The organism is Roseateles sp. (genome assembly GCF_046300915.1).
Classification (GTDB): domain Bacteria; phylum Pseudomonadota; class Gammaproteobacteria; order Burkholderiales; family Burkholderiaceae_C; genus Kinneretia.
The window spans coordinates 1-54,903 of the sequence record NZ_JBKCLH010000038.1 but is presented as its reverse complement, the minus strand read 5'-3'; the positions used below and the strand labels follow the sequence as shown (position 1 = coordinate 54,903).

Sequence of the window (54,903 nt, the reverse complement as noted above, 5' to 3'; positions counted from 1 at the left end):
CATGGGTTCGGTCGCCACCAAGGTGATGGCCCATACCAACGTGCCGACCCTGCTGGTGCGCTGAAGCAGCACTTTGCAGCGATAGCTGAACCTGGACGGTCGCCAGACCGTCCACAGCTTCAGTGCTTGCCGCTGCGCCGGCTCAACCAGGCCAGCGGCGACTCCGTCGCTGGCTGAGCAGCCATCTGCTCCGACTCCAGGGGGTATGAGCGCTGCAGCTGCGGCCCCTCGCTGGGGTCACCCTCCAGGCTGGCTTCCATGCCAAAAGCCGTACCCAGGTCGGCGGGATCATGCGCATCCCCTGGCAGCGAGTTCTTGCGGAAGAAACGCAGTGCGGGAGTGAATCGCATGATGGACCTCGCTAACTTCGCTGGTTGACTCCAGTGTGCTCGCGCACGGCGTGCGGGGAATCACCAAATTAGGGGTTCAAACCATCGCAGTTGGGAAAAACGCACGCCCTCGCCTACCGTTACAACTCGCGGTGGCACAAAGCTACCGCCAAAGGCCTACTGGCGCATTCGGTCCATCCCTCCGAGGAAGGATGTTTCGCAGGGCATAGCCCCTTTAGTCTTCGCGGCCTCGGGTTTGACCCGGCCCACAGAATCTTTATGACGCCTGCCATCCATGCTTGGCTCAGCCGAGCCATTGTCTGCACCGCCGTCCTCGGCGCTCTCATGCTGGCCCTGATCAGCCAGCATGCGGGCGCGCCGCCAGCCCCGAGGCTTGACCTGGCCAAGGGCAAGGCGACAGCTCAACAGACCCAGGTCCTGCTCGCCGAGCAGCAGACCAGCGCCAAGTAAAGTAAACAGCGCACCTGCCTTGCCTCTCAGCGCCGGCTAGGGCAGCGGGGCCAGGGCCTGACGGGCCCCCAATGCCAGAGCTTGGCCCACCTGATCCAGCAGGGCCGCACGTGCAGGGGCCGCTTCCAGCTCCGCCACCAGCTTCCACTGGTGCCAGTACAAGCCCACATCCACGCTGATTTCGGGACGCAGGGCCACCAGCTCCCCACTGTCCAGCAGGGGCCGCAGCTGCAGCTCCGGAGCCACCCCCACACCCCAACCCAGACAAACCGCCCGGGCATAGGCCTCACTGGAGGGCACAAAGCGTTCGCGCAGCCTCGGCGAGCGCAGACCGAAGGCCTTGGAGACCCAGAGCGACTGGGTGTCGTCCTTGCGATTGAAGACCAGGAACGGCGTCTGGGCAAAATTGGCCGCCGTCAGCCCTTGAGGCAGATGCCGAGCCACAAAGGCCGGGCTGGCCACCGCCACATAGCGCATCACGCCCAGGGCTTGAACCGCACAGCCACGCAGGGCCTGACGCACGGTACTCACGCAGCCCAGCACCTCGCCCTGGCGCAAGCGGTCATGGGTGAAGTCCTGGTCATCGACCACCAGCTCCAGACCAAAACCTTCGCTCAGGCCGCGCTGGACCATGCCGTCCAATGCCGGCAGCACCCAGGTCGCCAGGCTGTCGGCATTCACCGCAATGGCCAGGCGCTCGTGGGGCGCCAGGCCCGCACCCAGCTCCCGCAGAACATCGGCTCGCAATGCCTGCAGCTGGCGCGCATAGCGCAGCAGCAATTTGCCGGGCTCCGTCAGGCGCAAGGGGCGCGATCGCACCACCAGCAACTGACCCACCTGGGCTTCCAGGCTGCGCAGTCGCTGCGAAACCGCGCTCTGCGTGATGCTGAGCACCTTGGCGGCACGCTCAAAGCTGTGCTCATCGGCCAGTGCGGCCAGGCAGTCCAGTCCGGCTGAGTCCAGGTCTTTCATAAGTGATGCTAATGTACTCCGAGAAATATGAATGACACTTCATCAATTCATCGGCTCTGAGCACAATCCGGCCCACCCTTGCCCGGTCGCGTGCGACCACCCCGACGGGATATGTCCCCGCGTAGACCAGGCCCGGGTCCGAGAGTCATACTGAGCCCCCATGGTCGGGCCGGACACGCTATGAGGAGGCCGTCATGAAGGTTGTCGTTTTGGGCGCGGGCATCATCGGTGTCAGCACCGCCTGGTATCTGCTGGAGCAGGGTCACGAGGTGATCGTGGTCGACCGCCAGCCCGACGCCGCGCTGGAAACCAGCTACGCCAATGGCGCGCAGATCTCGGTCTGCTTCTGCGAGCCCTGGGCCAATGCCGGCGCGCCACTCAAGGTGGCCAAATGGCTGCTCAAGGACGACTCGCCCCTGCTCTTCCGCCCGCGGCTGGACCCGGCTCAATGGCGCTGGGGTCTGAGCTTCCTGGGCCAATGCACCACCGCCGCTTTCGAGCGCAATGTGGAGCAACTCATCCAGCTGGGTCGCTACAGCCACGCCTCCATGAAGGAGTTGGTGGCCAGCACCGGCATCGAGTACGACCGACTGGAGCGCGGCATCCTGCACTTCTTCTCCAGCCAGGCCGACTTCGATGCCGGCGCCGGCGCCGCCGAGATCATGCAGCGTCATGGCGTGGATCGCCGCGTCCTCAATCGCGAAGAAGTGCTCGCCGTGGAGCCTGCGCTGCGCAGTTTCGAGCAGGGCGTGTTCGGCGGCACCTACACCCCCAGCGACGAATCCGGCGATGCCCGCGTCTTCACCCAGAAGCTGGCCCAGCTCTGTGCCCAGCGTGGCGCCACCTTTCTCTGGGAGCATGATGTGCTGGGCCTGGAAACGGCGGGCGGCACCATAAGCGGCGCCGTGGTGGCCTCGCGTCTGAGCGGCCGCAAGACCAGCCTCAGCGCCGACGCCTATGTGGTGGCCCTGGCTTCCTACGCACCCGCCCTGCTCAAGCCCCTGGGCGAACATCTCAACATCTACCCCGCCAAGGGCTACTCGGCCACGCTGCGCCTCAAGCGCCCGGAAGCGGCCAGCGTGGTCAGCCTGCTGGACGACGGGCGCAAGCTCGCCATCTCGCGCCTGGGCGACCATATCCGCATCGCCGGCACGGCCGAGCTGGCCGGCTTCGACCTCAGCCTCGACAACCCGACGGCACGCGCGCGCTGCGCCGCTCTGGTGCGTCGTTATGAGGAGCTCTTCCCCGGCGTGGCCGACACCAGCGAGCCCAACTACTGGACCGGCCTACGCCCCAGCACCCCCACCAATATTCCCTATATCGGCCGCAGCAAGAAGGCCAGCAACCTCTGGCTCAACACCGGCCACGGCACCCTGGGCTGGACCCATGGCGCCGGCTCGGGCCGCGCCCTGGCCGAGCTGATGGCCGGTCAGGCCCCGGAGATGGCCTTCGGTTTCTACGGCGACGCCCTGCCCGCCCGCCGCGTGGCCACGGTCTGATTGGATCCGGGCTCAGCCCGGCGGGCTTGGGCGGTCCGCCCCTGGCCACTACAATCCGCGACCCCATTTTTGCGGTGTGCGAGCCATGATGAGCCCCTCCTTCTGCGCGATCGACTTCGGCACGTCCAACTCCGCGATCGCCATTCCCTGCAGCGCGCCCGATGCGCCGCAGGGCAGCACCCGCCTCGTGGAGCTGGAGCCCGGCCAGCTCACCATGCCCACGGCGGTCTTCTACTACGCCGAGGGCCCGCATGATGCCGACGGCCCGCCGCGCGCCTTCGGCCGCGCCGCTCTGGCCGCCTATGTGGAGGGCGTGGAAGGCCGGCTGATGCGCTCCATGAAGAGCATCCTGGGCTCCAGCCTCATCGAGCAGAGCACCGATGTGGGCGGCGGCCGCGGCGTGCGCTACTTCGACATGCTGGCCGGCTACCTCAAGCGCCTGCGTCGCCAGGCCCAGGCCGCGGGCGCGCCGGAAGACCTGCACCGCGTGGTGCTGGGCCGCCCGGTCTTCTTCGTGGACGAGGAGCCCGCACGCGACGCCGCGGCCCAGGCCTCGCTGGAGGCGGCCGCGCATGCCGTGGGCTTCAGTGAGGTGCATTTCCAGTACGAGCCCATCGCCGCGGCCTTCGACTACGAGCGCCAGACCACGCGCGAGCGCCTGGTGCTGGTGGCCGATATCGGCGGCGGCACCTCCGACTTCTCGGTGGTGCGCGTGGGCCCTGAGCGCATGGCACGCCTGGACCGCCGCGAGGACATCCTGGCCAACCACGGCGTGCACATCGCCGGCACCGACTTCGACCGCCATATCGAGCTGGCCTCCATCCTGCGCGAGCTGGGCTACCGCTCCCTGGGCCCCGAGCGTCCCGGCCAGCCCGCGCGCGAGGTGCCCAGCGGCATCTATTTCGACCTCGCCACCTGGCATCTGATCAACACCGTCTACAGCCCGCAGCGCGTGGCCGAGCTGCGCGGCATGCGCAGCTTCTACGGCAACCCTCAGCACCACGCCCGCCTGATGACGGTGCTGGAAGACCATCTGGGCCATGAGCTGGCGGGCCGCGCCGAAGACGCCAAGATCGCCGTGTCCGGCGGCGGCAGCACCGAGATCGACCTGGGCCTCGTGGAAAGCGGCCTGCGCGTGCCCCTGGGCGAGAGCCAGGCCCTGGAGGCCCTGGACAGCGATGTGGAGCGCATCGTGCAGGCCGGGCGCGACACCGTGCGGCAGGCCGGCCTGCGGATTGACCAAGTGGATGCGCTCTACTTCACCGGCGGCTCCACCGGCCTGCGCCTGCTGGCCGAGCGCATTGCCGCCGCCTTCCCGGCGGCCGAGGCGGTGCGCGGCGACCGCTTCGCCTCGGTGGCCACCGGCCTGGGCCTGCACGCCGCGCGCCTTTTCGGCGCGGCGCGCTGAGCAAAAGCTCAGCGGGGCTTGCGCGGGCCGCGGCCGCCGGGTGCCGCACCCGGGCGCGGCGGCGTGCGACGGCCGGCACCCGGCCTGGCCGGCGCGGCCCGCGGCGCCTGGGCCTGAGGGCGGGTGATGTCGGCCAGCATCAGACAGGCAGCGACCAGGCTTTCCACCGCCTCCTCCAGATCGGCGGCGGGCTCCAGGCTTTCGATCTCCTCCAGCAGATCATCGGCGTCCTCCAGATCGTCCGGATCCAGATGGCGGTAGATCGCGGCCAGGGGCTCCAGCAGCTGGCTGGCCTCCTGGCGCATCAGATCGGGAAAGATCTCGGTGGCCAGGGCCAAGCCGGCCACCCCGGGCAGCAGCACCTCGGAGGGATCGCTGTCGAATTCGTCCTCATCGTCCCCATCCTCATCGCCCAGCTCGAAGACCCAGGGGTCGAACCACTGGCGCTCCGCAATGGCGCGGTTGAGCTGCTGATGGCGGCGCTTGCACAGGGCCAGGATGGGCTCGGTCTGCAGGCCCGGGGGCAGCTCGCGACCCTCGCTGTCCAGGATGGGACGCAGCCACTGATGCGCCGGCACGGCCTTGGGCTGCAGCAGCACACCGACCAGGTAACCGTCCAGCATGCTGATGTCCAGGGGCTCCAGCGGCGCCGGCAGGGCGTCCAGCAGGTCCTGCAGTCGCTCCATCTCGGCCTCGCTGAGGGGCTGGGTTGCGGGCTTGCTGGGGGTCGTCATCGTGCTCATGCCTCGATTGTCTCGCCACTATCGCGCCACGATGCGCTCCCGCCACGTCCTTTTTCTCACATCAGCCGCCGCACCATGGCCCTGAACCTGCGGATACAGGCGCTTGCACATTTCCGCTGGCATCCCCTAAGGGTGGGATGGGCGGCGCCCCAAGCCCGCGGCTACATTGCAAGCACGCCCGGTTCAGGCCGGGCACCGATCCCAACGACGTCCTTGCCTCCAAGGACTTGCACCGCCCGCCCGGCTTGCCGGTCGGGCGTTTTTTTATCCGCCGCCTCGGGCGCCCTCGAAGCCCGCCGCCAGCGCCGCCTTCAGATGCTCGGTGAAGAGCCGCACCGGCCGCGGCGTGCTGCTGCTCCAGGGGTGGATGGCATAGATGCCGTCGCCGAAGAAGCCGGCTGGGCGCCAGTCCGGCAGCAGCTCGCGCAGCCGCCCGGCGCGCACCGCGGGTGCGGCACTGAAATCGGGCAGCAGGGCGATGCCCAGACCGGCCAGCGCAGCCTCGCGCAGCACCTCGCTATTGCCGGCGCGCAAGGGTCCCTGCACCGGCACCTTGAGCCGCTCCCCGCCCGCGGCGCCGCGCCGCTCGAAGAGCCAGACCGCTGGCCCCGGGCGCAGATAGGGCAGACATTGATGCTGGCCCAGCTCGGCCGGATGCGCGGGCGCGCCCTGGCGCCGCAGATAGGCACCGCTGGCCACCAGCAGGGCACGCGAGGCGCAGAGCTTGACCGCCACATGGGTGTCCGGCGGGCTGCTGGTGTGGCGTATGGCCAGGTCGTAGCCCTCCTGGGCCAGGGGCACCAGGCGGTCCGAGAGGTCCAGCTCGATGCGGATCTCCGGGTAGCGGCGGAAGAAGCTCTCCAGCTGCGGCGCCACATGCTGGCGGCCCAAGGCCACGGGCGCGGTCACGCGCAGCAGGCCGCGCGGCTGGCCGGCGGCGTCGCGCGCCTCGGCCAGGCTGCGGGTGATCTGGGCGAAGCTGGCCTCGGTCTCCTCCACCAGGCGCTGGCCGGCCTCGCTCAGGCGCACCGAGCGCGTGGTGCGCGCCACCAGCTGCTGGCCCATGGCCCGCTCCAGATCGGCAATGCGCTGACTCACCGCGGCCTTGGACAGGGCCAGGCGCTGGGCCGCCTTGGTGAAGCTGCCCAGCTGGGCGATCACCAGCAGGGCATGCAGCTGGCCCCAAAGCAGCTCATTGCGCAGCTCGGGCAGGGCGGGAGGCTTGGGGTGCTCGTCGCGGGCGTCCATTGTTCGGATTATTGAACAATCAAATCACTGCCAGCCGATTGGCAGGCGCGGGGGCGCGGCCTAGACTGCGCCGCAACAAGTCCTCACCCGGAGACCGCCATGGCCCTCGCCCCCGTGCCCGCCTACACCGATTCGCGCGACATCACCCACTTCATCGCCGGTGCGCCGGCCGAGGCCACGGCCGGCCGCAATCAGGCGGTCTACAACCCCGCCACCGGCCAGGTGGCGCGCCAGCTGCAGCTGGGCAGCGTGGCCGATGTGGAGCGCGCGGTGGCCGCTGCCCAGGCCGCCTTCGGTCCTTGGGCCGATGCGCCCCCGCTGCGCCGCGCCCGCGTGATGTTCAAGTTCCTGGAGCTGCTGAACCAGCACAAGGACGAGCTGGCCGCCATGATCACGGCCGAGCATGGCAAGGTCTTCACCGACGCCCAGGGCGAGGTGAGCCGCGGCATCGACATCGTGGAGTTCGCCTGCGGCGTGCCCCAGCTGCTCAAGGGCGACTACACCGAGCAGGTCTCCACCGGCATCGACAACTGGACGATGCGCCAGCCCCTGGGCGTGGTGGCCGGCATCACGCCCTTCAACTTCCCCTTCATGGTGCCCATGTGGATGGCGCCCGTGGCCATTGCCACCGGCAATGCCTTCATCCTCAAGCCCAGCGAGCGCGATCCCTCGCCCAGCCTCTTCATCGCCGAACTCTTCAAGCGGGCCGGCCTGCCCGACGGTGTCTTCAATGTGGTGCAGGGTGACAAGGTGGTGGTGGACGCCCTGCTGAACCATCCGCACGTCAAGGCCCTGTCCTTCGTGGGCTCCACGCCCATCGCCCAGTACATCTACGAGACCGGCGCCCGCCTGGGCAAGCGCGTCCAGGCCCTGGGCGGTGCCAAGAACCATATGGTGGTGATGCCCGACGCCGACATCGATCAGGCCGTGGACGCCCTGATCGGCGCCGCCTACGGCTCGGCCGGCGAGCGCTGCATGGCCATCTCGGTGGCGGTGCTGGTGGGCGATGTAGCCGACAAGATCATCCCGAAGCTGGCCGAGCGCGCCCGCGCGCTCAAGATCATGAACGGCATGGAGCTGGAGGCCGAGATGGGCCCCATCGTCACCCGCGAGGCGCGCGAGCGGATCGAAGGCTATATCCAGCTGGGCGTGGAGGAAGGTGCCGCCCTGCTGGTGGACGGGCGAGGCCACCAGGTGGCTGGCCATGAGGGCGGCTTCTTCACCGGCGGCACCCTGTTCGACCATGTGACGCCCGCCATGCGCATCTACAAGGAAGAGATCTTCGGCCCGGTGCTGGCCTGCGTGCGCGTGCCGGACTTCGGCGAGGCGGTGGACCTGGTCAACGCCCATGAGTTCGGCAACGGCGTGGCCTGCTTCACCAGCGACGGCCATGTGGCGCGCGAGTTCGCCCGCCGCATCCAGGTGGGCATGGTGGGCATCAATGTGCCCATCCCCGTGCCCATGGCCTGGCATGGCTTTGGCGGCTGGAAGAAGAGCCTGTTCGGCGATATGCATGCCTATGGCGAGGAAGGCGTGCGCTTCTACACCAAGCAGAAGAGCGTGATGCAGCGCTGGCCCGCCAGCATTGGCAAGGGCGCCGAGTTCGTGATGCCGACCAGCCGCTGAGCACTGCGCCCGACTGGGCGCTCCGCGCACAAATTGTCGGAAGGGCGCAGGCCCCGCGGCAGGCTGCGGCTACGCTCATGCTCTTGTGACACGATGTAAAAAAGCACCCATGTCCGATGCCCTCAGTCCCGAGGTCCAGCATGCCGATGCCCTGAGCCATTGCCTCGCCGAGGCCCGGCAGGCCCAGGCTCAATCGCGCCTGGACGAGGGTCTGACCCTGGCACAGCGCGCCTGGGATCTGGCCCGGGAACAGCGGCTGCTGGCCGAGCAGATTGAGGCCGGCCGCCTGCGCGCCTTCTTTCTCTACCGACGGGGTGATCTGCATGCCTTGCTCCGAGCTGGCGAAGCCTTGCTGCCGCTCATGCAGGCCCAGGGGCCCAGCATCGAACTCGGCGAGCTGCTGCGCTGGATGACCCTGGCCGGCTTTGAGACCGGCGACTTCGAGACCGCCATGCGCTGTGCCAACGAGGGTTACGCGGTGGCACAGGAGCTGGGCGACAGCCGCCTGGTCGCCCTGGCACTGAACGCCCTGGGCGCCACCTTCGAGCGCATGGGCGACCCCTGGCAGGCCGAGCGCCTGATGATGGAAGCGGCGGTGCTGGTGCGCGAGCAGCCCTCCCTGCATGAGCGTGTGGTCACGCTGAACAATCTCTGCGGCGTGGCGCTGGGCGCCTTCTATCTGCTGCGTGACAGCGGCCATGACGCCGCCTGCGCCGATGCGCTGGAGCGTGCGCTGCGCTACGCCCAAGAGGTACGTCCGCACGCCGAGGCCTATGGCGATCCCTTTGCCCGGGTCATGACCGAGGGCAATCTGGGCGAGGCCCTGCTTCACAGCGGCCATCTGGACGCGGCCAAGGCCCTGCTGGAACAAACCCTGGACCAGGCGCGTGCTCACGGCTTCGAGGCTCAGGCCTGGCGGCTGCGCTGCTCCCTGGCCGAGCTGCAACTGCAGTGCGACCAAGCGGAGCACGCCTATGCGGACCTGCACCTGCTGATGCGTGAGGCCGGCGAACGCGCGCCCGCCGCCACGGCCTTGCGCGCCCACCATGCGCTGTACCGCGCGGCGCGCCGGCTGGGTCTGTTCGAGGAAGCCCTGCTGCAGTTCGAGCGCTACCAGCACATCGAGCGCCGCCGCGCCACGGCCCAGCTGATGGCACAGTCGCGCTTCTTCGTGACGCGGCTGGAGGCAGAGCAATCCCGCCAGCGCGCCGAGCATCAGGAGGCCCGCGCCGCGACTCTGGAGGCCCATCTGGAGCTGGATCCGCTCACCGGTCTGGGCAACCGCCGCTGCATGGAGTCGCGCATGCCCGCCCTGCTGCGTGCCGCCGAAGCGGCCGACCAGGTCCTGACCCTGGCGCTGATCGACGCCGACCACTTCAAGCTCATCAATGACCAGCTGGGCCACACGGTGGGCGACCGGGTGCTGCAGCAGCTGGCCCAGATGCTGCGCGACAACACCCGCGGCAGCGACCTGCTGCTGCGCTACGGCGGCGAGGAGTTCCTGGTGCTCTTCCCCGACACCGTGCCCGACCGCGCCTTCGAGGTCTGCGAGCGCCTGCGCCAGTGCGTCGAGTCCTTCCCCTGGGACGGCATCGCCCCGGGCCTGCAGGTGACGCTGTCCATCGGCCTGGCCAGCAGCCCGCCCTATGCCACCGATCTGCTGATCTCGCGCGCCGACAGCGCCATGTACCGGGCCAAGCATCTGGGACGCAACCGCGTGGCCCTGGCCTGAGCCATTCAGCGCCTATCATCCAGCGCATCCCGGCCAGCAACCGCGCTGCGATGAAACCTGCCCCGCTCACCCTGATCACCGGAGCCAGCCGCGGCATCGGCGCCGCCACCGCCCGGCTGCTCGCCGCGCACGGGCATGACCTGGCCCTCAACTACGCACGCGACGCTGCCAGCGCCCAGGCCCTGGAGGCCGAGCTGCGCGCCGCCCACCCGGGTCAGCGCTTTCTGGCCCTGCAGGCCGATGTGGCGGACGAGGCCCAGGTGCTGGCCATGTTCACCCGCATCGACGCCGCGCTGGGCCGCCTGAGCGGCCTGGTGAACAACGCCGGCATCGTGGTGCCGGCCCAGCGTCTGGCCCAGATGGACATGGCGCGCTGGCAGCGCCTGTTCGCGGTAAATGTCTTCGGCACCCTGCTGTGCAGCCGCGAGGCCGCGCGGCGCATGAGCACGCGCCAGGGCGGCGCGGGCGGGGCCATCGTCAACCTCAGCTCGCGCGCCGCCCAGCTGGGCTCACCGGGCATCTATGCCGACTACGCGGCCAGCAAGGGCGCGGTGGACAGCCTCACCGTGAGCCTGGGCCGGGAGCTGATCGGCGAGGGCATTCGCGTCAACGGCGTGCGCCCGGGCATCATCGAGACCGAGATCCATGCCGACAGCGGCACCACGGAGCTGCTGCCCGCGGCCACCGCCGGCATTCCCATCCAGCGCCTGGGCCGGGCCGAGGAGGTGGCCGAGGCGATTGCCTGGCTGCTCTCGGATGCCGCCAGCTACACCGTGGCGACCACCCTTGATGTGGCGGGAGGTCGCTGAACAGCCAGTCGGCCGGCGGCCGCGGGGCCGATGCGGCTTGGCCCCGCGCGTGACATCTTCACGACATGGACGAACGGAAAACCAAGACAGACCCGGGCGTCGGACCTACATTGAAGCTGAAAGTGCTTTGCACGCGGAGGTATAGCGATGTACGGACTTGTCAATCGCGCGGTTCGAGACTTGGTGATATCCCTGCGCGGGGAACCCGGCTGGCAGAGGATTCGCGAGCGCGCCAGCTACCCGGACGATGAGTTTCTCTCCATGCAGACCTACCCGGACGAGCTCACCTACAAGCTGGTCGGCGCCGCCAGCGAGGAGCTGGGCCTGCCGGCCACCGAGGTGTTGCACGCTTTCGGCGAGCACTGGATCCTGTTCACGGCACAAAAGGGCTACGGCGACTTGCTGGACGGCTTCGGTCACAGCACCCGGGAGTTCCTTTCGCGGCTCAACGATATGCATGGGCGCGTCGAGACCGTGTTCAGCGAAATGTCCATGCCCTACTTCGAGCTGCAGGACCATCCCAGCGGAGAGCCTGACCGATTCGTCCTGCTCTACCAATCTCAGCGACCAGGGCTCTCGGCCTTTGTGGAGGGTCTCCTGCATGGTCTTGCCAAGCGTTTTGGCGAAACCATCGAGGTCAGCCAGACCGACGACCGGTCGCAGGGCGCTGCAGCCGATCGTTTCGAGATACGCATCCAGCCCGCCTGAAGCGGGCAGGCCGCCATGTCCGAGCAGCCCGCGCCCAGCCTCAGCGGCGACCGTCTCGCGGCTGCCTTTCCCTTTTTTCTACACGTCGACCCCCAGGGCCGCTTGATCAGTTGTGGCGCCAGCTTGCTGCACCTGATACCAGGGCTGCGACCAGGCAGCACGATCCATGAGCACATCGAGATCCGACGCCCACGGGGACTGGATCCACAGAACGCCGACTGGGCGCGCTACGAGGGCAGCCTGTGTGTGCTGCGCACCCAGCACAAGCCACCTGTGATGCTGCGCGGCAGTGTACTGAGCCAGTCGGACGGCACTGCGCTGCTGCTGTGTGCGGCCATCATCACCGAGCAGTCACAACTCCGCACCCACGGCCTGGGCTTCGAGCATTTCGCCCTGCACGATGCGCTGGGCGACATGCTGATGATTCATCAGACCATGAAGATGTCCCTGGACGATGCGGTCCAGCAGGCGGCGCGCCTGCGCCAGCGCAGCGCAGAGCTGGAAACCGTGCTGGCGCTCAGCCCCCAGGGCATCGCGTACTTCGACGCCAATGCCGTGCTCAAGATCGCCAATCAGGCCCTGGCCGATCTGCTCGTGCTGCCGCGCAGTGAGCTGCTGGGTCTAGATCTCCAGCAGGTTGCCGAGCTCTGCCAGGCTCGCCTGTCCGGGCAGGAGAGCCGGCGGATCGAAGCCGCAGCCCTGCGGGCCCAGCCCAGCCCCTTGCAGGGTCAGGTCCTGCGCTTTACGGGTCAACGCATGGTGCGGCTCGACTTGCAACCCGCTCCGGACTCCGGCCTGGTGCTGCGCCTGCAGGATGTGACGCAGGAATTCGAGATCGACCGCATGAAGAGCGAGTTTCTGAGCACCGCCGCGCATGAGCTACGCACGCCCATGACCAGTGTGCACGGCTTTGTCGAGCTGCTCTTGTGTGGCCGCTACAAAGCCGAACGCCAGCAGGAAATGTTCCAGGCCATCCACCGCCAGACCGGTCGCCTCATCGAGATGGTCAGCCAGCTGCTCGATCTGGCGCGGATCGAAGCCCGCCAAGGCGAGGACCTGGAGATTCGCAGTCTGGACCCGCAGCGGCTGTTGCAGGATGCCGCACAGGCCTTCTGCTCCCCCGATGAACGCGCACCCACTCTGCAGAGTCTGAGCGCGCAAGACACAGCGGATGGTCCGGCGAGACTGCTGGGCGACGAGCGAAAGATCCTGCAGGCCCTGAGCAATCTGCTGTCCAACGCCTTCAAGTATTCACCGCAGGGCGGGGAGGTGCTTCTCGACGCCCGGCGCGGACTGCTCAAGGACGGTCGGGAAGCCTGGGGCCTGCGCGTGAGCGACCAGGGAATTGGCATGAACGAGAGCCAGCTCAGCCGGGTCTTTGAGCGCTTCTACCGCGCCGACCCCAGCGGCACCATCCTGGGAACAGGCCTGGGCATGTGCCTGGTCAAGGAGCTGATTGAGCTGCAGGGGGGCGACGTGGAGGTCTGCAGCCAGATCGGCCGGGGGACCCGAGTCACGCTCTGGCTGCCCCTGCGTCTGCAGCCCCGGGGCCGTGACAGCCGGAGCCTGGGTCTGGAGGCCGAACACCCTGGCAAGCCCTGAGTCGCGTATCACCGGCTCGCTGCCGGACGTCACGATTTCAGGCTACCCTGCGCGCCTTGTTCGTCCCCCTCGCGACCATGAAGACAGCTATTCCCCCTGGTCTCAGCACCGCCGCCCTGGCTCGCTGCATTCCCTTCGCCCTCTTCATGGCACTGCTGATGCTGCGCGGCTCGCTGCCAGATGGAGGCGCGCTCGATCCGCGCTGGGTCTACGGCCTGAGTGTGCTCATCGTGGGCGGCGCCCTGCTCTGGTTCTGGAAGGATTACGGCGAATTGGCTCGCCAGAACCTCCCGGACCTTCAACAGACGCTGTGGAGCGTGGGCGTGGGCCTGGCCGTGTTCGGTCTGTGGATTCAGCTTGATGCCCCCTGGATGCAGCTGGGCGAGGCGACGGCCAGCTTCGTGCCCCTGGACGCACAGGGCCGGCTCGACTGGCCCCTGATCGCCATGCGCTGGGTGGGCGCGGCCCTGCTGGTGCCGGTGATGGAGGAGCTGTTCTGGCGCAGCTTCCTGATGCGCTGGATCGCCCACCCGCAGTTCGAGCGCGTGGACCCACGCCAAGCAGGCTTGCGCGCCATCGTGCTCTCCACCTTTGTCTTCATGCTGGCCCACACCCTGTGGCTGGCCGCCATCGTGGCCGGCCTAGCCTATGCCTGGCTCTATGTGCGCAGCGGCAAGCTCTGGACGGCCGTGATCGCCCATGCGGTGACCAATGGCGCCCTGGGTCTGTGGGTGATCAAGACCGGGCGCTGGGAGTTCTGGTGAGCAAAGACCTGCAAGACCAAGGGTCCGCCGGACATCCCAGCCAGTTCGCCCTGCTGGGCCAACGCCGCTTCGCGCCCTTCTTCTGGACCCAGTTCCTGGGCGCGGCCAATGACAATCTCTTCAAGTTCGCGCTCACGGTCATGCTGACCTACCAGCTGCAGCTCAGCTGGCTGCAGCCGGCCCAGGCGGGTCTGGTGATCGGCGCGCTCTTCATCCTGCCCTTCGTGCTCTTCTCGGCCACCAGCGGCCAGCTGGCGGACAAGCACGACAAGGCCTCGCTGATGCGCCTGATCAAGAGCCTGGAGATCCTCATCATGGCCCTGGCCGCCTGGGGCTTCTGGACCACCCAGGTGCCGGTCCTGCTGGCCTGCGTCTTTCTGATGGGTCTGCACTCCACCCTGTTCGGCCCGGTGAAGTACGCCTACCTGCCCCAGCAGCTCAACGAGCGCGAGCTCACCGGCGGCAACGGCATGGTGGAGATGGGTACCTTTGTGGCCATCCTGCTGGGCAATGTGGCCGGCGGCCTGCTGATCGCCACGCCGGAAGTCGGCGCCCGCCATGTGGCCCTGGGCGGCCTGCTGCTGGCCCTGGCCGGTCGCGCCACGGCCCAGGCCATTCCCGCCAGCCCCGCCACCGACCCCGAGCTGCGCATCAACTGGAACCCGGTGAGCGAGACCTGGCGCAATCTGAAACTGGCCCATGGCCAGCTGGCGGTGTTCCGCTCCCTGCTAGGCATTTCCTGGATGTGGTTCTTCGGCGCCGTCTTCCTGTCCAATTTCCCGGCCTTCGCCAAGGAGGTGCTCCAGGGCAATGAACAGGTGGCCTCGCTGCTGCTGGTGGTCTTCTCGGTGGGCATAGGCATAGGCTCGCTCTTGTGCGAGATGCTGTCCAAACGCCATGTGGAGATCGGCCTGGTGCCGCTGGGCGCCATCGGCATGAGCGTGTTCGCCATCGATCTGTACTTCGCCTCGCGCGCCCTGCCCCCGGTGAGCCAGGCGCTGAGCCTGAGCGCTTTTCTGGCCCAGGCCGCGCACTGGCGGGTGCTGGCCGATCTGGCCCTGCTGGCCCTCTTCGCCGGCCTGTACAGCGTACCGATGTATGCGCTGATCCAGCTGCGGGCTCAGCCCACGCACCGCGCGCGCATCATCGCGGCCAACAACATCCTGAACGCCCTGTTCATGATCGCCAGCTCGCTGCTGGCCGGGGCCCTGCTGGGCGCGGGCCTGAGCATCCCCCAGCTCTTCGGCCTGCTGGGCCTGGCCAATGCGGTGGTGGCGGCCTACATCTTTCTGGTGGTGCCCGAGTACCTGCTGCGCTTCGTGGCCTTCATCGCCTCGCGTTGCATCTACCGCTTTCGCCTCAGCGGTGAGCAACACATTCCGGCCCAGGGCGCGGCCGTGCTGGTCTGCAACCATGTGAGCTTTGTGGATGCGGTGCTGCTGATGGCCGCCAGCCCGCGGCCCATACGCTTCATCATGGACCACCGCATCTTCCGCATTCCGGTGCTGGGCTGGCTGTTCCGCCTGGCCAAGGCCATTCCCATCGCGCCTCAGAAGCAGGATCCAGCCACCTATGAAGCCGCCTTTGCCCGCGCCCGCGAGGTGCTGGACGAGGGCGAGCTGCTGTGCATCTTCCCCGAGGGCGGCATCACCCGCGACGGCCAGCTCCAGCCCTTCCGGGGCGGCGTGATGAAGATCATCGAGGACCGGCCCGAGCTGCCGGTGGTGCCGCTGGCGCTGACGAATCTCTGGGGCTCCTTCTTCTCGCGCGTGGAGCAGGGACAGGCCATGGTGCGCCCCTTCCGACGCGGCATCTTCAGCCGCGTGGGCCTGGTGGCCGGCCCGCCCCTGATCGCCGCCGAGGTCAGCCCCGAGGGCCTGCAGCAACGCGTGGGGCAGCTGCTGGCGGCGCAGGCCTGAGCGCGACATGGCACAGCGCTACAGTCAAACTCTCTGTGCCACCCAACAAGCTCCTGCCTTATGAAGCAAGCCGCCGACAACACCGTCCTGGACCTGGCCTTCCGCCAGGCCCGCACCTTCAACAAGTTCAGCGACAAGCCCGTCAGCGAGGTCACGCTGCGCGAGATCGTGACCCTGGCCCAGTGGGGCCCCACGGCCATGAACAGCCAGCCGGTGCGCTATGTCTTCGTGCAGAGCGCCGAAGCCAAGCAACGCCTGGCCCCCACTCTGTCACCGGGCAATCTGGCCAAGACCCTGGCAGCGCCGGTGACGGTGATCGTGGCGGCCGACAGCCGCTTCTACGAGCATCTGCCCACCCAGTTCCCCTCCTTCCCCGGCGCCCATGACATGTTCGCGGGCAATGCCACGGCGGCGGCCGGCACGGCGGGCCTGAACAGCCATCTGCAAGGTGCCTACTTCATCCTCGCCGCCCGCCTGCTGGGCCTGGATTGCGGCCCCATGGCCGGCTTCGACACCGCCAAGGTCAATGCCGAGTTCTTCCCCGACGGCCGCTACCAGGCGCAGTTCCTGATCAATCTGGGCTATGGCGACGCCAGCGGCAACCACCCGCGCGGCCCGCGTCTGGGCTTCGAGCAGATCGCGAGCCTGATATAGGGCCTCAGACCCCGCGCGCCCGGTCCGCGGCGAACTTCTTCTGGAAGCCCGCGAAGTCGCCCGCGTCCAGGGCCTCGCGCACTTCCTTCATCAGGTTCAGGTAGTAGTGCAGGTTGTGGATGCTGGTGAGCATGGGGCCCAGCATCTCGCCGCAGCGGTCCAGGTGGTGCAGATAGGCGCGGCTGAAGCCGCCGCTGACCGTGCCGTCGGCATTCGTCACGCCCTTGCAGGTGTAGCAGGTGCAGGTCTCGTCGACGGGGCGCTCGTCGGCCTTGTAGCGGCTGTTGCGCAGGCGCAGATCACCATAGCGGGTGAAGAGGTGGCCGTTGCGCGCATTGCGGGTGGGCATCACGCAGTCGAACATGTCCACGCCCTGGGCCACGCCTTCCACCAGATCTTCCGGCGTGCCCACGCCCATCAGATAGCGCGGCTTGTGGGCCGGCAGCTGGTGGCCGATATGGGCCAGCACGCGCTGCATATCCGCCTTGGGCTCACCCACCGAGAGGCCGCCGATGGCATAGCCGGGCAGGTCCAGCGCGGCCAAGCCGGCCAGGGAGTGGTCGCGCAGGTTTTCGAACATGCCACCCTGCACGATGCCGAACAGGGCGTTGGGGTTTTGCAGGCGGGCGAACTCGTCCTGGCAGCGCTTGGCCCAGCGCAGGCTCATCTCCATGGACTTGCGCGCCTCGATCTCGGTGGTGATGTGGCCCTTGGTCTCGTAGGGCGTGCACTCGTCGAACTGCATGACGATGTCGGAGTTCAGCACCGTCTGGATCTGCATGGAGATCTCGGGCGTGAGGAAGAGCTTGTCGCCGTTCACGGGGCTGGCGAACTTGACGCCCTCCTCGCTGATCTTGCGCATCTCGCCCAGGCTCCAGACCTGGAAGCCGCCGCTGTCGGTCAGGATGGGCTTGTTCCAGCGCTCGAACTGATGCAGACCGCCGAACTGCTTCATGATGTCCAGGCCCGGCCGCATCCAGAGGTGGAAGGTATTGCCCAGGATGATCTGGGCGCCCATCTCTTCGAGCGAGCGCGGCATCACGCCCTTGACCGTGCCATAGGTGCCTACCGGCATGAAGATGGGGGTCTGCACCACGCCATGGTTGAGCGTGAGCACGCCGCGACGCGCGCGGCCTTCGGTCTTGAGCAGGTCGAACTTCAGCATGATGGGCGCGATTGTCGCAGCGTGCCGAGCCGGCACCAAACCATGACGGCGACAATCCGGCCCATGCCCCTGAACCTCGCCGCCCCCGCACACCATGAACTGCTGATCAAGAAGAGCCGCTTCATCGCCTGTGTGGAGCCCTGCGCCGGTCGCGAGGCGGCCCTGGCCAGAGTCGCGGAACTTCGTGCGCAGCATGTCGGTGCCGCGCATGTGTGCTGGGCCCTGCTGGCCGGTGGCCAGAGCGCGGCCAACGACGATGGCGAACCCGGCGGCACGGCGGGCCGCCCCATGCTGGAGGTGCTGCGCCACCAGGACCTGGAGGGCGTGCTGGCCACGGTGGTGCGCTACTTCGGCGGTGTGAAGCTGGGCGCGGGCGGCCTGGTGCGCGCCTACACCGATGCCGTGGCCCAGGCCCTGCTTGGCGCCGAGAAAGTGCCCCAGTTGCGCCTGAGCCGGCTGCGCTGCACCCTGCCCTATGCGCTGGAGGGCCTGGTGCGCCGCGAGCTGGAGCTGCACGGTGCCCAGCTGCTGGCCGTGCAGCACGGCACCCTGGTCGAGATGAGCCTGGCCCTGCCCGAGCAGGCCGCCGGCGCGCTGCTCGCCCGGCTGAACGAGGCCGGCCAGGGCCGGATCGGCTGGTTGCGGCCCGACGCCTAGAATAGGCGGCTGTTTCCCCTGCCCTCACTCCCCCTTTCAGCGCAAGAGAAGAGAGAAGTCCCGTGGCCGCAACCATCCTCCAAAAGATTCCCGCTGGCGAACGCGTCGGCATCGCCTTCTCCGGCGGCCTGGACACCAGCGCCGCCGTGCACTGGATGCGCGCCAAGGGCGCCGTGCCCTGCGCCTACACGGCCAATCTGGGCCAGCCCGACGAGAGCGACTACGAAGAGATCCCGCGCAAGGCCAAGGCCTACGGCGCCGAGATCGCCCGCCTGATCGACTGCCGCGCCCAGCTGGTGGCCGAAGGCATTGCCGCCATCCAGTGCGGCGCCTTCCACATCAAGAGCGGTGGCGCCACCTACTTCAACACCACCCCGCTGGGCCGCGCCGTGACCGGCACCGCCCTGGTGGTGGCCATGCGCGACGACGGCGTCAATATCTGGGGCGATGGCTCGACCTACAAGGGCAATGACATCGAGCGCTTCTACCGCTACGGCCTGCTGGCCAACCCGGCGCTGAAGATCTACAAGCCCTGGCTGGACCAGAGCTTCATCGACGAGCTGGGCGGCCGCAAGGAGATGAGCGAGTACCTCATCGCCAACGGCTTCGACTACAAGATGAGCGTGGAGAAGGCCTACAGCACCGACTCGAACATGCTGGGCGCCACCCATGAGGCCAAGGACCTGGAGTTCCTGAACGCCGGCATGAACATCGTCAAGCCCATCATGGGCGTGGCCTTCTGGCGCGAGGACGTGGTCGTCAAGCCCGAGACCGTGAGCGTGCGCTTCGAGGAAGGCGTGCCCGTGGCCCTGAATGGCCGCACTTTTGCCAACGCGGTGGAGCTGTTTGCCGAGGCCAATGCCATCGGCGGCCGCCACGGCCTGGGCATGTGCGACCAGATCGAGAACCGCATCATCGAGGCCAAGAGCCGCGGCATCTACGAAGCCCCCGGCATGGCCCTGCTGCACATCGCCTACGAGCGCCTGGTGACCGGCATCCACAACGAGGACACCATCGAGCAGTACCGCATGAACGGCATGAAGCTGGGCCGTCTGCTGTACCAGGGCCGCTGGTTCGACCCGCAATGCCTGATGCTGCGCGAAACCGCCCAGCGCTGGGTGGCCCGCGCCATCACCGGCGAGGTGACCCTGGAGCTGCGCCGCGGCAATGACTACAGCATCATGGACACCGTCAGCCCCAACCTGACCTACGCGCCCGAGCGCCTGTCCATGGAGAAGGTGGAAGACGCCGCCTTCACCCCGGCCGACCGCATCGGTCAGCTGACCATGCGCAATCTGGACATCACCGACACCCGCCAGAAGCTGGGCATCTACACCCAGACCGGCCTGCTGGGCCACCAGAGCGAAGGCAGCGTGCAGCTGCTGACGGGCGAGGGCGACAGCCGCAAGGGCTGAGCCCCGCGACCGACGACTGCCTGACGAACGGCCACCTTCGGGTGGCCGTTTTCCTTTACACCGACGATCACGCTCCCACTCATGGGGGAAGCGGCTGTTCCAGCCAGCAAGCCGGGGCCATCCGACGCGACACTGCGCCGCCCGCCTCGATACGATCGCCGAACACACCAGAGCCGCCACAATGGATTTACTTATGCGCGAGTGGACAGACATCATGATTGGCTATGCAGTGGCCGCCATACTGATCACAGCCTCCGGCCTCGGCCTCGCAGCACCGGCCTACAAGTGCATGGTCGACGGGCAGCTCAGCTATCAGCAAAGCCCATGTCCCAGTGGCCAACAGCGCAAGCAGCAGTCGCTGGAGGAGCTCAATGCCGAGGAATGGCGCCGCCGTGCAGCATCGGCAGCCACCCCAGCCAAGGCCCCGGCGCCACACACCGGCACGCCCGGACCGACGATCCTCCCGAAGGAGACTTCCACCTACCGTTGCGATGGTCGCCGGCACTGCTCGCAGATGAGTTCCTGCGCCGAGGCCAAGTTCTTCCTCGCCAACTGTCCTGGGGTGGAGATGGATGGCGACAGGGACGGTATTCCCTGCGAACAACAGCACTGCCACTGAGCGAGCAACGCCATGAGCCCCGCCTTCGCCCCCGACGAACACCACCACCACCGCCAGGACCTGACCCTGCTGCTGTCCCAGCTGCCGGACGCGGCCCTGATGGCTCATCTGCGTGCCGGGCAGCTCAGCGAGGCGGGCTATGCCCTGGCCGTGGCCGAGGCGCAGCGGCGTGATCTGCCACTGCCGGATCCGGCCGAGGAACAGCCCTCACCCGCCGCGCTGTGCCAGGAACCCTATTTGGGCGACTGGACCCTGCTGGAGCGCAATCTCACGCCCACCGAGGCGCATCTGCTCAGCGCCTGCCTGCAATCGGCCGGGCTGCAGGCCGAGGCGGGCGATGTAAACATGGTGCAGGCGAACGCGCTGCTCTCGGTGGCCGTGGGCGGGGCCAGCGTGCGCGTGCCGCAGGCCCAGCTGGCAGAGGCGCAGGCGGTGCTGGCGGCTTTTCGCCGCGGCGAGTTCACGCTGGGCGATGACTTCGATCCGCGCCAGCCCGGGGTGGCCGACTGAGTTCCCGGCCGCCCGAGTCAGCCCCGTTTTGACCATGAGCCCTGCATGAACAAGAAGCAGCCCACAGCCACACTGGCCGAACTACCCAATCTCGGCCCCAAGTCCGCGCAATGGCTGCAGGCCGTGGGCATCGAGGACGCAGCACAGCTGCGCGCCATGGGCGCCGTGGCGGCCTTTGTGCGGGTGAGGCGCAGCGGTGTGGCGGCCAGCCTCAATCTGCTCTGGGCGCTTGAAGGCGCGATCTGTGAGCAGCCCTGGCAAACCGTGGCGCGCAGCGAGCGCACGCGGCTGTTGATGGCCCTGGAAGACCATGAGCGCAATGCCCTACACCCTGCTGCTGGCCGATAGCGAGCTGGCCAGCATCGAGCGCGTGCCCCAGGGCCTGCGGCTGCGCCTGGCGGCGGCCCATGCGCTGCGCTCGGCAGGCCCACACGAGGCGCGGGCCACGCCCGGCTACTTCGCCGGTGGCGTGGTGGTGCTGCTGCTAGAGGGCGCCCGGCTGCCGCCGGACGTCGAGGCAGGCGCCTTGCTGGGCCGGGTGCAGGAAGCGCGGCTGCGCTGCGGCCCGGACCAGGCCTGGCGCCAGGCCCGTCTGCCCCTGCCCGGTCGCGTCCCCGGCAAGGGCCAGGACGAGGCGATTGGCCTGGAGCTGCAGCTGCACGGAGCCCCCTTGCTGCTGCTGCAGGGCTGGGCCCTGCAATGCAGCGTGGCGCTCACGGACCTGGACGCGGCCTTCCGCGAGTCCCTGGCCTGCTAGCGGGCGCAGGCCTTCAGCCCGCGCGCCGCTCCAGCAGCATGGCGTCGCCATAGCTGAAGAAGCGGTAGCCCTGGGCAATGGCGTGGCGGTAGAGCGCCATGATGGGCTCGTAGCCCGCGAAGGCGCTCACCAGCATCATCAGGGTGCTCTTGGGCAGGTGGAAGTTGGTGATCAGGCGGTCCACCACCCGGAACTGGAAGCCCGGGGTGATGAAGATATCGGTCTCGCGGGCACCGGCCTGCAGGCTGCCACCCAGGGCGGCGGATTCGAGCGCGCGCAGCGTGGTGGTGCCCACGGCCACGACCTTGCCACCGCGGGCCTTGCAGGCGGCGATGGCGTCCACAGTGGCAGGGCTCACCTCGAACCACTCGCTGTGCATCTTGTGCTCGCTGATCTTGTCCACCCGCACCGGCTGGAAGGTGCCCGCGCCCACATGCAGGGTCACATGGGCCGTGGCCACGCCGCGGGCCGCCAGGGCGGCCAGCACGCCTTCGTCAAAGTGCAGAGCCGCCGTGGGTGCGGCCACCGCGCCGGGTTCCTTGGCGAACACGGTCTGGTAGCGCCGCACATCGTCCTCGGAGTCGGCATGCTCGATATAGGGCGGCAAGGGCACATGGCCGTGACGCTCCAGCAGTTCGAAGGCATCACCCGAGAGGCGCAGATGAAAGAGCCCGTTGTCCGGCCCGCAGCGGCCCAGCACCTCGGCCTCGAAGGCGCCGTCGGCAAAGCTGACCCGGGCGCCCGGCTTGGGGCTCTTGCTGGCGCGCATATGGGCCCAGACCTCGTCGGACAGGCCGCCTGCGGCCGCGGGCAGCACACGCTCCACCAGGGCCTCTACAGCGCCGCCGCTGGCCTTCTGGCCATAGAGACGGGCCTTGATGACCTTGGTGTTGTTGAAGACCAGCAGGTCCCCGGGGTTCAGCAGCTGGGGCAGCTCGCGAAAGATGCGATCCACCGGGGGGCTGCCGCGGCCGTCCAGCAGGCGCGAGGCGCTGCGCTCGGCGGCCGGCGTCTGGGCGATCAGCTCGGGGGGGAGTTCAAAGTCGAAGTCGGCGACGCTGTAGTCGCGCTGCGAGGCCGCAGCAGAGGAGTGGGCGGTATCGGACATGGTGGTGTTGAGGGCCGGACGGACCCGTTCCAAACAGGCCCGCATTGTCCCATGGGGCCGCACGCAGCTTGATGCGCATCAACGCCCGCCGGGGCCAGCGGTGACAGCATGGGAACCAGTCAGCCAGGAGTTCACCCCCATGAGCACCCTTCTCACCGCCGGGCAAAGGGCCCAGCTCCAAAGCACGCTGTTGCTGCAGCGACGCGAGTTGGAGCGTGAATTCAATCTGCAGCTGGGCGAGGACACCAGCCGCGTCGAGCATGCGAGCGCCGCCCTGGCCAGCCAGGAAGACGAGCCCGCCCACCGCGCCGACCGCGATGTGGACCTGGCCCGCAGCGACCTCACCCTGCAGAGCCTGCGCGCCATCGATGCCGCGCTGGAGCGGCTGGAGCAACCGGACTACGGCTTCTGCCAGGACTGCGGCCAGCCCATCGCCTTTGACCGCCTGCGCCTGAATCCCCAGTCCCTGTGCTGCACGGGCTGTCAGACCGAGCGCGAGCAGCAAGGCGCCGGCCAGGCCCAGCGCCACACGCTCTGAGTCTGCGGCAGCGCCGGCCACCTGTTTCTTTCATTCACCCCACCAACGGAGTCACCATGAGTCTCTTTCACGCCGTGGTCTGGCTGGACCATCACAGCGCCCAGATCCTTCAATTCGATGCCGAGCATGTGCAGGCCGAGAAGGTCAAGGCCAGCAGCCGCCACAGCAAGCAGCATGGCAGCGCCGTGCGCACCGAGCATGAGTTCTACGCCGAGGTCTGCGAGGCCCTGCAGGGCATCAGCGAAATCCTGATCACCGGCTCCAAGACCGCCCAGGCCGACTTCAAGCACTATCTGGAAAAGCACCGCCCGGCCCAGGTGAGCAGCGTGGTGGGCTACGAGACCGTGGACCACCCCAGCGACAAGCAGCTGGTGGCCCTGGCCCGCCAGTTCTTCCTCAAGCACGACCGCATGGCGGGTGTGCCCACCCCCATGTGATGGGCGGGCGGCTCGGCCGCCCTTGCCTGCCTGAGCTTTAGTAGCGCCGCGGCGCCTGCAGCATTTCCAGGTCGTACTGGCTGCGCAGGCGCCGCTGCGCATAGTCCAGCTCGCGCAGCTGGGCGCGCAGGCGCTTGCGCTCCTCGTCGGTCTTGGCGTTCGCCAGTTCGCGCTCCAGGCGCTGGACCTCGCGATAGTTGCGGTCGAGCTGCTGCGTCAGTTCGTGGATGCGCCGGCCCGCCTCGTACAGGCGCTGGAATTGATCGCCATCAGGGCGCTCGTCGCAGGCGCCGCGATCAAACTCGCCCCGCAGGCCCACGCGCCAGCCGTTCTCGGGCATGCAGTACTGGGCGATGCCCTGCTCCCAGCCCTGGCGCCAACGTTCGGCATCGGGCTGCACGCCCACCTTGCCGCAGGCCTTGGCATGCTCATCCACCCGGTCAGCGGGCATGCCGCTGCGGCCATCGCGCAGCCCGTAGCGCTGCCAGTCCGCCTTCAGGCACTCGCTTTCGCTGAGGCTGGCGCAGCCCGAAAGACCCAGGGCGGCCAGCGCAAGCATGAGGCCGGAACCATGGCACCGGAGCTGGTGCAGTGAGACACGAAAGCTGATCATGGGCGGGGTCGGGTAGCGGCGCAGGCCGCGGGCTGAAGACAGCCACCATTGTCTATGGCCACGCAGCGCGCCCGCATCTTGGCAGGATGCCGCCCATGCCTGAGGTTTCCAGAGCACCTTGACACCCGCCAAGGATGACTCGACAGAATCTGCCAGCTGGTGGCGTGCCACCAGCTAGCCGGCAGGGCTACCGGTGCTGTGCCTCGCTCAGCACAGCCCCTGGCAAAGCACCTTAGAAACGGAACTCAGAAACCGCCAGTTCCGGTAGCCAGCAGGGTCCCATCTGCGCCACTGATCCAGGCACTCCGGCCATCTACGGCAAAGACACGCTGAAGTGCCTTTTGCGTGCCGGCGTTCTGCGGCACCCAGGTCTGGCCACCGTCGCGGGTGAACAGCACCGTACCGCCTTCGCCAACGATCCAACCCTGCTGTGCATCAATGAAGCGGATGCTGTTCAGGCGCTGCGTGGCGCCGACATTGACGCGGCTCCAGGTCTGGCCGGCATCCACCGACTTGAGCACCGTACCGGCTCCGCCCAGGACCCAGACCGTGCTGGCGTCGCTGAACAGGACCCGATTCAAGTCGGCCGAGGTGCCGCTGAAGCGCGCCACCCAGGTCTTACCGCCGTCATCGGTGGCCATGATGCGACCGCCATAGCCCACGATCACGCCCTTCTTGTCGCTGCCGAACTGAAGGGCAGCCCCTAGAGTGCTGAGCTCGGCGCGCTCGCTCCAGCTCGCACCGCCATCGCTGCTGACCAGCAACCAGGACTTGCTGCTGGCTGGGTCATAGGCCTGGGCGAAGCCGTTGCTCTCGTCCACAAAGTGGAAGGCGCTGATGGTGTAGCGGCCCATCAGCGGCGTGGCCCAGCTGGCGCCACCATCTGTGCTGCGGTAAATCTTGCCGTCGCCGGCGAGCAGCCAGCCCTTGCTGCCCTTGGCTAGAAACTGAAATTCGCTCCCGCCATAGCCGGTGGCTGCAAGGTTCTTGATCTTGGTCGTCCAGACCAAGCCGCCGTTGCTGGTTTCCTGCAACTCGCCGCTGGCGTTCAGGGTCAGGCCGCGCTTGGCGTCAAAGAACCAAGCCGCCACCAAAGAGCGTTGGGCGACATCGCTGCTCACGCCCCCCACCTGGGTCCAGCTCTGCATACCGTCCAAGCTGAGATAGGCCTGATCACCCTTGACCCACAGCCAGCTCTTCGCGCCCAGTCGACGCGGGCGGTACTCGTACAGGCCCTCGCTGGTCGGGGCGGTGATGCGCTGCCAGCTGTTGCCCCCGTCTTCGCTGGTGAAATGATCCCTGCCGTTGTAGGCATTGGCGGTGCGGTAGAGCACGCCTCCTGCCAGCACCCGGGCGTTACTGTAGGTCCAGTTGCCCGTGCTTGGCACGCCAAGCTTGGTCCAGTTGCGACCACCGTCGATAGTGCGATAAATCGCCGCGCTGGCGACCAAAAAGCCCCGGTCGGCATCCTGGAAGAGCACCTCACCTGGGCCGCTGAAATTCAGATCGGCATCGATCAGCCCCTGGGCTTCATAGCTCGTCCAGCTGGCGCCACCGTCCGTGCTGCGGCGCAGGGTCAGCTTGTGGACATAGCGGGAGTTGGCGCTGTCCCAGGTGACGCTGAAGTTGCGCAGAAACAGCAGCTGCGGGCTAAGAAGCTGGAAACGGTCGCTGAAATTGCCGCCCGTGTAAAGCGTGGTGCTGGTAGCACCGCCGTCAGCGGACTTTTTCAGCGTATTGCCATCAAAGCTCCACAGCGTGCCATCGGTCCCCACCGCGGCCGGTGCGAAGCTGGCCTCGGTCCAAGTCTTGCCGCCGTCCGTCGTGCGGCGGACACGGCTATTGCCGTAACCGGCATAGACCACGGCGGAATTGGCGTCGATCACGCGCAGGCTCAGACCCAAGTCGCTCAAGCCCACGGCCTGCTGGCTCCAGGTCTTGCCGCCGTCGGTGCTGCGAAGCACGGCGCCAAACTCGCCCACTGCCCAGCCGCTGTTCGCGTCGGCGAAGGCGATGGCGAGCAAACGGGTGCGCAAGCCACTGTCCTGGCGGGTCCAGCTGGTGCCGCCATCGACCGTCTTGAAGATTTCGCCGTTGTCCCCCACCGACCAGCCTGTCTGGGCATCCAGGAAGAAATAGTCCTCGCGGCTGGTGCCGGTGGGCCGGGGCTGCTGCCAGCACCAGCCACTGTCGTTGGCGCTGGAGCAGACCAGGCCGCGCACATGTGCGCGGTTATTGACGCTAAGCTTGAACTTGACTTCCGTGCTGGCGCCGGCGCTGTTCGGCACCCGCAGCGATACTTCATAGTCACCCACCTTGGCATAGTCGTGCTTGGGGCTGACTTCGCCGCTGGTACTGCCGTCACCAAAGGTCCAGAGATGGCTCAGGCCGCTCAGGGCCGCGGCATTGCTGGTGAATGCCGTGCCGGACATCACATCGCTCAGGGCCGTGGCACTGATGCTGAGCTCGCTCGGGATGGCCGTGGGGGCCTCCACCACCGGGGCAGGCCCACCGTCCCCGCCGCCGCCGCAGGCGCTCAGCAGCGCCGCCGAGATCAAGAGCGCGCCGGTCCATCCGGCACGTGCGTGAGTATTCCGGTTCATCCGAACCCTCCCCTTCTGCATCTGTTCTGTCGGTCTTGTGAGATCGCCACCTAGGCGGCGCGGCCGGGATTGTGCCTGTTTGTAAAGCTCACTCATGCGCACTGCCCCTATACGGGGGATACCGGTTCGCCCTGACGGCACAATCGCGCCCATGCCTGAGGTTTCATCCAGTCCCGTCACGCCCGCCAAGGCCAGCAAATCCGCGCCGCAAAAGGCCATGGAAAAGCTGGGGCTGAAGCGCGACATCGACCTGGCCCTGCACCTGCCCCTGCGCTACGAGGACGAGACCCGGCTGACCCCCATAGCCCAGGCGCGCGAAGGCGAGACGGTGCAGTGCGAGGGCGTGGTGATCGAGAACCGCGTCGAGCTGCGCGGCAGGCGCCAGCTGATCGTGAAGATGGAGGGCGACGACGGCGCGCTGCTGCTGCTGCGCTTTCTTCACTTCTACCCCTCGCACCAGAAGAGCATGGCCGAGGGCCAGCGCCTGCGCGTGCGCGGCGAGCTGCGCGGCGGCTTCTTCGGACGCGAGATGGTGCACCCCGCTTTCCGCGCCGTGGACGCCGACACGCCGCTGGCGCAAAGCCTGACCCCCGTCTACCCGGCCGGCGCCAACCTGCCCCAGGCTTATCTGCGCCGCGCCGTGGCCACCGGCCTGAGGCGCGCCGACCTGGCCGAGGTGCTGCCGCCCGGCAGCGTGCCGCGCCAGCTGCCCACGCTGCGCGAGGCCCTGGACTTTCTGCACCACCCGCCGCCGCGGGTGAGCCTGGCCACGCTGGAGGACCACAGCCACCCGGCCTGGCAGCGCCTGAAGTTCGAGGAGCTGCTGGCCCAGCAGCTCAGCCAGATGCGCGCCCAGCGCGAACGCGCCCAGCTGCGCGCGCCGGCCCTGCGCGCCGGCCCCGGCGGCCTGCACGAGCAGCTGCTGGCCGCCCTGCCCTTTGCCCTGACCGGTGCCCAGCAGCGCGTGGCCGAGGAGATCGCGCAAGACCTGGCCCTGGCGCAACCGATGCATCGACTGCTGCAGGGCGATGTGGGATCGGGCAAGACCGTGGTGGCGGCCCTGGCCGCCGCGGTGTGCATGGACGCCGGCTGGCAATGCGCCCTGATGGCGCCCACCGAAATTCTGGCCGAGCAGCACTTCCGCAAGCTGATTGGCTGGCTGGAGCCCCTGGGCATCAAGGTGGCATGGCTCACGGGCAGCATCAAGGGCAAAGCGCGCCAGAAGATGCTCGATGCGGTGGCCGATGGCAGCGCCGGCCTGGTGGTGGGCACGCATGCGGTGATCGAGGACAAGGTGCAGTTCAAGCAGCTGGGCCTGGCCATCGTCGACGAGCAGCACCGCTTCGGCGTGGCGCAGCGCCTGGCTCTGCGCAAGAAGCTCGAAGCCCAGGCCTCACGCGGCCGCGGTCAGAGCATGGAGCCGCATATGCTGATGATGAGCGCCACGCCCATTCCGCGGACCTTGGCGATGACCTACTTCGCCGATCTGGCCGTCTCTACCCTCGACGAGCTGCCGCCGGGCCGCAGCCCCATTGTCACCAAGGTGTTTGCCGACACCAAGCGTCTGGAGGTGATCGCCAAGATCGCCGACGCGGTGGAAAACGGGCAGCAGGTCTACTGGGTCTGCCCGCTGATCGAGGAGTCTGAGACCCTGGATCTGAAGAACGCCACCGAGACCCATGCCGAGCTCAGCGCCGCCCTGGCCGGCCAGGGCGTGGGCCTGCTGCATGGCCGCATGCCGCCGGCCGAGAAGGCGGCGGTGATGGCGGAGTTCAGTGCCAACCGCCTCAGCGTGCTGGTGGCGACCACGGTGATCGAGGTGGGTGTGGACGTGCCCAATGCCAGCCTGATGGTGATCGAGCATGCCGAGCGCTTCGGTCTGTCGCAGCTGCACCAGCTGCGCGGCCGCGTGGGCCGTGGCGCGGTGGCGAGCGTGTGTGTGCTGCTCTACACCGGCCCCCTGTCCATCACCGGCAAGGACCGGCTGCGTGCCATGGCCGAGACCACCGACGGCTTCGAGATCGCGCGCCGCGATCTGGACATCCGCGGCCCCGGCGAATTCATGGGCGCGCGCCAGAGCGGGTCCGAGCTGCTGCGATTCGCCGATCTGCAGGAGGACGCGCCCCTGCTCAAGGCCGCCCGGCAGCTCGCCCCGCGCCTGCTGGACGAGCATGCCGAGGCCGCCCTGCGCCATGTGGAGCGCTGGCTGGGCGGCAAGGCGGAGTTCCTCAAGGCCTGAGTGCGCCGCCACGAGACCTGCGCGCCCTGCGCCCGACCGCCCCTGGCGGCGTGGCTACACTGCGCGCTTTCGCGGCGCCGATGGGCCCGCATCTGAAAAATTTTTCCTGAGCATCCGCAGACCATGACTTCCGCCGCTTCCCGCCGTCGCCTTCTCCTCACAATCGGCAGCGCCGCCTTGCTGGGCCTGAGCGCCTGCGGGGGTGGCGGTGGGGGTGGCAATGGCGAGATCGGCGTCAGCTGGGCCGAAGTCTCGGGATCCAACACCGTCACGGCGCTCAAGACCACGGACACCCTGGCCGGCACAGGCGCCGAAGCCAGCAATGGCAAGCGACTCACCGTGCACTACACCGGCTGGCTCTACGACCAGCGCGTGGCCGGCACCCAGAAGGGCGCGCAGTTCGACAGCTCCGTCGGCTAGACGCCGTTTGGCTTCACGCTGGGCGCCGGCCAGGTCATCAAGGGCTGGGACCAGGGCTTCAACGGCATGAAGGTGGGCGGCAAGCGCACCCTGCTGATCCCGGCCTCGCTGGGCTATGGTGCCCAGGGCGCAGGCGCTGCCATCCCGGCCAATGCCGCCCTCATCTTTGAGGTCGAGCTGGTCTCGGTGCAGTAAAACCGGCGCTCAGCAAACCTGGGGCTCAGAACTCCAGGTTGTCGATCAGGCGGGTGTTGCCCAGGCGGGCCGCGCCCAAAGCCACCAGGCCCTCGCCCTCGCCCTCGCCGGGCGCGCCCAGGTCCAGGCGGCGGCGCAGCACCAGGTAGTCGGGCGCCCAGCCCGCGGCGCGCAAGGCCGCCTCGGCCTCGCCCTCGATGGCAGCCAGATCGCGCTCGCCGGCCTGCCAGCGCGCGATCATGGCCTTGAGCGTGGCGGACAGGCGCAGGGCCTCGGCCAGCTCGGACTCGCTGAGATAGCCGTTGCGCGAGGACAGGGCCAGGCCGCCCGCATTGCGCGTGGTCTCGCCGGCCAGGATCTCGATGGGCAGGGCCATCTGGGCCACCATGCGGCGTATCACCATCAGCTGCTGATAGTCCTTCTTGCCGAACACGGCCCAGCGCGGCTGCACGATATTGAAGAGCTTGTGCACCACGGTGCACACGCCGGTGAAGAAGCCGGGGCGGAAGTGGCCTTCCAGGATGTCGGCCAGCGCCGCCGGCGGCTGTACCTTGTAACCCTGGGGCTCGGGGTAGAGCTCCTCCTCGGCCGGGGCGAACACATAGTCGCAGCCGGCGCCGGCCAGCAACTCGGCGTCGCGCGCCAGGGTGCGGGGATAGCGGTCGAAATCCTCATGCGGCGCGAACTGCAGGCGGTTCACGAAGATGCTGGCCACGACCGGCCCCGTGCCCGCGGCCGCGCGGGCCTGGCGCACCAGGCTCAGATGGCCCTCGTGCAGATTGCCCATGGTGGGCACAAAGGCGCAGGCCTGGCCGGCCAGAGCGGCGCGCAGCTCGGCGATGGTGTGTATGACTTGCATGGACGGACGGGCGCTTCAGTAGCTGTGCAGGGCGTTGTCGGGGAAGGTCTGGGCCTTGACCTCGGCCACATAGCGGCGCACCGCATCCTGGACCGAGGACGCGCCCTGCATGAAGTTCTTGACGAAGCGGGGTCGGCGCCCCGGGGTCACGTCCAGCATGTCGTGCAGCACCAGAACCTGGCCCGAGGTGCCCACGCCGGCGCCGATGCCGATCACCGGGATGCCCAGGCTCTGCGTCAGCTCGGCCGCCAGGGGCGCCGGCACCATCTCCAGCACCAGCATCTGGGCACCGGCCTCGACCAGCTCGCGGGCCTCGCGGCGCAGCTTGTCGGCGGCCGCCTCGTCGCGGCCCTGGACCTTGTAGCCACCCAGCATGGTGACGGTCTGGGGCGTCAGGCCCAGATGGGCGCAAACGGGGATGCCGCGCTCCACCAGAAAGCGCACCAGGGGCGCGGTCCAGCCGCCGCCCTCCAGCTTGACCATCTGGGCGCCGGCCTTGACCAGGGCGGCGGCGCTCTTCCAGGCCTCCTCGGTGCTGGCCTGGTAGCTGTCGAAGGGCAGATCGCCGACCACCCAGGCGCTGCGGCGGCCACGGGCCACGCAGCGGGTGTGATAGACCATGTCCTGCAGGCTCACGGGCACGGTGCTGGCCTCGCCCTGCAGCACCATGCCCAGGGAGTCGCCCACCAGCAGCACGTCCACGCCCGCCTCGTCCAGCACCGAGGCAAAGGCCGCGTCGTAGCAGGTCAGCATGGCGATCTTCTCGCCGGTGGCGTGCATTTCCTGCAGGCGCTGCAGGCTCAGGGCTTTGCGTTCGGTACTCATCATGGATGGGCGGTCGGGAGGTGGCGGACGCCGGGCCGAAGCACGGCGTGCGAATAGCGGAACGCCGCGAACCGCGGCGGGGCGCAGTGTAGCGGGGCCTGGCCAACCCTGATTTTGAGGCCGACAATCCCCCTTCCAGCTTCGATAGGACGACTCGATGACCCTGACCGAACTCCGCTACATCGTGGCCGTGGCCCGCGAGCGCCATTTCGGGCGCGCGGCCGAGGCCTGCTATGTCTCCCAGCCCACGCTCAGCGTGGCCATCAAGAAGCTGGAGGAAGAGCTGGAGGTGAAGATCTTCGAGCGCGGCGGCAGCGAGGTGAGCGTCACGCCCCTGGGCGAGGACATCGTGCGCCAGGCCCAGTCGGTGATCGAGCAGGCCAATGCCATCAAGGAGATTGCCAAGCGCGGCAAGGACCCGCTGGCCGGTCCGCTGCGTCTGGGCATCATCTACACCATCGGGCCCTATCTGCTGCCCGAACTGGTGAAGCACAGCATCGAGCACTACCCACAGATGCCCCTGATCCTGCAGGAGCACTTCACCGTGAAGCTGCTGGAGATGCTGCGCACCGGCGAGCTGGACTGCGCCATCATGGCCGAGCCCTTTCCGGACACCGGCCTGGCCATTGCGCCCCTGTATGACGAGCCCTTTGTGGTGGCCGCCCCGGCCAGCCACCCCTTCGCCCAGCGCGAGCAGATCAGCGCGGCCGAGCTCAAGAGCGAGACCATGCTGCTGCTGGGTACCGGCCACTGCTTCCGCGACCATGTGCTGGAGGTCTGCCCCGAGTTCGCGCGCTTCTCCAGCGACGCCGAGGGCATACGCAAGAGCTTCGAGGGCAGCTCGCTGGAGACCATCAAGCATATGGTGGCCTCGGGCATGGGCGTGACCGTGGTGCCGGCCCTCTCGGTGCCCAAGGAGCCCCAGGCCCATCTGCGCTTCGTGCCCTTCGAGCCCCCGGTGCCCAGCCGCCGCGTGGTGCTGGCCTGGCGGCGCAGCTTCACACGCTATGAGGCGATTGCGGCCCTGCGCAATGCCATCTACGCCTGCAGCCTGCCCGAGATCACCCGCCTGAGCTGAAGGGCCTATTTCGCCGAGGCGCCGGCCCCGCTATGCTGGGCCCATGAGCCGACACGAGGTCAGGGAGACTTTGCCGGAGCATGGGCTGCAGCGCCGAACCTGCCTGCTGCTGCCCCTGCTGTGCGCCCCCATGGCCCTGGGGGCCCAGGCGCGCGAGTTGCGCATGGCCTTTGGCGAGCACATCCCGCCCTTCTGCTTTCCGCAGACCGCCTCGGGCATCGAGGTGGACGTGTTTCGCGAGGCGCTGGCCCAGCGCGGCATCCAGCTCAAGCCCCAGTTCTATCCCTTCGCTCGTGTACCGCGCGCCTTCCGCGAAGGCCTGGTGGACGCCACCATGACCGATCTGGGTGAGGACCTGGGCAGCACCGGCGGCCACTACGGCGAAACCGCGGTCATGTACGACAACGTGCTCATCAGCCTGCAGGCCCGAGCCCTGCGCATACGCCAGCCCTCGGACCTCGACGGGCTGACCGTGATCGCCTTCCAGGGCGCCCACAAGCGCTTCCCCGACTGGCTAGGCGCGCTGCAACGCAGCGGGCGGCTGACCGAGGTCAATGATCAGGCCCAGCAGGTCCGCACCCTGATGCGCGGGCGCTACGACCTGGTGCTGGCCGACCGCAGCATCTTCCGCTACTTCAGCCAGCAGATCGCCCGGCAGGGCGAGAGGCTGCTGCCGGTGAGCGAGCATGCCTTCACCAGCCCCAACCCACGCGACTACCGCCCGGTGTTCCGCTCGCCGCAAATGCGCGACGAGTTCAACGAGGGCCTGCGCTGGCTGCGCAGCAGCGGGCGCTTGCGCGCCATCTACGAGCGCTATCTGGGCGAGGGTCAGGCGCCCGCGGCCAGGTAGGGCCTGGCTATGGTTTAGATTGAACTATTCAAATAGATCAATCAATAGATGTTTCCTAAAGTCTTGCCACGCCGGTCCCCCGACCGGCACCGTGTCTCACGCTGCTGATGCCGGCAGCCCCACCCAAGGAGAATGACCGTGACAAGCCAAGCCAAGTGCCCCTTCCATCACGCTGCCGGCGGCGGCACCAGCAAGGACTGGTGGCCCAATCAGCTGCGGGTGGACCTGCTGAACCGGCACTCCGAGAAATCCAATCCCCTGGGCGAGCATTTCAGCTATGCCGAGGCCTTCAAGAAGCTGGACTACCACGCGCTCAAGGCCGATCTGGTCAAGCTCATGACCGACAGCCAGCCCTGGTGGCCGGCCGACTTCGGCCACTACGGCCCGCAGATGGTGCGCATGGCCTGGCACAGCGCCGGCACCTACCGCACCCTGGACGGTCGCGGCGGCGGCGGGCGCGGGCAGCAGCGTTTTGCGCCGCTCAACAGCTGGCCGGACAACGTCAATATCGACAAGAGCCGCCGCCTGCTCTGGCCCATCAAGCAGAAGTACGGCCAGAGCATCTCCTGGGCCGACCTCTTCATCCTGGCCGGCAATGTGGCGCTGGAGAGCATGGGCTTTCGCACCTTCGGCTTCGCCGGCGGCCGCCAGGACGTGTGGGAACCCGACCAGGACGTGAACTGGGGCGCCGAAACCAAATGGCTGGCCGATGACAAGCGCTTCCACGGTCAGCGCGAGCTGGACCACAACCTGGCCGCCACCCATATGGGCCTGATCTATGTGAATCCGGAAGGCCCCAATGCCAGCGGCGACTACCTGGCCGCCGCACACGACATCCGCGCCACCTTCTACCGCATGGCCATGGATGACGAGGAGATCGTCGCCCTTATCGCCGGCGGCCACCCCTTGGGCAAGGCCCACGGCGCCGCGCCCGAATCGCACAAGGGCCCCGAGCCCGAGGGCGCTCGCATCGAGGAGCAAGGCCTGGGCTGGACCAGCAACTACGGCCAGGGCCATGGCAAGGACACCGTCTCCAGCGGCCTGGAAGTAACCTGGACCACCACGCCCGCGCAGTGGGGCAACAACTTCTTCGAGAACCTCTTCAAGTACGAGTGGGAGCTGGAGCACAGCCCCGCCGGCGCCAAGCAATGGGTGGCCAAGAACGCGCCCGAGATCATTCCCGACGCGCACATCCCGGGCAAGTTCCACAAGCCCAAGATGCTGACCACCGACCTCACCCTGCGCTTCGACCCCGAGTTCGGCAAGATTTCCAAGCGCTTCCACGAGAACCCGCAAGCCTTCGCCGACGCCTTTGCCCGCGCCTGGTTCAAGCTGACCCACCGCGATATGGGCCCCAAGGCTCGCTACCTGGGTCCCGAGGTGCCGGCCGAAGAGCTGCTGTGGCAAGACCCCCTGCCCGCCGCCACGCACCAACCCACGGCGGCCGACATCGCCGATCTCAAGGCCAGGATCGCAGCCGCCGGCCTCTCGGTCAGCGAGCTGGTTTCGGTGGCCTGGGCCTCGGCCTCCAGCTTCCGCGGCGGTGATATGCGCGGCGGTGCCAACGGCGCCCGCCTGGCCCTGAGCCCGCAAAAGGACTGGGCCGTCAACCAAGGCGCGGTCCAGGTGCTGCCCAAGCTGGTGGACATCCAGAAGGCCTCGGGCAAGGCCTCGCTGGCCGATGTGATCGTGCTGGCCGGCGTGGTCGGTGTGGAGCAGGCGGCCAAGGCGGCCGGCGTCACGGTGGACGTGCCCTTCGCCCCCGGCCGCGTCGATGCCCGCCAGGACCAGACCGATGTGAAATCCTTCGCCGTGCTGGAGCCCGTGGCCGACGGCTTCCGTAACTACCGCAAGTCGCCGCTGGGCGCGCCCACCGAGGCCCTGCTGATCGACCGGGCCCAGCAACTCACGCTCACCGCGCCGGAGCTCACGGCCCTGATCGGCGGACTGCGCGTGCTGGGCGCCAACTTCGATGGCAGCGCCCATGGCGTATTCACCGATCGCGTGGGCGTGCTCAGCAATGACTTCTTCGTGAAGCTGCTGGACATGGGCACGGTCTGGGCCGCCACCGATGCCAGTGCCGAGCTCTTCGAGGGCCGCGACCGCAGCAGCGGCGCGCTCAGGCACACGGCGACCCGCGCCGATCTGGTCTTCGGCTCCAACTCGGTGCTGCGCGCCTATGCCGAGGTCTATGCCAGCGCCGACGGCCAGGCCAAGCTCGTGCGTGACTTTGTGGCCGCCTGGACCAAGGTCATGAACCTGGACCGTTTCGATCTGGCCTGAGCCCCACCCCAAGGCGGCCCGGCCCCGCCGGGCCGCTTTCTTTTTGAGGAGGAGAACCCCATGCATGCCAAGACCTGCCGTCGCCTATTGGGCCTGGCCCTGGTGCTCGCCGGCGCGGGCCTGAATGCCGACTACCTGATCAGCTGGATGAGGCACAGCCAGATCTGAAAGCGCAAGCGTCGATCCCAACCGTCACTGAAAACTAGGGGGGGTCGGGTCTTGCCCATTGAGGTTGGATCTGCGTCAATGGGGCGTACAGATTCGCGGCTACCCCCCGACGCGACACACTCCCACGGGGCCCGTGGGTCTGGCAATACGCGCCAGTCCGGGCTCGCTTCTGGACGAGCGCGCTTGCTCAACTGTCCAGGAGTTCACCATGAAGCATGCCCCCGTCGATCTGCTGCCCTACGAGCAGTTCAATTGCGACGTTCCCGAGGACCACTTCCCGAAGCAGGGCATGGCGCCTAAAGCCGCAGAAGCGCTGGTCAATAGCGAGGCCTGGACCGACGCGAACCCCATGCTCAATCTATCGTCCTTCGTGACGACCTTCATTGAACCCGAGGCAATGGAGCTGGCGCACAGGCATCTGCTGAAGAACTACATCGACCACGATATGTATCCGCAGCTGTTCGCCATGGAACAGCGCATGGTGCGTTGGCTGCACCAGCTCTGGAACGGACCTCGCGATGTGGAGCCCTATGGCACGGCCACGGTGGGATCCTCAGAGGCCTGCATGCTGGCCGGTCTGGCTCACAAATGGAACTGGCGACAGGCACGCGAAAAGGCCGGCAAGCCTACTGACCGTCCCAATATGGTGACAGGCGGCAATGTGCAGATCGTCTGGAAGAAGTTCCTGCGCTACTTCGACGTGGAACCCCGCATCGTGCCGCTCAAGCCGGGCAACTACCGCCTCACGGCCGAACACCTCGATGAGTTCGTGGATGAAAACACCATCGCTGTGGTGGCGATTGCGGGTCAGACTTTCACGGGCGAAGACGATGACATCCAGGAGATTCACGACTGGCTGGATGCCTACGAAAAGCGCACCGGCCACTCGGTGCCCATGCATATCGACGGTGCTTCCGGGGGCTTCGTCAACCCGTTTCTCTACCCCGACTACAAATGGGATTTCCGCCTGCCCCGGGTGCAGTCCATCAACGCCTCGGGTCACAAGTACGGCCTGGTGCCGCCGGGTCTGGGCTGGGTGATCTTCCGCGAGCGCAGCATCTTCAACGAAGACCTGATGTTCTACGTGAACTATCTGGGTGGGGAGATGCCAACAGCCACCCTCAACTTCAGCCGCAACAGTTTCCAGATTGCGCTGCAGTACTACCAGTTCCTGCGCCTGGGCTTTGAGGGCTATCGCCAGATCATGCAGCACACCGTGGAGAACGCCCAGTTCATCCGCGACAAGCTGGTGGCCAGCGGCTACTTCACGATCATGAACGAGACGCAGCGAATTCCTGTCGTGGCCTTGACGCTCAACAAGGACAAGGCCGGCAACTTCAACGAGTTCGACGTCTCCAACAAGGTTCGCGAGCGCGGCTGGGTGCTGTCGGCCTACCAGATGCCACCCAATGCCCAGAGCGTGAACAGCCTGCGCATCGTGGTGCGTGCGCACATGAACCACAACGTGTGCGGAATCCTCGTCAAGGACATCATCCAGGCCTGCGACTACCTGTCTGGCGTTGGCGGCAACGCGCGCCCGCCCGCCTTGCACGATACGCACAAGGTCGCCACCAGCAAGTGCTGATCCTGCTGCCCCTGAACGGGGCTGCCGCGCCCCGGCCAGAAGGGCCGGGTCAGCTCCGCTTTCCATGAGGACTTTGCCATGCAGGCACTGATGCAATATCTGGCGGCCAACCCCTACGTGCTGCTCTTTCTCACCATCGGCCTGGCCGTCTGGGCCGGCCGTTTCAGCATCAAGGGTTACGGACTGGGATCGGTGGCCGCAGCCATCATCGTGGGATGCGCCCTGGCCACGATGGGCGCGGCCTACGGACAGACCTTCCACCTCGATGACTTTGCCAAGTCGCTTCTCTACTACCTCTTCATGTACGGCGTCGGACTGCGCGTCGGCCCGTCGTTCCTGAACGCGCTGTCGCGCGAATCCATCAAGTACGCGGTCCTGGCCATCATCGCTCCGGTGCTGGGCCTGCTCATCGTGGTGATTGGCTGCAAGCTGCTGGACATGCCCGTGGGCGCTGCAGGCGGCATTCTGGCAGGCTCGCAAACCATGTCCGCAGCCATCGGCTCGGCGGAGCAAGCCGTCAGCGGCGGCATGGTCCCAGCGGGGGCCGACCGGGAGAGCATCTCGGCCATGATCGCTCTGTCCTACGGCATCACCTATATCTGGGGCACAGTAGGCATCATCTTGATGTGCAAGTACCTACCGCGCATCTGGGGCGTGGACGCCAAGGCCGCGGCCAAGGAATTCGAAGCCAGCCATGGCGTGCCGAATGTGGACGAGGTTGGTCTCTCGGGATTCAGGCCTTTCGGTCTGCGCGCCTACCGGCTCGAAAATCCGCAGCTGGCCGGACAGACCATTGCAGCCTTCCTCGCCCGCTACCCGGAATACCGCATTGCCAATGTGGAGCGGGGTCAGGACTTGCTGGGCAATGATCCCTCGCTCCAGCTGCAGCTCGGTGACATCATTGCTCTGGGTGGCCGCCTTGAGGCGCTCACTGACCACATGGGCTTGATCGGTCCCGAAGTGGCCGATGCCCGCGCGCTCTCGGTGTCCTTGGATCAGGCCGAGATCCTGGTGACGCGCAAGGACGCTATCGGCAAGGCCCTGCGGGAATTCAATACCCTGCCCTTTGCCGGCCAGCTCCAGATCACCCGCATTGAGCGTGCAGGCGAACCCATCCCCGTGGGTCTAGATACCCGTCTGGCACGCCGGGACGTGGTGTTCCTGGTCGGCGCCAAGCAGGCGGTGGATGCCGCGGGCGCCATGTTCGGCCGGGTGGCCCGACACAATACAGCCACCGATCTGCTCACCCTCTCCCTGGGCATGATCCTGGGCTTCCTGATCGGCGCCATTGAGTTCCCGGCCTTCGGCTCCAGCGTTGGCCTGGGCAATGCCGGCGGCCTGCTGCTCTCGGGCATCGTGGTGTCCTCGCTGTCCTCGCGGCTGCGTTTCTTTGGCGACACGCCCAATGCCGCACGCAATGTGCTGGAGGATCTGGGCCTGATCGGTTTCGTGGCCATCGTCGGCATCAATGCGGGCGCTGGCTTGCTGACGCAACTGACCGGCGCCATCGCGCTCAAGATCTTCGTGATCGGCTTCGCCGCCTCCTCGATCCCTCCCATCGTGGTCTGGGCGATTGGTTACCACATCATGAAGATCAACCCCGCCGTGCTGATGGGCGCCACCGCGGGCGCCCGCAGCCACTCGGGGCCGGCACGTGAGGCAGCCAAGGAGGTGGGCTCCTCGGTGCCGTGGCTCGGTTTCCCTGTCGGCTACGCAGTGTCTGGCGTGCTGCTGACCGTGGGGGGCTACTTCGCGATGGTGCTGGCACGCTGAGTGCAAGCGGTTCAGCGAAATTCGAAGGCCTCCTGATGGAAATCGGCGGCATGCAAACCCTGGGCGGACAGGCCTTCGCGCAGGGCCTGTCCGAAGCGGGCCGGTCCACAGAACCAGATGCTGGCCTCGCGCCAATGGGGCGCAAGGTCCATCAGGCGTTGCGCGCTGAGCTGTCCCTGGGTCGCGGTCTCCAGCACGTGTAGCCGCACGCCCGCCGCCTGCGCCAGCTCATGCAGGGCCTGGGTGATCTCGGGATCGCCCCTGCGCGTGCAATAGAAGAGCTCCAGCTGCTGCGTCTGCAACTGGGTCGGGTCGGCACTGCGGGCCTGAGCCAGCTCTTGCAGGCGCGCCACGAAGGGCGTCATGCCGATGCCCCCACCCACCCAGATCTGCCGGGGTTTGGCATCCGCGAAGACAAAGCGCCCGTAAGGGCCTTCCACCCAGGCACGATCACCTGGCGCCACGAGTTCGGGCAGGCGGCGGGTGTAGTCGCCCAGAGCCTTGATGGCGAATCGCAGCTCGCCATCACCCTTCCAACTGGAGGCAATCGTGAAGGGGTGCGCACCCTCCCGGGTGTCCAGCGTCAGCAGCCCGAACTGCCCGCTCTCATGCCCCGGCCAACCGGGTGCGAGGCGCAGGCGGATCTCCAGCACGTCCAAAGGCAGACTTCTCACCTCGATCACCTCGCCCGCATGGCGGCGACTCCGGCCCACCCGACCGACCAAGGACATGATGGCCGCGAGGCCACCCAGCAGCATCAGGAGCATCAGCAAGCCGGAGCCCAGCAGGCCCCAGCCCCCCCAGTAACCCTTGGGCAGGAAGACCACGCTGTGATAGGCCACAGCCAGAAAGGCCAGCGGCATGAGGCGGTGCGCCAGGGCGAACCAGCGGTAAGGCAGGCGTCGCCACAAGGCGAGCAATACCAGGGCGATGGCCAGATACAGCCCCCATTCCGCCAAGTCCTTGGCCGAACCGTGCAGCGGCCGCAGCAGCTCCAAGGCCCAGGAGGGCGCATCCTGAGGCTTGCTCATCAAGCCCGCATGGCGCAACTCCTTGACCAACTGCCGCAGCAGGTAGTGAAACAAGCCCAGCCCCGTGCCCCATAGCGCCAGCTGGCGATGCACCTGATAGGCCCGATCAAGACCGCCCAACCGCCGATTCAGGGACGGCCAGCGCATGGCCAGCAACATGGCCAAGGACATCAGCCCGACGGCCATGTAGCCACTGAGATAAAGGACGTTCATGTAGAGCGTCCAGCGCTGCAAGTCCACGGACCCCTCCGTGGACCAGGCTGGCAAGCCGAGCAGGCCGGCAAGCAGCAAGATCAGCAGCGCCAAGCCGGTCGCAGGTTTCACGATCTCTCCTTGTGTTGATCGGTATGCAAGACCCGGCACCATATTGCCACCACAGCGGCCCTGTATCGCATGCCGGCTCCCCCTAAGGCTGCATCCCGTCGTAGGCCGATACGGATGGAAGGCCTATAGTCGGGGCAGGCAATCCATCTCACCTTGAGGTACCTCATGAGCAAGAAGAAGGCTGCCGCGACCCCGGGTCCGGCCATCAATATCGGCATCAGCGACAAGGATCGCAGCGCCATCGCGCAAGGCCTCTCGCGCCTGCTGGCCGATACCTACACCCTCTACCTGACCACCCACAACTTCCACTGGAACGTGACCGGCCCCATGTTCAACTCGCTGCACGCGATGTTCATGGCCCAGTACACCGAGCTCTGGAACGCGGTGGACCCCATCGCCGAGCGCATCCGCTCCCTGGGCCATGCGGCACCCGGCTCCTACGCCCAGTTCGCCAAGCTCAGCTCCCTGCCCGATGCCCCGACCGAGCCGCCCAAGGCCCTGGAGATGGTGCGCATCCTGATGGAAGGTCATGAGGGCGCGGCCCGCACCGCACGCAGCCTCTTCCCCCTGGTGGACAAGGCCAGCGACGAACCCAGCGCCGATCTGCTCACCCAGCGCCTGACGGTGCATGAGCAGACCGCCTGGATGCTGCGCAGCCTGCTGGAAGACTGAGCGCTTGCATCGACTCCTCATCAGTCTGTTCTGGGGGCTGGGCCTGGCCCCGGCCCTGGCCCAGCCCGTCTCGCTGAGCTGGGACGAGGCCGCCGCCCAGCTGCGCCAGGGCTCCGACCGCCTGGCCGCCGCCCGGGCCCAGCTGGAACAGCGCGAGGCCCAGGCCGAGGGCATACGCCATCTGGGCGGCCCCAGCGTCAGCGTGCTGGCCGCAGCCTACCGCTACCAGGCCAGCCTGGATCTGGACCTGGATCCGCTCAAGTCGCGCCTGGACCAGGTCCTGGGCAATCTGCTGCCGCCCAGCATCGGCGCCATCCTGCCGCCCCTGCCCCAGCTGCCGCACAGCTACACCCTGGAGCGCAGCAAGAGCGGCCAGCTGGCCATGCTCAGCGGCATCTGGCCCATCTATATGGGCGGCGCCGCCGATGCGGCCCGGGGACTGGTCCAGGCCCAGGGTCAGGAAGCCCGTGCCGAGCTGGGTGCCAGCGAGGAGGAAGCCCTGGCCCAGCTGGCGCAGCGCTACTTCCTGACTCAGCTGGCCGCCCGTGCCGCCGCCCTGCGCGAGGCCGCGGCCGACACCATTGCCCAGCACGATGCGGCGGCCGAGAAGATGCTCAAGGCCGGTCTGGCCTCCCAGCTGGAGCGGCTGCAAGCCCAGGCTGCCCTGGCGGACGCATGCCAGCAGGCCCGCAAGGCGCGCAGCGATGCCGAGCTGGCGGCCAGCGCCCTGGCGCGAAGCTTGAAACTGAGCGAGGGCGTGCGCCCCAGCAGCCCCCTGGCCCTGTCCAGCCAGCCCCTGGCGCCGCTGGGCGACTTCATACAGCAGGCCCTGCTGCAACACCCCGGCCTGGCCAAGGTGGCGGCTAAGAAGAGTCAGGCCGAGCAGCTGCGCGAAGCCAGCAAGGCCATCAACCGGCCCCAGCTCTTTGCCTTTGGCCAGCGCCAGATCGGCGAGCGCGGCGACTGGGTGGCGGGCCTGGGCCTGCGCATCAATCTCTGGGACTCGCTGGACCATGAGGCCCTGGAGCGCGGCCATGCGCGCCAGATCGCCCAGGCCCAGGCCAGCGACGCCCAGGCCCGCAGCGATATCGCCCTGCTGGTGGAACAGCAATGGCGCGCCACCGAGAACGCCCGCGAGCGCTACCAGGCCATGGCCGCCCAAGAGGCCCTGGGGCTGGAGCTGCTGCGCCTGCGTCAGGCGGGTCTGCGCCAGGGAACCGGCACGGCCCTGGAGCTGATCGATGCCGAACTCAATCTGGCCAAGCTGCGCACCGAGCGCGCCCAGCTGGCCTACGACTATCTGATGTCCCTGACCCAGCTGCTCGCGGCCAGCGGTCAGATCGGGCGGCTGGGCGAGTACCTAGCCCGCGCCGACCTGCGTCTGGAGTGATCCGAGATGAATGCCAAGAAGGCCCTGATCCCCGCCGCCGTGCTGCTGCTCGCAGCCCTGGGCGTCTATGCGCTGTGGAGCGCCGGCCGCGGCCCGGCGCAGGCCCCGCTGCAGGGCATGATGGAAGCCCAGGAAACCGATATCGCGCCCAAGCTCACCGGCCGCATTGCCGAGGTGGCGGTGCAAGAAGGTCAGACCATTGCCGCCGGCGCCCTGCTGCTGCGCATTGACTCGCCCGAGGTTCAGGCCAAGCTGGCCCAGGCCAGCAGCGCTGAGGCCGCCGCCTCGGCCGTGGCCCTCAAGGCCCGCAACGGCGCGCGCCCCCAGGAGATCCGCATGGCCCAGGCCAGCTACGAGCGCGCCCGCGCCGGGGCCGATCTGGCACGCAAGAGCTTCGAGCGGGTGGACAGCCTGTTCAAGGACGGCCTGATTGCCGCCCAGAAGCGCGACGAGGCCGAAACCAACTGGCGCGCCAGCGAGCGCCAGGCCGAGGCCGCCAAGGCCCAGTGGGAGATGGCCCAGGCCGGCGCCCGCGCCGAGGACCTGCTGGCGGCCGCTGCCCAGGCGCGCCAGGTGGCGGGCCTGGTGCAGGAGGTGGAAGCCGCCCGCGCCGAGACCCAGCTCAAGTCCCCCGTGGCCGGCGAGGTGGCCAAGGTGCTGGCCAAGGTGGGCGAGCTCTCGCCCGCGGGCGTGCCCGTGGTCACGGTGGTGGACCTGCAGAACCAGTGGGCCTTGTTCAATGTGCGCGAGGACCAGCTGGCCCGCTATGCCGTGGGCCAGGAATTCAGCGCCCGCCTGCCCGCCCTGCCGGATCTGGGGCCGCAGCGCTTCAAGGTGGTGGCCAGCCAGGTGCTGCCCGACTTCGCCACCTGGCGTGCCACCCGCGGCAACCAGGGTTATGACCTGCGCACCTTTGAGGTCAAGGCCCGGCCCCTGCAGCCCGTGGCCGGCGCGCGACCGGGCATGAGCGTGATTGTTGAATGAGTGCTGCGCCGGGCCCCGCCATGAGCGCCTGGTTGGGCAGCTGGCGGCGCGAATGGGCACGCCTGCGCGCCTCGCCCCTGGACCTGCTGCTGATCAGCCTCTTCCCCCTGGCCCTGGGCCTGCTCATGCTCTGGAGCTTTGCGGCCGGCCAGGCCACGCAGCTGCCCATCGCCGTGCTGGACCAGGACCACAGCGGCCTCTCGCGCCAGCTGCAGCGCATGCTGGACGCCGCGCCGGGCCTGCGCCTGGCCGAGCCCGCCAGCGATGAGGCCCAGGCCCGCGAGGCCCTGCGCGCCGGGCGGGTCTATGCCCTGCTCGTCATTCCCCAGGGCCTGGCCCGCGAGCTCAAGAGCGGCCGCGCCGCCCATGTGAGCCTGCTGCACAACGCCCAGTTCAGCACCCACTCGGGCCTGATCCAGAAGGACGTGCGCAGCGTGGTGGGCACGCTCTCGGCCGGCATCGAGATCCTGGCGCGCGAGAAACGCGGCCAGCCCGCCCTGGCGGCGGCCGGCGGCTTCGAGCCCCTGCGGGCCGGCCTGGGCTCGGCCTACAACCCCGGGCTCAACTACCAGCAGTTCCTGGCCACGGCCCTGATGCCGGCCCTGCTGCATCTGCTGGCCATGGTGGCCGGTGCCTGGAGCGTGGGCCGCGAGCTGCGCGAGGCCACGGTGAACGCCTGGCTGGCCCAGGCCCGGGGCCAGGCCTGGCCGGCCCTGCTGGGCAAGCTGGCACCGGCCTGGCTGCTGCTGCTGGGCGTGGACCTGCTGATCCTGCAGGCCCTGGCGCAGCAGGGGCTGATGCATCAGGGCCCGGCCCTGTTGGCCCTGCACGGGCTGATGCTGGCGCTGTATCTGGCCCTGGGCGCGGCCGCGGCCCTGCTGGCCCGCTCGCTGCGCCTGGCGCTCTCGGCCGCCGGTTTCATCACCGCGCCGGCCTTTGCATTCTCCGGCATCGGCTTTCCCCTGATGGCCATGCCCGAGGGCGCCCGACTCTGGGCCGAGGCCCTGCCCCTGACCTGGGTGATGCAAGCCCAGGTGGGCCTGCTGCAGCAGGGCTGGCCCGCCACGCGCGCCCTGCCCCTGATGAGCCTGCTGGCCGCCGCCAGCCTGGCCCTGCTGGCCCTGGGCGCCTGGCGCCTGCCTGCGGTGGCCGCCGACCCGCGAGCCTGGGGCCGGCGATGAGCAGAAGCTGGCTGCAGGAGATCGTCGCCACCTGGCGCGCCGTGCTGGGCGATGCCGGCGTGCTGCTGATGCTGATCATCGCGCCCCTGATCTATTCCTTCTTCTACCCCTGGCCCTACAGCAGCGAGCAGCTGCAGCGCGTGCCCGTGGCCCTGGTGGATCAGGACCACAGCGCGCTCTCGCGCCAGATCCAGCGCTTTGTGCAGGCCAGCCCGCGCCTGGAGCTGCGCCTGCTCACCGCCGACGAGGGCGCGGCACGCGCGGCCCTGGCAGCGGGCGAGATCCGCGGCTATGCCCTGCTGCCGGCAGGCCTCAAGCGCGAGGCCGGGCTGGGGCGGGGTCAGGTCGTGCCCGTGCTGGCCGACGGCGCCTACTTCCTGCCCAACAAGATCGTGCTGCAGGGCTTTGCCGAGGTGCTGGGCACGGTGTCCGCCGGCATCGAGCTGCGCCAGCTGCAGGCCGGCGGCCAGTCACCCCTGCAGGCCCAGGCCAGCCGCAACCCGCTGAATGTAGAGCTGGCGGCCCTATACAACCCGCATGAGGGCTATGGCAGCGCCGTGGTGCCGGCGGTGGCCGTGCTCATCATCCAGCAGCTGCTGCTGATCGGCGTGGCCATGTGGGTGGGTCAGCGCTTCGAGTGCCCCGCCCCTGCGGAGCGCTTGAGCCTGTGGAGCGCGCGTCTGACGGCTCTGGCCAGCCTGGGCGGGCTGAGCGCGGCCTGGTTCTATGCGCTGATCTTTCCTTTCTTTGGCTACGCCCATGGCGGCAACCCGGCCGGCAGCGCCCTGGCCCTGGGCCTGCTGGTGTGGGCCAGCTGCGCCGCCGGCATGGCCCTGGGCGCCCTGCTGGCCGATCGCGAACGCGCCATGGCCCTGAGGCTGGCCACCTCCCTGCCCATGGCCTTTCGGGCCGGCTTCTCCTGGCCGCGCGAGGCCCTGCCGGTGCCGCTGTGGTGGCTGGGCGAGGCCCTGCCCGCCGTCACAGGCATCCAGGCCCTGCTGCGCCTGAACCAGATGGACGCGCCGCTGCAGGCGGTACAGCCCCAGCTGCTGGCCCTGGCCCTGCAGGCCCTGGGCTACAGCCTGCTGGCCGCCTGGGCCATCCGGCACCGCCAGCGTCACCCTGCGCCCAAGGAGTGGTCAATATGCCCAACGACAACAGCAGCGCCAGCACCGCAAGGCCCCGCCGCAAGCCGCCCCTGAGCCACTATGTGCTCACGCGCGCGCGCAGCGGCTTCAGCCTGACCGCCTACGACCCCGCCGCCAAGCCCTGCGGCAACGGCAATGGCAAGGCCGAGGACAAGGCCGCCGTCGAGGCACTGGCCCAGGAGCTGGATGCGCTGCAGAACCTCTTCTATGCCGACCGCCGCTACAAGCTGCTGGTGGTGCTGCAGGGCATGGACACCAGCGGCAAGGACGGCACCCTGCGCGGCGTGTTCGGGCGCATGAGCCCGCTGGGCGTGCACACCGTGGGCTGGAAGGCGCCCAGCGCCGAGGAGCGCGAGCATGACTACCTCTGGCGCATCCACCGCCGGGTGCCGGGCGCGGGCGAGATCATGGTCTTCAACCGCAGCCACTACGAAGACGTGCTGGTGCCAGTGGTGGAAGGCTGGATCGATGAGCACCAGACCGCCCAGCGCTATACCCATATCCGCGACTTCGAGCGCATGCTGGCCGAGACCGGCACCGTGATCCTCAAGTTCATGCTGCACATCTCCAAGGAGGAGCAGCGCCAGCGCCTGCAGGAGCGCGTGGACGACCCCGCCAAGCACTGGAAGTTCCAGACCTCGGACCTGGAGACCCGCAAGCGCTGGGACGAGTATCAGGCCGCCTACGAGCGCGCCATCGCGGCCACCGCCGCGCCCTGGGCGCCCTGGCATATCGTGCCGGCCGACTCCAAGATCCACCGCAATCTGATGATTGCGCAGCGGCTCAAGGAAACGCTCTTGGGGCTGGACCTGCGCTATCCCACGGGCGATCCGGCGCTGATGGGCGTCAAGGTCGAGTAGTCGGGCCAATCAGCGCCGACCCACCGGGGTGACGCTGGGCCCGACCTGACGGCGCCGCCGCTGGCGCAGCCCCGCCCAGGCCAGGCCGAGCAGCCAGGCCAGCATGATCAGCAGCGTCAGGTTCTCGGGCAGGGACATCCAGCCCGAGCTGCGCCAGGCGGCCGGGAAGATCACCGCGCCCGGTCCGGTGAACAAGGAGCCGGCCGCAATGAACAAGGCCAGGCACATACGCCACAGATGCCGCGCCATCCGGTGTCGGCCCTGCGCCGGCCCCTTGACCAGCTGGCGCAGGTCCGGAGCGCCCGCCAAGGCCACCAATACGCCAAAGAGACAGGCGGCAGCCGGGGTGCCGGCGGCACCTCGCCGGATCAGACGGTGCGCTTCCAGATCGGCGCCACAATTCGCCCGCGCCGATGCGCCATCACCAGCATCACGATGCCGGTCGTGGTGCACAGCACCAGCGCCAGCACGGAGGACTCGACGCCAAAGTCGCCTCCGGTCAGGTAGTCGGGGCCCTTGATGGTGGACCGAATCAATCCTGGTGCCGCATCGTTGCCGGACACGATGCCGGAGAAGATGGCCTGTTGCGTGTAGTTCCAAGCCATATGAAAGCCAATGCTCAGCCACAGCCGGCGCGTCAGCATGAGGGCAGCGCCCAGCAGGATGCCAGCCTCAACGGCAATGAACAGCGCGCCCTCGAGCGTTGCCTGCGGATTGACCAGATGGGTCAGACCGAACACCAGGGAAGACACTGCCAGCGCCACCCAGCTGCCAAACCACCGCTCTATCGACAAGAAGAGCACGCCGCGGAACAACAGCTCCTCGAAGACACTGGAGCTGATGGCCATCGCAATGGCCGGGAGCATATAGCTCCAGGGATTCAGTCCCTCGATGCGGTAGATGCCCAGGACCATCAGCACGCCCTCGCAGGCGGCGTAAAGGGCAGCGCCGATGAGCAGCCCTGTCCCGAGCTCCCGGCCCAGGCCCGTCGTGCCGAGCTCGGTGGCGGAACGCCGCTCGACAAAATGCGCATAGCCGAGATAGACGGCAAAGCCGGCGATGGCCATGGCGATGATGTGCAGAGCGGCCTTGAGTGGCTCGGCGCCGTAGCTGCTCATCAGGTCGCCGTTCAATGCCATCAACACCAACAAGAGGGCCCCGAGCAACACGATGCGCAGAGGCGGCGCGGCGAGCACGCGGCGTGCCTGCGCGGCTGACATGGAAAGGAGGGGGCTTGTCATCGTCACCGTCTCTTCTTCGTATCAATGCCGGAGTTCAGGGGCTGAGGCCTGGCAGCGTGCCTTGAAGGTGTTCAGGAGCCTCGATGGTGCGCAGCCATTTCACCGAGCCCACCGCCCACTTGGGATCCAACTTGCGCAAGGCTGCCACAAGACCGGGCAGATGCGCCGCCCCATAAGTGATGAAGATCTTGTCGTCTGGGGCCTGCATGATCTGCTGAGCGAGGGCACGATTGCGGAAATCCAGGATCACCGGCGCCATCGGGCTTGGCGTGCTGGACGCAGCGCTCTGGTTGAGCGTGAACAGCCCCCGGCAAACAATGCCGCCCAGCGTCTTTTGTGACTCACTGCCGCGCTTCAGCCACTCGATTACCCGCTGCAAGAAAGCTGTGTCGTTGGCCGCGGGCACAGAACGAAAGTCCTGTGAATGCGCCTTCGCAAAGGCCGGATCCTCCCGCTTCAGGCGCTCGTACTCTGCCTTGAGCTCAAGGGCATCGACGTCGGCGATGACATGTCGCTCGGGATGTTCGGCCTTGTCCGCCTCCAGCAGCGCAAAGAAGTCGAGCTGGAACTTCATGCCGCACACCTCGCCGATCGACTTGTAGGTGCCACTCAGATCGCTCCCGCCCACCAGCTCCCGCGACAGCCTCTCGAAGAAGGCCTGCGACGCCGGGCTGCTCGTCTGCACGCCCTCGTAATAGGCAACGTAACCCTCCGACAAGGCCTTCTCGATGTCATAGATGACGGCCTTGTAGAAATGCTCGGAGCCGATGTGCTGCATACCTTGGAAAATCACGCGCTTCGAGCCATTGCTCAGGGCCACCTGGGAGACCGTAGCCGGCCGGACCTCAGTGAGCACCATCAGGTAGTAGACCGGCGCAGCCAGCAGCACCCCAAGGGCCAGGATCCAGCCTAGGACTGCACGGGACCAGACCTTGGCAAACGGTCGCCCCGCCGCGGTGGGGGAGAGCCGTCGGAACAGCCAGGCGGTCGCGAGCGACAGAATCGCCGCGACGAGCAACAGCAGGGCCATCAGGCCGTAGCCCCAGCCCAGGAGCACGGGGAGCCCGAGCACAAAAGCCGTCAGCAGCACAAACCAGGCAATCGCCTGGATGCGAACACGCCAGAGTGCCGGCGGCAGTGACGCGGAGGGGCCGAGTGACGGTCGGGTGCCTGGCGCTGGACTCATGCTTCGGAAATCCCTTGAGGATGGACCGGCAGGCATCGAGGATGCTCGGGCTTGATGACGACTTGCCGTTTCATGCGCGTCACGCAGTTTCCTCAGAGCGCGCGCTGGCTGTCAAACGGTTCGAACTCGGCCAGCGCAAAGGGCGGGAAAGCCAGCTGGCGGGTGCTCGCCGTTTCCAGCTCACCCGTGCGGCGGCAGCGCGGCGTGCGGGTGTTTGTGGCGGGCGCCAAGGCGGCGTCGGCAGGAACTGCCCGGCCCGGTCGCCACATGGCGGTCAGACTGAGCACAAGGAATAGGCGGCGGATGTCGGGCCGGCCCATATGAGGATTGGGGGCTTGAGGCATGTGACTCGGAGAGAGGATAAGGCGAGTCGGGCTAGCTAGGGACTGCCGCGAGATAGCGACTTACGTCTTCCTCCGTTAGCAAGCGGAGCTTCTTCCCGGGAAATCCATCGAACAGCTTCCCATGTCCACGACGCGACATCGCATCGTCGCGAAGGTCATAACTGGCCGCCCAGCTCACAAGCGCCGCGAGTCCTTGGCTCGACTGCGCGCGCGACATATGCAGCTCGCTCGCAGCGCTTCGAGCGTGAAGGCGGCGCTCACAGATGTGCCAGTCCAAATCCAGCCAGATCAGGGTCTGGGCGTCTTCAAGAAATGGGGCCGCGAGCTGACCATAGACGCCTTCGACAATCCAGCTTGCCTGCGCCCGCGTGGACGCGATCATCCTGGCTCGCTCGGCTTGCGGGCGCTTGTGCTCAAAGCCGCCCGGCATCCAGAACAGATCGTCCAGATGCACCACGGGCACCGAGTGAAGTCGGGAGAGTCTTTCCGCGAGCCAGGTCTTGCCGCTGCCGCTGTTGCCAAGGAGGACGGTCTTCATCGCACGCAGTGTAGGAAAGGGAAAGCGCAAGGCTGGGCCTGGGCTTTAGACTTCAACCCGGCCCCGGTCCGCCGCCCCCATCCTTCAGCATACGTTCGAAAGCTCACTACCCATGGCCTGGATTCCCATTGCCCTCTTCACGTTCAAGATCCTGGTGTTTGGAACGGGCATGTACTTCGCGATCAAGTGGCACTACGACAAGGGCCGCAAGCGCAAGCAAGCGCTGCAGGAACAGCAGAAAGCCGCTCAGGTCCAAACCGGCGGGGCTTGAGCGCCTGAGGCTGGCTGCGGGTCGGCTGCGATAATCCGCAGCTTGCCCGTATCACCCGCCTGCCTGCGTGCGCGCCGGCTCCCTTGTGGAGCCCTGGCCCGCGCGGCGGGCCCTGCCTGAGCCCCTCTCATGTCCGCCGACAGTCCCATCGCCTCGCGCATCGACAGCGAAGTCCGCCGCCGCCGCACCTTCGCCATCATTTCCCACCCTGACGCGGGCAAGACCACGCTGACCGAGAAGCTGCTGCTGTTCTCGGGCGCGATCCAGATCGCCGGCTCGGTGAAGGCGCGCAAGGCCTCGCGCCATGCGACCTCGGACTGGATGGAGATCGAGAAGCAGCGCGGCATCTCGGTGGCGTCGTCGGTGATGCAGATGGAGTACCGCGACTGCGTGATCAATCTGCTGGACACCCCGGGCCACCAGGACTTCTCGGAAGACACCTACCGCGTGCTGACCGCGGTGGACGCGGCGCTCATGGTGATCGACGCGGCCAACGGCGTGGAGCCGCAGACGCGGCGCCTGCTGCAGGTCTGCCGCGCGCGCAACACGCCCATCCTCACCTTCGTCAACAAGATGGACCGCGAGGTGAAAGACCCGCTGGCCCTGATGGACGAGATCGAGCAGGAGCTGGGCATGACCGTCGTGCCCTTCACCTGGCCGGTGGGCATGGGCAAGCATTTCCATGGCGTGATGGACCTGCGCCAAGAGCGCATGCGCGTGTTCTCGCCCGGCGAGGACCGCGTGGCCGGCACCGAGGAAGTGCTGGAAGGCCTGGACAACCCCGCCTATGCCGAGCGCTTCGGCATGCAATACGAAAACGCCCAGGGCGAGATCGAACTGGTGCGCGAGGCCGCGCCGGCCTTCGAGCTGGATGACTTCCTGGGCGGCAAGCAGACGCCCATGTTCTTCGGCTCCGCGGTCAACAACTTCGGCGTGCAGGAGGTGCTGGACGCCCTGGTGGAGCTGGCCCCGGCCCCAGCCGAGCGCGCGGCCATGCAGCGCGTGGTCAAGCCCGAGGAGCCCAAGTTCAGCGGCGTGGTCTTCAAGATCCAGGCCAATATGGACCCGGCCCACCGCGACCGCATCGCCTTCCTGCGCGTGGCCTCGGGCCACTTCGAGCGCGGCATGCGGCTCAAGGTGGTGCGCAGCGGCAAGGAGCTGCGGCCCAACACCGTGGTGAGCTTCCTCTCGCAGCGCCGCGAGCTGCTGGACGAGGCCTTTGCCGGCGACATCATCGGCATTCCCAACCATGGCGTGCTGCAGCTGGGCGACACCATCACCGAGGGCGAGGCCCTGCAGTTCACCGGCCTGCCCTTCTTCGCGCCGGAAATGTTCCGCAGCGTGGAAGTGGCCGACCCGCTCAAGACCAAGCAGCTGCGCGAGGGCCTGCGCCAGCTGGGCGAGGAAGGCGCGATCCAGGTCTTCCGCCCCGAGGCCGGCAGCGTGCTGCTGCTGGGCGCCGTGGGCCAGCTGCAGTTCGAGGTGGTGGCCCACCGCCTGGAGCATGAGTACGGCGTCAAGGCCCGCATCACCGCGGCGCGCTACAACGTGGCGCGCTGGGTCACCTGCGACGAAGCCGATGGCGGCGAGAAGGAGCTGCGCCGCTTCATCGACCACAACGCCCACCGCGTGGCCTGGGACGCGGTGAACGCGCCCACCGTGCTGCTGGAGTACGCCGGTGAACTGCGCGCCATGCAGGAGAACTGGCCCAAGATCAAGTTCCATGCCCTGCGCGAGCACGCGGGCCTGGTGTTCCAGCAGAAGATCGACGGCTGAGCGGTTGAGCAGCCGAACGACCGGGGGCCGCGGGGCCGGGTGTTGGCACGTGCAGCGCGCTGACGGACTGTCCGGCGCTGCGCAAGTCTGTACCACCGCGGCGGCACTTCGTCGCGCCCGGCTGGCCGGCGCGGGTCTCGCAGCGTAGGCTTGCGCCTGTGTTCAATCCACTCCCCTCGGGAGCACGACATGTCCGATAGCGAAGAACTGGGCCGTCTGGCCGATCTGCATCAGCGCGGCGCCCTGAGCGACGAGGAGTTTGCGCGTGCCAAGGCGCGGGTGCTGGATGGACGACAGGGCAGCGGCGCCCCGGAGGGTGCAGCCAAGGGACTGGCCCTGAACCGCCTGCGCCGCAGCCGCGACGACCGCTGGCTGGGCGGTGTCTGCGGCGGCCTGGCCCGTTTCACCGGTCTGGAAGCCTGGGCCGTGCGCCTGCTCTTTGCGCTGGCCCTGCTGTTCGCCGGCACCGGCGCCCTGATCTATCTGCTGCTCTGGATCTTCGTGCCCCAGGAGTGAGCCGCCGGGCTGAAAGCGAGGCGGCTGCTGACACAATGGCGGGCGTGAATTCCGAGCCCCTGTCCCCGGCGGCCACCGGCCGCAACCGCCTGTCCCTCTACCTGGACCTGATCCGCTGGAACCGCCCCGCGGGCTGGTTGCTGCTGCTCTGGCCCACGCTCAGCGCGCTGTGGATCGCGGCCGACGGCTGGCCGGGCTGGCATCTGCTGATCGTCTTCACGCTGGGCACCATCCTGATGCGCTCGGCCGGCTGCTGCGTCAACGATGTGGCCGACCGCGATTTCGACCGCCATGTGAAGCGCACCGCCCAGCGCCCGGTCACCAGCGGCGCGGTGTCGGTCAAGCAGGCCCTGCTGCTGGGCGCCGCCCTGGCCCTGCTGGCCTTCCTGCTGGTGCTGACCACCAATGCGCCCACCATCGCCCTGTCCTTCGCGGCCCTGCTGGTGGCGATTGCCTACCCCTATGCCAAGCGCGTGGTGGCCATGCCCCAGGCGGTGCTGGGCGTGGCCTTCAGCTTCGGTATTCCCATGGCTTTTGCCGCCACCCTGGGCAGCCATGACTGGAGCTGGCCGGCCCTGCGCGGTGCGGTGCCGCTGGCGGCCTGGGCCCTGCTGATCTCCAACCTGTTCTGGGTGCTGGCCTATGACACCGAGTACGCCATGGTGGACCGCGATGACGATATCAAGATCGGCATCAAGACCTCGGCCCTGACCCTGGGCCGCTGGGATGTGGCCGGCGTGATGGCCTTCTACGCCCTCTTCCTGGCCAGCTGGGCGGCCCTGGGCCTGCAGCTGGGTCTGGGCGGGGTCTTCCTGCTGGGCATCGCCGTGGCGGCGGCCCAGGTGGTCTGGCATTACCGCCTGATCAAGGACCGCACGCGCGAGGGCTGCTTCCGCGCCTTCCGCGAGAACCACTGGCTGGGCTTCACCCTGTTTGTGGCGACGGTCCTGGACCTGAGCCTGCAGGGCTGAAGGCCGCCGCCGCGCCAAATAGCGCCAGGCCCAGGGCCACGCAGGCACCGCTGGGCGCGTCCAGGCCCCACGACAAACCCAGCCCCAGACCCACGGCCGCGAGGGCACCGCCCAGGGCCAGCCCCCAGCCATGGGCGGCCCGCCGCCACAGGGCCGGCGCGATCAGGGCGGCAAAGACCACGAAGAGGCCCAGCACCGGCACGGCCAGGCTGGCCACCCCGGCAAAGAGCGGGAAGAACAGCGCGTTGTGCGCCAGCCAGGGGCGCAGCAGCAAGACGGCCGCCGCGGCCACGGCCAGCACGCCCACCTGGAACCAGCCCGCCCACAGCACATCGGCCGCCAGCAGCTCGGCCAAGCGCTCGCGCCCATGCGGGTCCAGGCGCGCAGCCAGCAGGGCCGCGCAGGCGGCAGCCACGTAGAGCAGGCCGATCAAGGCCCCGCGCTGAGCCGGCCAGCGCCGCGCCAGACCGGCCACCAGGGCCGCGCTGAGCAGGGCCCCGGCCGCCGCCGCCGCCTGGGTCTGCCACCAGCCGGGATGGTCTATCAGGGTGGCTGCGGCCAGAGCCGCGGCCGCCGCCGCCTGAGCCACGGCCAGGTCGATGAAGACCACGCCGCGGCGCAGCACCTGCTCGCCCAAGGGCGCCAGAGCCAGCAGGCCCAAGGCCAAGGCGGCCGCGGGGGCCAGGAACCAGAACTCGCTCAAGAACCCCATGGCTCAGCGTCCCGGCACGGCCAGCAGCTTCTGCAGCAGGCCATCCATCCACTGCGCCAGCTCGGGCGCGGCGGCATCCTCGCCCACGGTGGCGGGCAGCACCAGGAGGGGCGTGCCGTTCAGCTGGCCACTGAGCCAGCGCCCCGGGCGCGGGTCCTGGTAGCTGCTGATCACCACGGCCGCGGGCGGCTGGCTGCGCAGGCGCTCCAGCAGCTGCTGCAGGTGGCCGGGCGTGGGCGCCATGCCGGGCTTGGGCTCCAGATCGGCCACCGGGCGCAGGCCCAGCCAGGCAAAGAGATAGCCAAAGCTGCTGTGCTGGGCCGCCACCGCACGACCGCGCAGCGGCGCGGCCTGACGCTCCCAGACGGCGATGCGGCCACGCCAGTCTTGCTGGAAGGCCGCCAGGCGCTGGGCCACGGCCGGGCGCTCGGCCGCAGGCAGCAGGGCCTGCAGCTGTTCGGCCAGGCCGGCGGCCACCTCCAGCAGGCGGCGCGGATCGGTGTGGATGTGCGGGTTGCCTTCGGCATGCACATCGCCGCTCCAGGGCGTGGCGCGCGCGCCGGGCTGGGCATCGATC

Annotated in this window: 54 protein-coding genes and 1 pseudogene (1 of these 55 only partly in view); 37 read left to right on the top strand and 18 right to left on the bottom strand. The window is 68.1% G+C overall.

Annotated features, from left to right (window positions below; translation table 11 throughout):
- Window positions 1–64 carry the end of a universal stress protein gene (locus tag ACK5F2_RS02465; RefSeq protein WP_409862513.1) on the top strand. Its footprint begins 359 nt before the window's first position, so 64 of the gene's 423 nt are visible here — the last part of the coding sequence; the start codon falls outside the window, past its left edge; its stop codon occupies window positions 62–64.
- Between the two features lie 55 nt (window positions 65–119).
- Here the strand turns inward: ACK5F2_RS02465 and ACK5F2_RS02460 are convergent, their stop codons facing one another.
- Window positions 120–350: a hypothetical protein gene (locus ACK5F2_RS02460; RefSeq protein WP_409862511.1), complete on the bottom strand. Its 231-nt coding sequence runs from the start codon at window positions 348–350 to the stop codon at window positions 120–122.
- A 324-nt stretch (window positions 351–674) separates the two neighbouring features.
- On the opposite strand from ACK5F2_RS02460, the gene ACK5F2_RS02455 reads away from it, so the two are divergent.
- Window positions 675–800 (top strand): hypothetical protein, encoded by a 126-nt coding sequence (locus ACK5F2_RS02455; protein WP_409862510.1) that lies wholly within the window; start codon window positions 675–677, stop codon window positions 798–800.
- A 36-nt stretch (window positions 801–836) separates the two neighbouring features.
- Here ACK5F2_RS02455 and ACK5F2_RS02450 read toward each other — a convergent pair whose 3' ends face one another.
- Window positions 837–1,772 (bottom strand): LysR family transcriptional regulator ArgP, encoded by a 936-nt coding sequence (locus ACK5F2_RS02450; protein WP_409862509.1) that lies wholly within the window; start codon window positions 1,770–1,772, stop codon window positions 837–839.
- Between the two features lie 194 nt (window positions 1,773–1,966).
- Between ACK5F2_RS02450 and ACK5F2_RS02445 the strand changes: the two genes are divergently transcribed.
- Window positions 1,967–3,271: a D-amino acid dehydrogenase gene (locus ACK5F2_RS02445; RefSeq protein WP_409862508.1), complete on the top strand. Its 1,305-nt coding sequence runs from the start codon at window positions 1,967–1,969 to the stop codon at window positions 3,269–3,271.
- An 85-nt stretch (window positions 3,272–3,356) separates the two neighbouring features.
- Window positions 3,357–4,679, top strand: coding sequence for an Hsp70 family protein (locus ACK5F2_RS02440; RefSeq protein ID WP_409862507.1), 1,323 nt, complete (start codon window positions 3,357–3,359; stop codon window positions 4,677–4,679).
- An 8-nt stretch (window positions 4,680–4,687) separates the two neighbouring features.
- Here the strand turns inward: ACK5F2_RS02440 and ACK5F2_RS02435 are convergent, their stop codons facing one another.
- On the bottom strand, window positions 4,688–5,422 hold the full coding sequence (locus ACK5F2_RS02435) for a YecA family protein (protein WP_409862506.1): 735 nt from the start codon (window positions 5,420–5,422) through the stop codon (window positions 4,688–4,690).
- Window positions 5,423–5,686: 264 nt separating this feature from the next.
- Window positions 5,687–6,670, bottom strand: a complete 984-nt coding sequence (locus ACK5F2_RS02430) for a LysR substrate-binding domain-containing protein (protein ID WP_409862504.1) — start codon at window positions 6,668–6,670, stop codon at window positions 5,687–5,689.
- 114 nt (window positions 6,671–6,784) lie between these two features.
- On the opposite strand from ACK5F2_RS02430, the gene ACK5F2_RS02425 reads away from it, so the two are divergent.
- From ACK5F2_RS02425 to ACK5F2_RS02390, 8 genes are all read left to right on the top strand, one after another.
- Window positions 6,785–8,296 carry a CoA-acylating methylmalonate-semialdehyde dehydrogenase gene (locus ACK5F2_RS02425; protein WP_409862525.1) on the top strand — a complete coding sequence of 504 codons (1,512 nt, stop codon included), beginning with the start codon at window positions 6,785–6,787 and terminating at the stop codon, window positions 8,294–8,296.
- 109 nt (window positions 8,297–8,405) lie between these two features.
- Complete coding sequence (locus ACK5F2_RS02420; protein WP_409862502.1) at window positions 8,406–10,028, top strand: diguanylate cyclase; 1,623 nt, start codon at window positions 8,406–8,408, stop codon at window positions 10,026–10,028.
- A 50-nt stretch (window positions 10,029–10,078) separates the two neighbouring features.
- Window positions 10,079–10,837, top strand: coding sequence for an SDR family oxidoreductase (locus tag ACK5F2_RS02415; protein ID WP_409862501.1), 759 nt, complete (start codon window positions 10,079–10,081; stop codon window positions 10,835–10,837).
- Window positions 10,838–10,984: 147 nt separating this feature from the next.
- On the top strand, window positions 10,985–11,545 hold the full coding sequence (locus ACK5F2_RS02410; protein WP_409862500.1) for a heme NO-binding domain-containing protein: 561 nt from the start codon (window positions 10,985–10,987) through the stop codon (window positions 11,543–11,545).
- A 15-nt stretch (window positions 11,546–11,560) separates the two neighbouring features.
- Complete coding sequence (locus ACK5F2_RS02405; RefSeq protein ID WP_409862499.1) at window positions 11,561–13,147, top strand: ATP-binding protein; 1,587 nt, start codon at window positions 11,561–11,563, stop codon at window positions 13,145–13,147.
- A 77-nt stretch (window positions 13,148–13,224) separates the two neighbouring features.
- Window positions 13,225–13,911 carry a CAAX prenyl protease-related protein gene (locus ACK5F2_RS02400; RefSeq protein ID WP_409862497.1) on the top strand — a complete coding sequence of 229 codons (687 nt, stop codon included), beginning with the start codon at window positions 13,225–13,227 and terminating at the stop codon, window positions 13,909–13,911.
- Window positions 13,908–15,830, top strand: coding sequence for an MFS transporter (locus tag ACK5F2_RS02395; protein ID WP_409862495.1), 1,923 nt, complete (start codon window positions 13,908–13,910; stop codon window positions 15,828–15,830). Before ACK5F2_RS02400 ends, ACK5F2_RS02395 begins: the two co-directional genes overlap by 4 nt.
- Before the next feature lie 60 nt (window positions 15,831–15,890).
- Complete coding sequence (locus tag ACK5F2_RS02390; protein WP_409862494.1) at window positions 15,891–16,484, top strand: malonic semialdehyde reductase; 594 nt, start codon at window positions 15,891–15,893, stop codon at window positions 16,482–16,484.
- Window positions 16,485–16,488: 4 nt separating this feature from the next.
- Here ACK5F2_RS02390 and tgt read toward each other — a convergent pair whose 3' ends face one another.
- Window positions 16,489–17,649: a tRNA guanosine(34) transglycosylase Tgt gene (gene tgt / locus ACK5F2_RS02385; RefSeq protein ID WP_409862493.1), complete on the bottom strand. Its 1,161-nt coding sequence runs from the start codon at window positions 17,647–17,649 to the stop codon at window positions 16,489–16,491.
- 63 nt (window positions 17,650–17,712) lie between these two features.
- On the opposite strand from tgt, the gene ACK5F2_RS02380 reads away from it, so the two are divergent.
- The 6 genes from ACK5F2_RS02380 (at window position 17,713) to ACK5F2_RS02355 (ending at window position 21,607) form a co-directional block, all read left to right on the top strand.
- On the top strand, window positions 17,713–18,306 hold the full coding sequence (locus ACK5F2_RS02380) for an IMPACT family protein (RefSeq protein ID WP_409862491.1): 594 nt from the start codon (window positions 17,713–17,715) through the stop codon (window positions 18,304–18,306).
- 62 nt (window positions 18,307–18,368) lie between these two features.
- Window positions 18,369–19,721 (top strand): argininosuccinate synthase, encoded by a 1,353-nt coding sequence (argG, locus tag ACK5F2_RS02375; protein WP_409862489.1) that lies wholly within the window; start codon window positions 18,369–18,371, stop codon window positions 19,719–19,721.
- A gap of 181 nt (window positions 19,722–19,902) precedes the next feature.
- Window positions 19,903–20,340 carry an excalibur calcium-binding domain-containing protein gene (locus ACK5F2_RS02370; RefSeq protein WP_409862487.1) on the top strand — a complete coding sequence of 146 codons (438 nt, stop codon included), beginning with the start codon at window positions 19,903–19,905 and terminating at the stop codon, window positions 20,338–20,340.
- A 12-nt stretch (window positions 20,341–20,352) separates the two neighbouring features.
- Complete coding sequence (locus tag ACK5F2_RS02365; RefSeq protein ID WP_409862485.1) at window positions 20,353–20,850, top strand: hypothetical protein; 498 nt, start codon at window positions 20,353–20,355, stop codon at window positions 20,848–20,850.
- 45 nt (window positions 20,851–20,895) lie between these two features.
- Window positions 20,896–21,198, top strand: coding sequence for a TfoX/Sxy family protein (locus ACK5F2_RS02360; protein ID WP_409862484.1), 303 nt, complete (start codon window positions 20,896–20,898; stop codon window positions 21,196–21,198).
- Window positions 21,161–21,607 (top strand): hypothetical protein, encoded by a 447-nt coding sequence (locus ACK5F2_RS02355; RefSeq protein WP_409862483.1) that lies wholly within the window; start codon window positions 21,161–21,163, stop codon window positions 21,605–21,607. The genes ACK5F2_RS02360 and ACK5F2_RS02355 overlap by 38 nt, the downstream gene beginning before the upstream one ends.
- A gap of 13 nt (window positions 21,608–21,620) precedes the next feature.
- Here ACK5F2_RS02355 and queA read toward each other — a convergent pair whose 3' ends face one another.
- Window positions 21,621–22,715 carry a tRNA preQ1(34) S-adenosylmethionine ribosyltransferase-isomerase QueA gene (gene queA / locus ACK5F2_RS02350; protein ID WP_409862482.1) on the bottom strand — a complete coding sequence of 365 codons (1,095 nt, stop codon included), beginning with the start codon at window positions 22,713–22,715 and terminating at the stop codon, window positions 21,621–21,623.
- A gap of 139 nt (window positions 22,716–22,854) precedes the next feature.
- Here queA and ACK5F2_RS02345 point away from each other — a divergent pair, with 139 nt between their 5' ends.
- A complete protein-coding gene (locus ACK5F2_RS02345) occupies window positions 22,855–23,253 on the top strand; it encodes a TraR/DksA family transcriptional regulator (RefSeq protein WP_409862481.1) in 399 nt (132 codons plus the stop codon).
- Between the two features lie 56 nt (window positions 23,254–23,309).
- Entirely contained in the window at window positions 23,310–23,690 is a 381-nt protein-coding gene (locus tag ACK5F2_RS02340; RefSeq protein ID WP_133601793.1) for a hypothetical protein, read from the top strand.
- Window positions 23,691–23,727: 37 nt separating this feature from the next.
- On the opposite strand, the gene ACK5F2_RS02335 is transcribed toward ACK5F2_RS02340, so the two are convergent.
- Both ACK5F2_RS02335 and ACK5F2_RS02330 read right to left on the bottom strand, forming a co-directional pair.
- Window positions 23,728–24,249: a DUF2799 domain-containing protein gene (locus tag ACK5F2_RS02335; protein WP_409862480.1), complete on the bottom strand. Its 522-nt coding sequence runs from the start codon at window positions 24,247–24,249 to the stop codon at window positions 23,728–23,730.
- 299 nt (window positions 24,250–24,548) lie between these two features.
- Entirely contained in the window at window positions 24,549–26,906 is a 2,358-nt protein-coding gene (locus ACK5F2_RS02330; protein ID WP_409862479.1) for a YCF48-related protein, read from the bottom strand.
- A 151-nt stretch (window positions 26,907–27,057) separates the two neighbouring features.
- On the opposite strand from ACK5F2_RS02330, the gene recG reads away from it, so the two are divergent.
- Window positions 27,058–29,145 carry an ATP-dependent DNA helicase RecG gene (recG, locus tag ACK5F2_RS02325; protein WP_409862478.1) on the top strand — a complete coding sequence of 696 codons (2,088 nt, stop codon included), beginning with the start codon at window positions 27,058–27,060 and terminating at the stop codon, window positions 29,143–29,145.
- A 180-nt stretch (window positions 29,146–29,325) separates the two neighbouring features.
- Window positions 29,326–29,760 (top strand): annotated as a pseudogene (locus tag ACK5F2_RS02320) (FKBP-type peptidyl-prolyl cis-trans isomerase).
- Between the two features lie 25 nt (window positions 29,761–29,785).
- On the opposite strand, the gene panC reads toward ACK5F2_RS02320, so the two are convergent.
- Window positions 29,786–30,619, bottom strand: coding sequence for a pantoate--beta-alanine ligase (panC, locus tag ACK5F2_RS02315; RefSeq protein ID WP_409862477.1), 834 nt, complete (start codon window positions 30,617–30,619; stop codon window positions 29,786–29,788).
- 15 nt (window positions 30,620–30,634) lie between these two features.
- Complete coding sequence (panB, locus tag ACK5F2_RS02310; protein ID WP_409862476.1) at window positions 30,635–31,444, bottom strand: 3-methyl-2-oxobutanoate hydroxymethyltransferase; 810 nt, start codon at window positions 31,442–31,444, stop codon at window positions 30,635–30,637.
- 157 nt (window positions 31,445–31,601) lie between these two features.
- Here panB and ACK5F2_RS02305 point away from each other — a divergent pair, with 157 nt between their 5' ends.
- The 5 genes from ACK5F2_RS02305 (at window position 31,602) to ACK5F2_RS02285 (ending at window position 39,181) form a co-directional block, all read left to right on the top strand.
- Complete coding sequence (locus ACK5F2_RS02305; protein ID WP_409862475.1) at window positions 31,602–32,522, top strand: LysR substrate-binding domain-containing protein; 921 nt, start codon at window positions 31,602–31,604, stop codon at window positions 32,520–32,522.
- Window positions 32,523–32,565: 43 nt separating this feature from the next.
- On the top strand, window positions 32,566–33,372 hold the full coding sequence (locus ACK5F2_RS02300) for a substrate-binding periplasmic protein (protein WP_409862474.1): 807 nt from the start codon (window positions 32,566–32,568) through the stop codon (window positions 33,370–33,372).
- Between the two features lie 138 nt (window positions 33,373–33,510).
- Window positions 33,511–35,655, top strand: coding sequence for a catalase/peroxidase HPI (gene katG / locus ACK5F2_RS02295; protein WP_409862473.1), 2,145 nt, complete (start codon window positions 33,511–33,513; stop codon window positions 35,653–35,655).
- A 376-nt stretch (window positions 35,656–36,031) separates the two neighbouring features.
- Window positions 36,032–37,408: a glutamate decarboxylase gene (locus tag ACK5F2_RS02290; RefSeq protein ID WP_409862471.1), complete on the top strand. Its 1,377-nt coding sequence runs from the start codon at window positions 36,032–36,034 to the stop codon at window positions 37,406–37,408.
- 78 nt (window positions 37,409–37,486) lie between these two features.
- The gene (locus tag ACK5F2_RS02285; protein WP_409862470.1) at window positions 37,487–39,181 is read left to right on the top strand and encodes an aspartate:alanine exchanger family transporter; all 1,695 of its coding nucleotides are present in this window, start codon (window positions 37,487–37,489) and stop codon (window positions 39,179–39,181) included.
- 11 nt (window positions 39,182–39,192) lie between these two features.
- Here ACK5F2_RS02285 and ACK5F2_RS02280 read toward each other — a convergent pair whose 3' ends face one another.
- Complete coding sequence (locus ACK5F2_RS02280; RefSeq protein WP_409862468.1) at window positions 39,193–40,536, bottom strand: ferric reductase-like transmembrane domain-containing protein; 1,344 nt, start codon at window positions 40,534–40,536, stop codon at window positions 39,193–39,195.
- A 165-nt stretch (window positions 40,537–40,701) separates the two neighbouring features.
- Between ACK5F2_RS02280 and ACK5F2_RS02275 the strand changes: the two genes are divergently transcribed.
- From ACK5F2_RS02275 to ACK5F2_RS02250, 6 genes are read left to right on the top strand one after another with little or no spacing between them, the layout of a single operon-like run.
- The gene (locus tag ACK5F2_RS02275) at window positions 40,702–41,208 is read left to right on the top strand and encodes a Dps family protein (protein WP_409862467.1); all 507 of its coding nucleotides are present in this window, start codon (window positions 40,702–40,704) and stop codon (window positions 41,206–41,208) included.
- A 4-nt stretch (window positions 41,209–41,212) separates the two neighbouring features.
- Window positions 41,213–42,598 carry a TolC family protein gene (locus ACK5F2_RS02270; protein ID WP_409862466.1) on the top strand — a complete coding sequence of 462 codons (1,386 nt, stop codon included), beginning with the start codon at window positions 41,213–41,215 and terminating at the stop codon, window positions 42,596–42,598.
- Between the two features lie 6 nt (window positions 42,599–42,604).
- On the top strand, window positions 42,605–43,582 hold the full coding sequence (locus ACK5F2_RS02265; RefSeq protein ID WP_409862465.1) for an HlyD family secretion protein: 978 nt from the start codon (window positions 42,605–42,607) through the stop codon (window positions 43,580–43,582).
- 20 nt (window positions 43,583–43,602) lie between these two features.
- Complete coding sequence (locus ACK5F2_RS02260; protein WP_409862464.1) at window positions 43,603–44,763, top strand: ABC transporter permease; 1,161 nt, start codon at window positions 43,603–43,605, stop codon at window positions 44,761–44,763.
- Window positions 44,760–45,965 (top strand): ABC transporter permease, encoded by a 1,206-nt coding sequence (locus tag ACK5F2_RS02255; protein ID WP_409862462.1) that lies wholly within the window; start codon window positions 44,760–44,762, stop codon window positions 45,963–45,965. The genes ACK5F2_RS02260 and ACK5F2_RS02255 overlap by 4 nt, the downstream gene beginning before the upstream one ends.
- On the top strand, window positions 45,908–46,771 hold the full coding sequence (locus tag ACK5F2_RS02250) for a PPK2 family polyphosphate kinase (protein WP_409862461.1): 864 nt from the start codon (window positions 45,908–45,910) through the stop codon (window positions 46,769–46,771). The genes ACK5F2_RS02255 and ACK5F2_RS02250 overlap by 58 nt, the downstream gene beginning before the upstream one ends.
- Window positions 46,772–46,780: 9 nt before the next feature.
- Here the strand turns inward: ACK5F2_RS02250 and ACK5F2_RS02245 are convergent, their stop codons facing one another.
- From ACK5F2_RS02245 to ACK5F2_RS02225, 5 genes are all read right to left on the bottom strand, one after another.
- Window positions 46,781–47,080 carry a hypothetical protein gene (locus tag ACK5F2_RS02245; RefSeq protein WP_409862460.1) on the bottom strand — a complete coding sequence of 100 codons (300 nt, stop codon included), beginning with the start codon at window positions 47,078–47,080 and terminating at the stop codon, window positions 46,781–46,783.
- 59 nt (window positions 47,081–47,139) lie between these two features.
- Complete coding sequence (locus ACK5F2_RS02240) at window positions 47,140–48,012, bottom strand: CPBP family intramembrane glutamic endopeptidase (protein ID WP_409862458.1); 873 nt, start codon at window positions 48,010–48,012, stop codon at window positions 47,140–47,142.
- 34 nt (window positions 48,013–48,046) lie between these two features.
- A complete protein-coding gene (locus ACK5F2_RS02235) occupies window positions 48,047–49,198 on the bottom strand; it encodes a hypothetical protein (protein ID WP_409862456.1) in 1,152 nt (383 codons plus the stop codon).
- 92 nt (window positions 49,199–49,290) lie between these two features.
- Window positions 49,291–49,428 carry a hypothetical protein gene (locus ACK5F2_RS02230; protein ID WP_409862454.1) on the bottom strand — a complete coding sequence of 46 codons (138 nt, stop codon included), beginning with the start codon at window positions 49,426–49,428 and terminating at the stop codon, window positions 49,291–49,293.
- Between the two features lie 145 nt (window positions 49,429–49,573).
- Window positions 49,574–50,080, bottom strand: a complete 507-nt coding sequence (locus ACK5F2_RS02225; RefSeq protein WP_409862452.1) for a hypothetical protein — start codon at window positions 50,078–50,080, stop codon at window positions 49,574–49,576.
- A gap of 112 nt (window positions 50,081–50,192) precedes the next feature.
- On the opposite strand from ACK5F2_RS02225, the gene ACK5F2_RS02220 reads away from it, so the two are divergent.
- The 4 genes from ACK5F2_RS02220 (at window position 50,193) to ubiA (ending at window position 53,614) form a co-directional block, all read left to right on the top strand.
- Window positions 50,193–50,351: a hypothetical protein gene (locus ACK5F2_RS02220; RefSeq protein ID WP_409862450.1), complete on the top strand. Its 159-nt coding sequence runs from the start codon at window positions 50,193–50,195 to the stop codon at window positions 50,349–50,351.
- Between the two features lie 129 nt (window positions 50,352–50,480).
- A complete protein-coding gene (locus tag ACK5F2_RS02215; protein WP_409862449.1) occupies window positions 50,481–52,127 on the top strand; it encodes a peptide chain release factor 3 in 1,647 nt (548 codons plus the stop codon).
- 189 nt (window positions 52,128–52,316) lie between these two features.
- Window positions 52,317–52,643, top strand: a complete 327-nt coding sequence (locus ACK5F2_RS02210; protein WP_409862448.1) for a PspC domain-containing protein — start codon at window positions 52,317–52,319, stop codon at window positions 52,641–52,643.
- A gap of 44 nt (window positions 52,644–52,687) precedes the next feature.
- Window positions 52,688–53,614: a 4-hydroxybenzoate octaprenyltransferase gene (ubiA, locus tag ACK5F2_RS02205; RefSeq protein ID WP_409862447.1), complete on the top strand. Its 927-nt coding sequence runs from the start codon at window positions 52,688–52,690 to the stop codon at window positions 53,612–53,614.
- Here ubiA and ACK5F2_RS02200 read toward each other — a convergent pair.
- Together ACK5F2_RS02200 and ACK5F2_RS02195 are read right to left on the bottom strand one after the other, a co-directional pair.
- Window positions 53,568–54,326, bottom strand: coding sequence for a hypothetical protein (locus ACK5F2_RS02200; protein WP_409862445.1), 759 nt, complete (start codon window positions 54,324–54,326; stop codon window positions 53,568–53,570). The two genes, ubiA and ACK5F2_RS02200, sit on opposite strands and share 47 nt — an antisense overlap.
- A 3-nt stretch (window positions 54,327–54,329) precedes the next feature.
- Window positions 54,330–54,903: metal ABC transporter substrate-binding protein (locus tag ACK5F2_RS02195; RefSeq protein WP_409862443.1), on the bottom strand; the 574-nt coding region annotated here is incomplete at its 5' end.

Bases quoted from the DNA above. Each gene is read 5' to 3' on its own strand.
- panB (WP_409862476.1), bottom strand. From the start codon at position 31,444: ATGAGTACCGAACGCAAAGCCCTGAGCCTGCAGCGCCTGCAGGAAATG.
- ACK5F2_RS02450 (WP_409862509.1), bottom strand. From the start codon at position 1,772: ATGAAAGACCTGGACTCAGCCGGACTGGACTGCCTGGCCGCACTGGCC.
- ACK5F2_RS02250 (WP_409862461.1), top strand. From the start codon at position 45,908: ATGCCCAACGACAACAGCAGCGCCAGCACCGCAAGGCCCCGCCGCAAG.
- ACK5F2_RS02305 (WP_409862475.1), top strand. From the start codon at position 31,602: ATGACCCTGACCGAACTCCGCTACATCGTGGCCGTGGCCCGCGAGCGC.
- ACK5F2_RS02400 (WP_409862497.1), top strand. From the start codon at position 13,225: ATGAAGACAGCTATTCCCCCTGGTCTCAGCACCGCCGCCCTGGCTCGC.
- ACK5F2_RS02215 (WP_409862449.1), top strand. From the start codon at position 50,481: ATGTCCGCCGACAGTCCCATCGCCTCGCGCATCGACAGCGAAGTCCGC.
- ACK5F2_RS02225 (WP_409862452.1), bottom strand. From the start codon at position 50,080: ATGAAGACCGTCCTCCTTGGCAACAGCGGCAGCGGCAAGACCTGGCTC.
- queA (WP_409862482.1), bottom strand. From the start codon at position 22,715: ATGTCCGATACCGCCCACTCCTCTGCTGCGGCCTCGCAGCGCGACTAC.
- ACK5F2_RS02430 (WP_409862504.1), bottom strand. From the start codon at position 6,670: ATGGACGCCCGCGACGAGCACCCCAAGCCTCCCGCCCTGCCCGAGCTG.
- ACK5F2_RS02380 (WP_409862491.1), top strand. From the start codon at position 17,713: ATGCCCCTGAACCTCGCCGCCCCCGCACACCATGAACTGCTGATCAAG.
- ACK5F2_RS02200 (WP_409862445.1), bottom strand. From the start codon at position 54,326: ATGGGGTTCTTGAGCGAGTTCTGGTTCCTGGCCCCCGCGGCCGCCTTG.
- ACK5F2_RS02390 (WP_409862494.1), top strand. From the start codon at position 15,891: ATGAAGCAAGCCGCCGACAACACCGTCCTGGACCTGGCCTTCCGCCAG.
- ACK5F2_RS02410 (WP_409862500.1), top strand. From the start codon at position 10,985: ATGTACGGACTTGTCAATCGCGCGGTTCGAGACTTGGTGATATCCCTG.
- ACK5F2_RS02440 (WP_409862507.1), top strand. From the start codon at position 3,357: ATGATGAGCCCCTCCTTCTGCGCGATCGACTTCGGCACGTCCAACTCC.
- ACK5F2_RS02240 (WP_409862458.1), bottom strand. From the start codon at position 48,012: ATGACAAGCCCCCTCCTTTCCATGTCAGCCGCGCAGGCACGCCGCGTG.
- ACK5F2_RS02260 (WP_409862464.1), top strand. From the start codon at position 43,603: ATGAGCGCCTGGTTGGGCAGCTGGCGGCGCGAATGGGCACGCCTGCGC.
- ACK5F2_RS02300 (WP_409862474.1), top strand. From the start codon at position 32,566: ATGAGCCGACACGAGGTCAGGGAGACTTTGCCGGAGCATGGGCTGCAG.
- ACK5F2_RS02365 (WP_409862485.1), top strand. From the start codon at position 20,353: ATGAGCCCCGCCTTCGCCCCCGACGAACACCACCACCACCGCCAGGAC.
- ACK5F2_RS02455 (WP_409862510.1), top strand. From the start codon at position 675: ATGCTGGCCCTGATCAGCCAGCATGCGGGCGCGCCGCCAGCCCCGAGG.
- ACK5F2_RS02210 (WP_409862448.1), top strand. From the start codon at position 52,317: ATGTCCGATAGCGAAGAACTGGGCCGTCTGGCCGATCTGCATCAGCGC.
- ACK5F2_RS02330 (WP_409862479.1), bottom strand. From the start codon at position 26,906: ATGAACCGGAATACTCACGCACGTGCCGGATGGACCGGCGCGCTCTTG.
- ACK5F2_RS02355 (WP_409862483.1), top strand. From the start codon at position 21,161: ATGAGCGCAATGCCCTACACCCTGCTGCTGGCCGATAGCGAGCTGGCC.
- ACK5F2_RS02435 (WP_409862506.1), bottom strand. From the start codon at position 5,422: ATGAGCACGATGACGACCCCCAGCAAGCCCGCAACCCAGCCCCTCAGC.
- ACK5F2_RS02370 (WP_409862487.1), top strand. From the start codon at position 19,903: ATGGATTTACTTATGCGCGAGTGGACAGACATCATGATTGGCTATGCA.
- recG (WP_409862478.1), top strand. From the start codon at position 27,058: ATGCCTGAGGTTTCATCCAGTCCCGTCACGCCCGCCAAGGCCAGCAAA.
- ACK5F2_RS02415 (WP_409862501.1), top strand. From the start codon at position 10,079: ATGAAACCTGCCCCGCTCACCCTGATCACCGGAGCCAGCCGCGGCATC.
- ACK5F2_RS02290 (WP_409862471.1), top strand. From the start codon at position 36,032: ATGAAGCATGCCCCCGTCGATCTGCTGCCCTACGAGCAGTTCAATTGC.
- ACK5F2_RS02275 (WP_409862467.1), top strand. From the start codon at position 40,702: ATGAGCAAGAAGAAGGCTGCCGCGACCCCGGGTCCGGCCATCAATATC.
- panC (WP_409862477.1), bottom strand. From the start codon at position 30,619: ATGCAAGTCATACACACCATCGCCGAGCTGCGCGCCGCTCTGGCCGGC.
- ACK5F2_RS02360 (WP_409862484.1), top strand. From the start codon at position 20,896: ATGAACAAGAAGCAGCCCACAGCCACACTGGCCGAACTACCCAATCTC.
- ACK5F2_RS02445 (WP_409862508.1), top strand. From the start codon at position 1,967: ATGAAGGTTGTCGTTTTGGGCGCGGGCATCATCGGTGTCAGCACCGCC.
- ACK5F2_RS02460 (WP_409862511.1), bottom strand. From the start codon at position 350: ATGCGATTCACTCCCGCACTGCGTTTCTTCCGCAAGAACTCGCTGCCA.
- ACK5F2_RS02405 (WP_409862499.1), top strand. From the start codon at position 11,561: ATGTCCGAGCAGCCCGCGCCCAGCCTCAGCGGCGACCGTCTCGCGGCT.
- ACK5F2_RS02220 (WP_409862450.1), top strand. From the start codon at position 50,193: ATGGCCTGGATTCCCATTGCCCTCTTCACGTTCAAGATCCTGGTGTTT.
- ACK5F2_RS02265 (WP_409862465.1), top strand. From the start codon at position 42,605: ATGAATGCCAAGAAGGCCCTGATCCCCGCCGCCGTGCTGCTGCTCGCA.
- ACK5F2_RS02345 (WP_409862481.1), top strand. From the start codon at position 22,855: ATGAGCACCCTTCTCACCGCCGGGCAAAGGGCCCAGCTCCAAAGCACG.
- ACK5F2_RS02255 (WP_409862462.1), top strand. From the start codon at position 44,760: ATGAGCAGAAGCTGGCTGCAGGAGATCGTCGCCACCTGGCGCGCCGTG.
- ACK5F2_RS02285 (WP_409862470.1), top strand. From the start codon at position 37,487: ATGCAGGCACTGATGCAATATCTGGCGGCCAACCCCTACGTGCTGCTC.
- ACK5F2_RS02335 (WP_409862480.1), bottom strand. From the start codon at position 24,249: ATGCTTGCGCTGGCCGCCCTGGGTCTTTCGGGCTGCGCCAGCCTCAGC.
- ACK5F2_RS02340 (WP_133601793.1), top strand. From the start codon at position 23,310: ATGAGTCTCTTTCACGCCGTGGTCTGGCTGGACCATCACAGCGCCCAG.
- tgt (WP_409862493.1), bottom strand. From the start codon at position 17,649: ATGCTGAAGTTCGACCTGCTCAAGACCGAAGGCCGCGCGCGTCGCGGC.
- ACK5F2_RS02420 (WP_409862502.1), top strand. From the start codon at position 8,406: ATGTCCGATGCCCTCAGTCCCGAGGTCCAGCATGCCGATGCCCTGAGC.
- ACK5F2_RS02235 (WP_409862456.1), bottom strand. From the start codon at position 49,198: ATGAGTCCAGCGCCAGGCACCCGACCGTCACTCGGCCCCTCCGCGTCA.